This is a genomic window from Pseudooceanicola batsensis HTCC2597, assembly GCF_000152725.1.
Classification (GTDB): Bacteria; Pseudomonadota; Alphaproteobacteria; order Rhodobacterales; family Rhodobacteraceae; genus Pseudooceanicola; species Pseudooceanicola batsensis.
In genome coordinates this window covers 1,867,922-1,925,592 of sequence record NZ_CH724131.1, presented here as the reverse complement: position 1 = coordinate 1,925,592, position 57,671 = coordinate 1,867,922, and the positions used below count along the sequence as shown (strand labels likewise).

Below are 57,671 nucleotides of genomic sequence, written 5' to 3'. Positions count from 1 at the left end.
CTCAAGACCGACCCTACCGCCAAGGTCGTGGGTCTCGAAGCCGGAGGCCGTGGCAAGGCCTGCCCCTCATGCGGGCAATACACGATGCAGATGATCGAGGGCTGCATGACCTGCACGTCGTGCGGCCATTCGAAGTGTGGGTGACCATGGGGGGCGGTTGATAATATTGTCGCCCCTACCAATTCGTGGCCACCGGCGGGCTTGAAAGGCCCATTCCGCAAGCGAATAAGGTCAACGACCACATCGGGGCGCGGGCGCTTTGCGGCAGTCTGCCGGATGTCGACTGGCTGCTCGATGATCGCGGCTAGCGTGCCGATCGGTTCAGGTCGGTTCAGGGACGCGTTGCAGGGCTAGGCATGTTCGCCTGCATTTCCGGCCGGCGGCAGTACGGGCACTTCCCGAGTTTCTCAGTGCGCGCCTTCCTTCTTGCCGCCGAACAGGCCCGAGGCGACCGAGACGACGGGGATCAGCGCGCCGCCGACGATCAGGCCGATCACCCCGTCGAGAAACGCCGTCACGCCCCATTCCACCGCTCCGGCCGCCTCGCCCGCGCCTTCTGCGAGGTCCACGGCGATATGGTGGATCGTCTCGTAGGGCAGGTGCCAGCCCAGTTCGTGCAGCCCGTGCACCAGGATCGAGCCGCCGACCCAGATCATCGCGGCGGTGCCGACGATGATCAGCAGCTGCATGAAGGCGGGCATCGCGTTGACGATGAAGGTGCCCAGCCTGCGGGTCGCGGCCAGCCGGCCGGCCGCCGCCATGTGCAGGCCCAGGTCGTCCGCCTTCACGATCAGCGCGACGGCGCCGTAGACCGCGACGGTGATCAGAATGCCGGCCACGGCCAGCGCCGAGGCTTCCAGCCAGAACGGCTGCCCTTCGGGCAGGGCCGAGAGCACGATGGTCATGATCTCGGCCGAAAGGATGAAATCGGTCTTGATCGCGCCCTTCACCTTCTGCTCTTCCAGATGCGCGCCGTCGGGGGTCATCTTCTTTGCCACCGCCTCGGCCTGGTCGTGATGGGCGGGGCTGATCGCGTGCCAGACCTTTTCGGCCCCTTCGTAACAGAGATAGCCACCGCCCAGCATGAGCAGCGGATAGATCAGGATCGGGGCGAAGGCCGACAGCGCGAGGGCGATCGGCAGCAGAATGACGATCTTGTTGAAGAGCGATCCGCGCGCGATCTTCCAGACGATGGGGATCTCGCGGCTGGCGTCGAAACCGTGGACGTATTTCGGGGTCACGGCGGCGTCGTCGATCACGGCGCCCGCGGCCTTGGACGAGGCCTTGACCGCCTGTCCCACGATGTCGTCGACCGAGGCCGAGGCGACCTTGGCGATGGCTGCCACGTCGTCGAGAAGTGCGATCAGTCCGCTCATGTCATCTCCTGCTGCGTTTGGCACAACTTAGGGGATCTAGCGGGGTTGGGAAGGGTCGACGCGCATCCCGCGTGCCCCGCGGCCCGCCATCCTTGGGCTTGACCCGAGGATTTCCTGCACGGGGGGGCGGAGCGGTGAACGCCGTCTGCCGAAGGGCCTGTCCCGACAGGGGGCAGCGGATGCGCCGGTGTGGCGATCTCGTCCGCGGTCTCGGCCGGCCGGAGGCAGCCGCAGGGCGCGGCGCGGCGGAAATGTCATTCTCGCCGGGTTTTCCCCGCGTCGGTCTTGGCGGCTCTGCCGGCGGCGCCTATGCAGGCGCAGTCACTGTCCGGGTCCCGCCATGCGCCGCATCGTCGCCATCCTCGTCTTCCTCCTGACCGCCGCCTCCGCACAGGCACAGGAGGGCCGCTTCCGTTATCTCGGTCACGGGCGGCTGGTCGTGAACGACGTGTTCGCCGACCGTCTCGACCGATGGCGCACCGGCTCGGTCGCGGCAAGCCATGTCTTCGGCCGCGGCTGGAGCGGCACCCTGCCGGACCGGCCGGGGGCGCTGCTCGAGTTCCGCGTTCTCGGCGAGGTGATCGCCCCCGCGCGTCTCGACCTCGCCTGGAACGGGGACAGGCCCTATTCTCAGGCGCTCTCCTTCGGTCTGCACAGCCACTTCCGGCGCGGCGGATGGGAAATGGCGGCGGGGGCCGACGTGGTGGTCACGGGGCCGCAGACGGGGCTGATGGATTTCCAGCATTTCCTGCACCGGGTCTCCAGGTTCGATCACACTGTCTCGGCCCAGGTGCGGGCGGCGCAGATCCCGAACGGCGTGCATGGCGCCGCGGTCTTCGAGGCCGGGCGCAGCTATACCCTGACCGACGGGGCGCGGCTCCGCCCGTTCTTGGAGTTGCGGGCCGGTGTCGAGGACATGGTCCGGATCGGTTTCGACTTCGCGCTCGGGCCGGCGGGGCGGGGGGACCTGATGGTGCGCGATCCCGTGACGGGGCATCGCTACCGGGCGCTCAACGGGTCCGCCAACGGATCGACCTTCGTCTTCGGCGCCGATGTGGCGAAAGTGGCCGAGAGCCTCTATCTCCCTGCCAGCCGCAATACACTGACTGATGCGCGGGTCCGGGTCCGCACGGGCGTTCATTGGCAGACCGACCGGTGGCGCGGCTTCTACGGAATGGCCTGGCTCGGGCCCGAGTTCGAACGCCAGTTCGAAAGCCAGGTGATCGGTGCGGTGCGGTTGCAGTACCGCTTCTGACACCGGCGCCGCCACGCCGCCCGGGAGGTACGTTCCCGACATCCATGGCGGACTTCCCCCCGACCCCGGAACTTGCTAGATTGAAAGGTATATGACCGGACGAACAAGTCCGGCGGAGCAGAACCCACGGGCGGGAAGGCAAGACAGGCATGGGAACGGGCTACAAGGGCACGTTCGTCATCTCATGGTCACAGACTGAGCTGGACGGCCTCCGGGCGGCCGGCCCCCATGCGCTGCGGATCGGCGCGGGTTGGTCGTGGACCGGAGAGGCGACAAGGGTCGACGGGCCGGGAGACATCCTCCGGCTCGACCAGCCGGAGGGCGGGCGCGAGATGCGCCGGCGGGCGGCGCGGGTCGTGCGGCGGCTGGTGGGCGAGGCGTTGGAGCGCCCCGCCGGAGATGGCGACCCGTACGACGACGACCCCTGGATGGACGGTGGTTTCGTCGTGACCGACGGACATGCTTCCTATGGCGCGACGATGATCGAAATCGGCAGCGGCCTGCCGCCTCTCGTGATGTTCGTCGATGCCATGCCGCCGCGCGGGCGCGATCTCTGGGTGGTCTCCCGCCGCATCGGTTCGCGCCGCGGGCCGGCGCCCGGCGTCGCCCGGGGCGTCATTTGCTTCACGCCGGGCACACGGATCGCCACGCCCTACGGCGTCGTGCCGGTCGAGGACCTGCGCGAGGGCGACACGGTTCTGACCAAGGACAACGGCCCGCAGGAGATCTGCTGGACCGGTGCCCGCCGCATGTCGGGCGCCCGTCTCTATGCGATGCCGCACCTGCGCCCCATCCGCATCCGCGCCGGGGCCTTCGGGATCGACCGACCGGACGACGAATTCCTCGTATCCCCCGAGCATCGTCTGCTGGTGAAGGGCCGGGCGGCGCGGGCGCTTTTCAACACGCCCGAGGTGCTGGTCACCGCGCGCGATCTGATCAACGGCACCACCGTCGTGCAGGATCTGCGGCTGCCCGAGGTGACGTACATCCACCTCCTGCTGCCGGCGCACCAGGTGATCTGGGCCAACGGGGTCGAGACCGAGAGTTTCCATCCCGCCAGCGCCGCCCTTTCCGCGCTCGGCCGGGTTGACCGTGACCGGCTGCTGGCCGGGATGCCGGACGTCGCGGCCGATCCGCTGACCTACGGCGGCTATGCGCGGCGCAACCTGACGCGCGCCGAGGCCGCGATCATGATGCACGAGGCCGCGTGACGACCCGGCCCGGTTGACACCCCCGATTCCGGCTGTATAAGCGCGGCTTCATTGGTGTTGGTGGCCCCCGCGAGGGGATGCCTGTCGCTCCGGCAGAAACCGGAGAAAGGACAACGCCCTTCGAAACCCGAACGAAGGAGATCAGCCGTGACCAAACGCACGTCTGCCAAGTACAAGATCGACCGCCGGATGGGCGAAAACATCTGGGGCCGCCCGAAATCCCCCGTCAACCGCCGCGAATACGGCCCCGGCCAGCACGGCCAGCGCCGCAAGGGCAAGATGTCCGACTTCGGCCTGCAGCTTCGCGCCAAGCAGAAGCTCAAGGGTTACTACGGCGACCTGACGGAAAAGCAGTTCAAGCGCATCTATTCCGAAGCCGCCCGGGTCAAGGGCGACACCGGCGAGAACCTGATCGGCCTGCTGGAACGCCGTCTCGACGCCGTGGTCTACCGCGCCAAGTTCGTGCCGACCGTCTTCGCCGCCCGCCAGTTCGTCAACCACGGCCACGTGCTGGTGAACGGCAAGCGCGTGAACATCCCCTCCTACCGCGTGAAAGAGGGTGACGTGATCGAGGTCCGCGAAAAGTCCAGGCAGATGGCGCTGGTGCTCGAAGCTGCCCAGCTGCCCGAGCGTGACGTGCCGGATTACCTGGATGCCGACCATTCGAAGATGACCGCGACCTTCGTCCGTACCCCGGGTCTGAGCGATGTGCCCTACCCGGTGATGATGGAACCGAACCTCGTGATCGAATACTACGCACAGAACTGATCGTCACGGATCAGCCGAGGGACAGGGGCCGCGCCGCAGGGTGCGGCCTTTTTCGTTCTGGGGAGGCCCGGGGGACCCGGGTCCATGGCTTCGCAGGAGTTCAGCGTTCGCGGGGGGCCGATTTCGCCAAAGGCCGCCACCTCTACGGCCGCGTCACGCGAGGGTCCTGGCGACCTCCGCCAGATCCTCTCGGAACCGCTCCGTCTCGTCCTTCTTCCGGGCCGGGTCGGGCAGGCGGAGGATGTAGGAGGGGTGGACGGTCAGGAAGACCGGCCCGCGATCGGTTTCCTCGATCCGGCCCCGGCGTTTCAGCAGGCCGGTGCGCGATCCGGTGAGGCTCTCGGCCGCGGTGCCGCCCATGGCGAGGATTAGGCGCGGGCGGACCAGCGCGATCTCGTGGTCCAGCCACCAACGCCCGTGCTCGATTTCGGTCCGGTCGGGGGGCTGGTGCAGCCGCCGCTTTCCGCGCTGCACGAACTTGAACCTTTTGACGGCATTGGTGACATAGGCGGCAGACCGGTCCAACCCGGCCGCGGCCGCCTCGCGGTCGAGCAGCTGGCCCGACGGCCCGACGAAGGGCCGGCCGGCACGGTCCTCCGCGTCGCCGGGCTGTTCGCCCACGATCATCAAGGGTGCATCGCCGGGACCCTCGCCGAGGACGATGCGGCCGTAGCCGTCGGGCACCTCGCGGTTCTCTTCCGCGGCGCGTCTGTGCAGGGCTTCGAAATCCATCACGCGATCAACGCCCGTGCCGGCCAGCCGTTCCGCGATCCGGGCCGCGCGAACCGGCGGCAGGGTGGGCGCGCGCGCCGCCATCTCGCGGACCCGGGCCTCGGCCCCCGCGATCAGGCCGGGGATGTGCCGCGCCTCGGGCAGGTTGTGCCAGTACTTTCGCGGCATTTCCGAGGTCATGGCCGAGACCTTGACCCGGGCGGGGTTGAAGATGTTGCAGAAGTAGGTGCCCCAGAGTTCTTCGGCCGCGTCTTGGGGCAGGTCGGGTTTCTGTGCGCCGGGGCCGAAGGTGAGCGTGCCGTTCTCGTGCCGGGCCGTGATGTCGGGCGTGGCGATGATCCAGTCCATGTCGGCGAAGCGGCGGGCGAAGAAAGGAGCGGTCGGCTCGAGCGTGTGGTGGGTGGGCTCGAACCAGGCGGCGAAGCGGCGGCGGCCGGTGGAGCCCGGTGCGATGTCGCGAAAGCGGACGAAGGCCTTCATCTTGTGGGCGCAGCGGCGGACGTTCTTCTCCATCTGCCGGAGGCGGACGAGACCGGGGTCGGCCGTGTCGCGGATCAGGGCGGGTCTTTCCGCGAGGCGCCAGAGAAAGGCGTAGAGCCGGGCGAACCGTTCGGGATCGGCGTGCCAGACGACCGTGCGGGCGAGGTCGAGGAAGGCCCGGGGCACCGTCAGCGCATGTGCCGTGCCCGGCGCGGGCATGTCGGGGGCGCCGAAGAGATCGGTCTGGGCGGGCGCGCCCGCCTGCCAGAGCAGTGCCTCGGGGCGGGTGCCGCGCCCAAGATGGGTGCGGGCGGCATCGCGCCATGCCCTGTCGGTGCCGATGCGGGGGAGGGAGACGGTGATCATGCGGACTGCCATTCGGGCAGACGCCTTCCATGGGTCCGCCCTGGCGGGCGGACCGGTGCCTCCGGCGGGGATACTTTGCGCAAGAAGAAGATCACAGGAGCGAAAGCTGTTCGGCTGGCGGGGCGAAGCGGGCGCGCAGATCGGCGCTGTCGGTCAGCGTGCCGGGCGACCAGTGGCGCAGGGTGATGAAGGGGGCCGCGTTCTTCAGATTGGCACCGATGCGTTTCAAATCCTCCCAGGCGAGGGTGCGGTGGCGGCGGGCGGCCAGGATGCGGCCTACCGTCTTCGTGCCGAAACCGGGCACCCGCAGCAGCATCTCGCGTTCGGCGGTCTGGACACGGACCGGGAAGAGATGGCGGTTGGCCAGCGCCCAGGCAAGCTTGGGATCGAGCGCGAGGTCGAGGTTGCCGTCGGGCCGTGCGGCGGTGATCTCGTCGACGCCGAAACCGTAGAAGCGCATCAGCCAGTCGGCCTGGTAGAGTCGGTGTTCGCGGACGAGCGGCGGTCTGATCAGCGGCAGAAGCGCCGAACTGTCGGGAATGGGCGAGAAGGCCGAATAGTAGACGCGTTTCAGCCCGAAACTGCCGTAGAGCCGGGTGGATTGCGACAGCACCGTCCGATCGGTCGAGCCGTCGGCGCCGACGATCATCTGGGTCGACTGGCCGGCGGGGGCGAATTTCGGCGGGCGCTTGCCGCCGTGGCTGCGGTCCTTCGCGGCGGCGCGGCGGGTCTGCACCCGGTCCATGGCGGTGCGGATCGTGGCGGGCGATTTCTCGGGTGCAAAGGCGCGCACCGCCTGCTCGGTCGGAAGTTCCACGTTGATCGACAGCCGGTCGGCATGCAGCCCCGCCTCGTCGATCAGCTCCTGCGCGGCATCGGGGATGGTCTTGAGGTGGATGTAACCCTTGAAGCCGTGACCCACGCGCAGCATCCGCGCGATGCGCACCATGTCCTCCATCGTGGCGTCGGGGGACCGGATGATCCCCGAGGACAGGAACAGCCCCTCGATGTAGTTGCGGCGGTAGAATTCCAGCGTCAGATGCACGACCTCTTCCGGGGTGAACCGGGCGCGCGGCGTGTTGGACGAGACCCGGTTCACGCAATAGGCGCAGTCGTAGATGCAGAAATTCGTCATCAGGATCTTCAGCAGCGAGATGCAGCGGCCGTCCGGCGCGTAGGCATGGCAGATCCCCGACCCTTCGGTCGAGCCGAGCCCGCCCTTGCGGCTGTCGCGCCGGGTCGTGCCGGAGGAGGCGCAGGAGGCGTCGTAGCGGGCGGCGTCCGACAGGATGGCCAGTTTTTCATTCAGGGACATGGGCATGTGTTCATGATATGTTCCGATTGTGGTGCGAACAAGGGCGCAGGGTTGCTCCTGTTTATCGGCGTCACAGATTCCCGCGGGGCGCGGCTGCGGTCCCTGCACCCTTGTGCCCCGGGTCCTGACGATGCATGGACGCGGCGCAGGACGGTCCTACCGTTCCGATGACGGATCAGCCGCAGGAGAGACGCCCATGACCCACCCCGTTTACGCCCGTATCGACGGCCCCATCATCCTGATCGGCTACGGGTCGATCGGGCGGGGCACGCTGCCGCTGATCGAACGGCATTTCGATTTCGACCGCGAGAGGCTGGTGATCGTCGAGCCGAACACCGCGCTTGCCGGCGACATCGCGAAGACCGGTTACCGTCATGTGGCCGAGGCGGTGACCGAGGCGAATTACCGCGAGCTTCTGGGCGGGCTGATCGCGCCGGGCGGATTCGTGGTGAACCTTTCGGTCGATACCTCCTCGCTCGATCTGATCCGGTTCTGCCGCGAGCAGGGCGTGCTTTACATCGACACGGTGGTGGAACCCTGGGCGGGCTACTACTTCGGTACCGACGACAATGCGGAGCGGACGAACTACGCGCTCCGGCAGGCCATGCGGGACGAGAAGGCGGCCAATCCGGGCGGCACGACGGCGGTGTCGTGCTGCGGCGCCAACCCCGGCATGGTGTCGTGGTTCGTGAAGGAGGCGCTGCTGATGCTGGCGCGGGATACCGGGGTGGCGGCCGATCCCGAGACGCGCGGGGACTGGGCGCAGCTGATGCAGACCCTCGGGGTCAAGGGCGTGCATATCGCCGAACGAGACACGCAGGTGCGGCTGACCCCGCGCGAACCGGGGCATTTCGTCAACACATGGTCGGTCGAGGGCTTCATCGCCGAGGGCTTCCAGCCTGCGGAGCTGGGCTGGGGCACGGCCGAAAGCTGGATGCCGGACAATGCCCACACCCACGACGCCGGCTGCCTGGCGGGGATCTGGCTGCAACAGCCGGGCGCGGCGACGCGGGTGCGGACATGGTGCCCGACGCCGGGACCGCAGTTCGGCTTTCTCGTCACGCATAACGAGGCGATCTCGATCGCCGACTACTACACGGTCGGCCCGGCGGAGGCGCCGGAGTTCCGGCCGACCTGCCACTACGCCTATCATCCATGCGACGATGCGGTGCTGTCGCTACACGAGATGTTCGGCTCGAACCAGATCCAGGACGTGCATCACATCCTCGACGTGGACGAGATCGAGCCGGGCGGCATCGATGAACTGGGCGTGCTGCTCTATGGGCATGAGAAGAACGCGCTGTGGTACGGCTCGCGCCTCTCGAACGAGGAGACCAAGGCCCTCGCCCCCGACCAGAACGCGACGGGACTGCAGGTGACCTCGGCCGTGCTGGCGGGGATGGTCTGGGCGCTGGAAAATCCGGAGGCGGGGATCGTCGAGACGGACGAAATGGACCACCGCCGCTGTCTCGAGGTGCAGCGCCCCTATCTCGGCCCGGTCGAGGGGCACTATACCGGCTGGACGCCGCTCACCGACCGGCAAACCCAGTTTCCCGAGGATCTGGACGAGGGGAATCCCTGGGCCTTCCGGAACGTACTGGAGCGGCTGGCCTGAAAGAATGTGCGGCCCTAGCCGGCCGCGTCACGGCCAGAGGGCGGCCCATCCCACCATCAGGATCCCCAGAAGGGAGATCGCCCATACCAGCGACCGGACCTTCGGCGTCCCCCTGGCGTAGAGCGGCAAGTAGATCGCGCGGGCCAGCAGATAGATCCAGCCCCCCGCCGTCACGCGCCAGTCGCTCGTGCCGGCGATCATGCAGGCCAGCAGCAGCGCGGCGAAGAAGGGAAAGGTCTCCAGAAAGTTGTCCTGCGCGCGGTGCAGCCGCCCGACGATCGGCGGCAGGTCCGGTGCGGGCGCATCGCGCGGGCCGGCGTTCCAGTCGGTGCCGCGAATGCGCGTCTCGACCGTGATGGCGGCGAAAATGTGCACGAGGCCGAGCAGGCAGGAGAGGACGAGGATGGTGACGGTCATGGGGGCTCCGGTGGCGATGACTCCGGCTTACATTAGCCCCTCGGGTCGGATGGTCGAGGGCCCCTTGCCGCCGGGCATCGCCTTTGGCGGACCTCCGGCGGTGCATTTGCCCTGCCAGCGCAAGCCCGGTCTGGTCTTGCTCCGGTGCACGGGCTATGACGGCCCGGACAGTCAGGTGGGATCGACATGACCGAACAGATCAAGCCGCAGCCGGGCATCATGGAGATCAAACTCTACCAGGGCGGGGCGTCCCAGGTGGAGGGCGTGAGCGAGGCCGTCAAGCTTTCGTCGAACGAAAACCCCTACGGCGCCGGCGAGGGCGCGCGCGAGGCGTATCAGCGCGCGGTCCACGACCTGCACCGCTATCCCCCGACGGACCACCTGTCGCTGCGCGGCGCGCTCGGGGCGCAGTACCGGCTCGATCCCGATCAGATCATCTGCGGCGTCGGGTCGGACGAGATCCTGACACTCCTCGCCCAGGCCTATGCGGGCCCGGGGGACGAGATCATCTATACCGAGCACGGCTTCTCGATGTACCCGATCATCGCCAACATGGTCGGCGCGACGCCCGTGAAGGTGCCCGAACGCGAAAGGGTCATCGACGTGGACGCGATCCTCGGGGCCTGTACCGATGCCACGCGGCTGGTCTACATCGCCAATCCGGCCAACCCGACCGGCACGATGATCGGCGGGAACGAGGTGGCGCGCCTTGCCTCGGGGCTGCCGTCGCGCTGCCTGCTGGTGCTCGACGGGGCCTATGCGGAATACGTCGAGGGGCACGACGGCGGGGCGCGTCTGGTGGCCAGCCGCGACAATGTCGTGATGACGCGGACGTTCTCCAAGATCTACGGGCTGGGCGGGCTGCGCATCGGCTGGGGCTATGGTCCGAAGGACATCATCGACGTGCTCAACCGGGTTCGCCAACCGTTCAACCTGTCGAACACGCAGCTCGCCGTGGCCGAGGCGGCCGTCAAGGACCAGGCGCATGTCGAGAAGTCGCGGGTCTCCAACACCCGACTGCGCGCCTGGCTGGCCGAGGCACTGGCCGAGCATGGCGTGCCCTCGGACACGTCCTGCGCGAATTTCATCCTCGCGCGCTTCGCCTCGCGGGACGAGGCCGAGGCGGCGGATGCCTATCTCAAGAGCCGGGGTCTGATCGTGCGGCAGACCGGCGGCTATGGACTGCCGCATTGCCTGCGGATCACGGTCGGCGACGAAAGCGCCTGCCGCCGCGTCGCCCATGCGATCGGACAATTCAAGGGAGGCGTGGCATGAGCGTCGTCTACGACCGCGTCGCGCTGATCGGTCTTGGCCTGATCGCCTCGTCCATGTTCTGGGCCATCAGGAAGGCCGGTCTCGCGGGCGAGGTGACGGGCTACGCGCGATCCGAACAGACGCGCGAGACGGCGCGCCGCATCGGGTTGTGCGACCGGGTCTGCGACAGCGCGGCCGAGGCCGTGGACGGCGCCGATCTCGTGGTTCTCTGCGTGCCGGTCGGCGCCATGGATTCCGTGGCCCGCGAGATCGCGCCGGTGCTCAAGCCCGGGTCCACGGTCTCGGACGTCGGGTCGGTAAAGCGCGCGGTGATCGAGGCGGTCGGGCCGCATATCCCGGAGGGCGTGCACTTCATCCCGGCGCACCCCCTGGCAGGGACCGAGCATTCGGGGCCGGAATCCGGCTTTGCCGAGCTGTTCCGGAACCGCTGGTTGCTGATCGTCCCGGAAGGCGGGGCGGACGAGGCCGCACTGGCCCGGCTGCGGGCGCTCTGGGAGGGGATGGGCTCCCACGTCGACGTGATGGAGCCGGATCACCACGATCTGGTGCTGGCGGTGACGTCGCATACGCCGCACCTGATCGCCTACACGATGGTCGGCGTGGCGGACGACCTGCGGCGCGTGACCGATAGCGAGGTGATCAAGTACTCTGCCGCGGGGTTCCGCGACTTCACCCGGATCGCGGCTTCGGACCCGACGATGTGGCGCGATGTCTTCCTGACGAACAAGGATGCGACGTTGGAGATCCTCGGGCGGTTCACGGAAGAACTCTTTGCGCTTCAGCGCGCGATCCGGACCGGAGACGGCGACCTGCTGCACGATTACTTCACCCGGACCCGCGGCATCCGGCGCGGGATCATCGAGGCGGGTCAGGACACCGACGCGCCGGATTTCGGGCGGGCCAAGGTGGGCGAGTGAGGGGCGTCGCGCTGGCCTGCCTTCTGGCCCTGACGGGGCAGGCGGCGCTGGCGCAGCCGCCCGAACGGTCGCTGCGGCCGGTGGCGCGGACCGCCGCGACGGTGGCGGGCGAGATCGCGCTTACGCCCCGCGCGGCCGATCGGCCGGACACCGTCGGCGTCACACGCGGGGTCGAACCGCGCGCCCCGTCTCAAAAAAAGGCCGTCCTGCGTCCCCGCCAGCGCAGCCCGCAGATCGAAGAGCAGGCGCGGCGAAAGCAGGCGGCGCGCCGTCGCGGATCGGTCTGCGGCGACGTGGCGATTCAGGGGGTGTCCGTCGGTCCGGTCGGCGGGCCGGGGGCCTGCGGCATCGATCAGGCGGTTCGGATCAGCTCGGTCTCGGGCGTCGGGCTGTCCACCCATGCGGTGATGGACTGCACCACGGCCAAGACCCTGAACACCTGGGTCGAGCGGGGCATGAAGCCGGCGGTCCGGCAAAGGGGCGGAGGGGTGACGCAGATCCGCGTGGTGGCGCACTACGCCTGCCGCACGCGCAACAACCAGGCGGGCGCCCGGCTGTCGGAACATGCCAAGGGCCGGGCTGTGGACATCGCCGGGTTCACCCTGCGCGACGGCAGCCGCATCTCGGTTCTCGACGGGTGGAACACGCGCCGCGACGGGGCGATCCTGCGCCGGATGCACAAGGCCGCCTGCGGCCCATTCGGCACCGTGCTGGGGCCAGACGCCAACCGGTTCCATCGCGACCACTTCCATTTCGACACGGCGCGCTACCGCTCGGGCAGCTACTGCCGTTAACGCAGGCGCAGCAACGGCGCCGGGCCGAGCGGGATGAATCCCAGGAAGACCTGGCCGTCGCGCAGCGTCAGCCCGATGTCGATCCGGTCCGGGTTGCCCGAAGACTCCGCCGCCATGGACAACGCGCCGGCGAGCATCCTGACGGCGTTCTCGGACAGGGCCTCCGACTCGCGCACGATGTCCAGCATCCGTTGCCAGTTCGTCGCCTGCAGGTCGATCTCTCCGCTGGCCCGGCCCCGGTCGTCGATGTCGAGAACGCCCATCGCGCGCAATGACATCACGCCCCATTCCGCGCTCACCTCGTCAAGGCGCAGCTGCGTCGGCTGCGGGCGCGCGCTGTCCAAAGCGCTGCGGTCCCAGGGCCGGTCGAAGGTGGCCTGCGCATCGAGGCGGGCGAACTGCATCTCGGCCGGCAGGGCGGTATCCCCCAGAAGGTTGCGCAGCGTGTCCAGCGGAGGCGTCACGTCCCGCGCCTCGAGCCCGAAGCGATAGCTCGTCTCGCCCGTGCGCTGCATGGCGAGGTGCAGATCGGCCATGGCCGCGGTCTCTGCCCCGGACAGCTGGAGCGCCTCGCCTTCCAGCACCGCGCGCTCCACCTCGAGCGCGGTTCCCGGGCGCAGCCTGAGCGAGGCGCGGAGCCTGTCGCTCTCGAGGTCGTACTTGTTGCGGGGAGTGGCGAAATGCACGTCCTGCGGCGCGACGGCAATCACGTGGGTGGGGCGGTAGGACAGGGCGAGGAGCTGGAAGACCGGCATGTCGACGGCGATTCCGCTCTCGGGGTCGGCCACCGCCAGGCCGCGCCACGTGGCGTCGAACCGGTTGGGAAAGCCGGCCAGGCTGAAATCGTTGTATTCGGCCACCCAGCCCTCGGCCCGCCGGGCATCGAACCACGCTTCGAACGCGTTCCGGCTGCTCGTGGCCCCGACGAACCAGTAGACGGACCACGCGAGGGCGGCGATCACGATCACGATGAACAGGCGTTTCACGCGCGGCCTCACTTGCTGCCATTGTCCTGACGTTATAGGTCGTGCAACCAAAAGGGCCAGAGCGACGACGATGTGGGTTTTCGGTTACGGATCACTTATTTGGAACCCGGAGTTTACCCCGGCCGAACGTGTGATCGCGACGCTCTACGGCTATCAGAGATCCTTCTGCATGTCATCGATCCATCATCGCGGCTCCGAGGCCGAGCCGGGTCTGGTCCTCGCGCTCGACGCGGCGCCCGAGGCCTCCTGCCTCGGCGTCGCGTTCCGCCTGCCCGAGGTCGGTCGCGAGGCGACGCTTGCCGCGCTGCGGGAGCGCGAGCTTGTCTCGTCGGCCTATCGCGAAGAGGTTCTGCCCCTGAAGCTGGCCGACGGGCGCATGGTCGAGGCGCTGGCTTATGTGGTGGACCGCGAACACCGGCAATATTGCGGGGCGCTCACGCTCGAGGAACAGGCCGTGATCATCGCCCGGGCCCGGGGTGGAAAGGGTCCGAACCGGGACTATCTGTGGCAGACGGCCGAGCATCTCGGGCTGTTGGGCATCGCCGACGCGGATTTGGATCAATTGTCGGCGCGAGTACGAGATATAGTGGATAATCGCTTGGCTTGACGCTGCATAACCCGTAGTTTGACACCGAATTTCCAGTGTCAGGAGCTGTCCGCATGGACCAGCCGGACCGAGAGGCCGCGCCGCAATTCTCACAGCCCGTCCGTCAGGTCATCCTGATGCTGATCGCCCTGGGGCTGTCCGTCACGGCGGGGTTCTTCGCCGCGCCGAGCGTCCTGCCGATCTTCGAGGCCAACCCCTATCTGAACGGTCTGATCGCCTTCGTCTTCCTCGTCGGGGTGATCGCCTGTTTCTGGCAGGTGGCGCAGCTGGTCGCCTCGGTCCGCTGGATCGAGTCCTTCGCCCGTGGCACGATCGAGGCCGAGGGGCGGCGCGCGCCGCAGCTGCTGGCCCCGCTGGCGACGCTGCTGCGGTCGCGGAACAAGCGGATGCAGCTCTCCTCGACCTCGACCTCGTCGATCCTCGACTCGGTCGCGACCCGGATCGACGAGGCGCGCGAGATCACGCGCTATCTGGTCAACCTGCTGATCTTCCTCGGCCTTCTCGGCACGTTCTACGGCCTTGCGACGACGGTGCCGGCGGTGGTCGACACGATCCGCAGCCTCGCCCCGCAGGAGGGCGAGCAGAGTCTCGACGTCTTCAACCGGCTGATGCAGGGGCTGGAAAGCCAGCTGGGGGGAATGGGCGTGGCCTTCGGGTCGTCGCTGCTCGGGTTGACGGGGTCGCTGGTCGTGGGCCTGCTGGAACTCTTTGCCGGGCATGGTCAGAACCGCTTCTATCGCGAGCTCGAGGAATGGCTGTCGACGATCACCCGGATCGGCCTCTCCAGCGCCGAGGGCGAGGGGGGGACCGACACGCAGGTGCTCTCGGCGGTGATCGATTCCATGAACGAACAGATGGATGCGCTGCAGCAGATGTTCGCCAGTTCCGACCTGTCGCGGACCATGGTCGATGAGAAGATGGGCCACCTGGCGGACAGCGTCGAACGGCTGATCCACCGGATGGGGGATCACGGGCCGCTCAATGATACGTTGCTGCGGGTCGCGCAGGGGCAGGAAGAGCTGGTCCGGCACATGTCCAAGGAGAGCAGCGGCGAGGGGCTCGACGCCGAAAGCCGGATGCGGCTGCGGTCGATCGACGTGCAGATGCTGCGCATCCTCGAAGAGATTTCCGCCGGTCGGGAAGAGACCATGGCCGAACTGCGCACGGATATCGCGGCGCTCAATCGCACGCTTTCCACCGCCGCGCAGCGGCAGGCCCAGGGTCAGCCACGGCCCCTGGCCGCCTTCACCGGCGGCACCAGGACCCCGGAGAAAGGGAGCTGACGGATGGCCCTGTCACGCCGCGCCGGCAACCGGTTCCAGGGCTCGATCTGGCCGGGCTATGTCGATGCCGTCACCGGCCTTCTGATGGTGCTGACCTTCGTGCTGACCATCTTCATGGTGGTGCAGTTCGTGCTGCGCGAGACGATCACCGGACAGGAAAGCGAACTCGACGAGCTGACCTCCGAGGTCGCGGTGCTGAGCCGGGCGCTGGGGCTGGAGCGCGAACGCTCGGCCGAACTGGAACAGTCTCTGGGGTCTGCCACGGCATCGCTCGATCAGGCGCGGGCCGATCTGGCGGAGCAGTCGGCGCTGATCGCCTCGCTGACGCAGCAGCGGGCCGAGCAGGACCGGGCGCTGGAACAGGCGCGGGCGCAGATCACCAGCTTCGAGGCTCAGGTCGCCTCGCTTCTGGCCGAGCGGGACGCGGCGCGTGGAACCGTGGCGGAACTGACCGAGGAACGCGACACGCTGCTGTCGGATCAGGAGGCGCTGCAACTGGCCCTGGCCGAGGCGCGGGACGAGATCGACGCGGGCGCCGAGGCGGCGCGGCTCGCTGCAGCCCGGCGCGAGGCGCTGGAGGCGATGATCGCCGATCTCGAACGGCAGGCGGCCGAGAGCGAGGAGACGCGCGGCGCGCTGGCGGCCCGTGTCGAGGATCTGGAAGCCTCGCTCAGCGAAGAGGAACAGGCCCGGCTGGCCGAGGCGGCGGCAGCCGAGGCGTTGCGCGAACGTCTGAAGGATGCGGACGCAGAGCTGACGGCGATGACCCTGGCGCTGGAGGAAGAGCGGAAGCGGGCGGAAGAGACGTTGACCATGCTGGCGGCGGCCGAGGAGGTGCAGGAGGATCTCGACCTGCAACTGGCGGCCGCTTTGCTGGAGCTGGACGAGACCGAAGCCGCGCTCAGCCGGTCCGAAAGCGATCTGGACCAGACGCGGGACCGGCTGGAAGAGGCCGAGGAGGGGCGCCAGGTCACCTTCGGTCAGCTCTCGAGGCTCGAGGCCCAGTTGGCTGCCGCGCTGGAACAGGTCGAGAACCGGGATGCGCGGCTATCGGAGCTTACCGCGCGGATCGGCGTGCTGGAGCGCGCCATCGGTCTTGCGGAAGACGAGATGGCGCAGTTGCGGTCGGACAGTGCGGCCGAGGTGGCGGCGCTCAATGCGGCGCTGTCGGAGGAAGAGCGCGCGCGCCGGTCCGCCGAAGCCTCGATCGCGACGGCGCGCGAGGAACGGGACGCGGCCCGGGCGACGCTGGAGGAGACGCGGGCGGCGGCGGCCGAAACCGAAGCCGGCCTGAGAAGCGAGCTTGAGCAGGCCCGGGCGGATCTGGGGGGGCGGCTGGACGAGATCGACGAGGCGCAGCTGCGGCTTGCCGCGCTCGAGGCGGCACTGGCCCGGGCACAGTCCGAGAACGAGGGGCTGCAGGACCGGCTGGCCGGTGCGCTGGACGCCGAGGATTCCGCCGAGGCCCTGCGTCAGGACAAGGCGGCCCTGGAGTCGGCCCTTGCCGAGGCGCAGTCGGAGGTTGAGGCGGGTGCTGCGCGGATGTCGACGCTGGAGAACCGGATCGTACGGCTCGAGTCGCTGGTCGACCGGATGACCGGAGAGCGGGACGCCGCGCAGGCGGAGGCGGAGACACGGGTCGCCGACCTGCAGGAGAGGCTGGCCGCCGCGTTGGCGGCGCAGAAGGCGGCGGAGGCTGCCGAGGTCGATCGCGAGGACCTGCGGCGGCAGCTTGCCGCGGCGCTCGCCGCCAAGCTCGAGGCCGAACGCGCCGCTGAAGAGAGCATGTCCGAGGCGGAACAGCGCGCGGCCCTGCTGCGGCAGGCGACCCAGGAACTGGAGAGCGAGCAGGCCAGCTCGGCCGATGCGGCGCGGCGGACGACGGTGCTGAACCAGCAGGTGGCACAGCTGCGGGCGCAGCTGAGCAGCCTGCAGGCCTTGCTCGACGACTACAAGGATCGGGACGCGGCGAACCAGGTTCAGATCCAGAGCCTCGGCTCGGACCTGAACGCGGCGCTGGCGCAGAAGGCGGCCGAGGAACGTCGCCGGCGCCAGCTGGAAGAGGCCGAGCGCAGGCGGCTGGAGGCCGAGGCCGAGCGGCTCCAGAAGTACAGGTCGGAATTCTTCGGCCAACTGCGCGACGTCTTTGCCGGGCAGGAGGGGGTCAAGATCGTCGGCGACCGGTTCGTCTTTTCGTCCGAGGTGCTCTTCGATCCCGGACAGGCCGATCTGTCGGAAGGCGGGCAGAGGCAGATCGCCGGTATCGCCGCGACGCTGCGGTCGCTCGCCGACGAAATTCCCGAGGGCATCGACTGGGTTCTGCGGGTCGACGGGCACACCGACGACGTGCCGCTCTCGGGCCAGGGCGAGTTCCAGGACAACTGGGAACTCAGCCAGGCCCGCGCGCTGTCGGTGGTGCGCTACATGGAAGATTTCCTGGGCTTCCCGCCCGATCGGCTGGCGGCCAACGGCTTTGGCGAGCACCAGCCGATCGCTTCGGGCGATTCCGAGGCGGCCCGCGCGGCGAACCGGCGCATCGAACTGAAGTTCACCGAGCGGTAGGCGTCGACGCGGTGCCTTCGAGCAAGGCGCCGCCCTCTGCCGGCCGTCGTGCTCGGGCTTGACCCGGGCCTTTCGCCATTGGTTATTTGTGTCTCGCCCGACGCGTTTTCTGGTGGCGGATCACCGTTGGCAGCGACGCGAGCGGAAGCGGCCGATCCCCGGGTCTAGTCCGAGAATGACGGCGATGCGGACAGGACCGGCGGTGACCGGCGCGCGGCAGGTTCACTCCACGATCAGCGTGGCGACCTCCTCCGACACGGGCGTTCCGTCGCGGATCAGCGCGATGTGACCGGAGTATCTCCCGGGAGAAAGGGGTGAGCGCAGACGCTTGCCGCCGGCGCGGTAGAACTGCGCCTGATCCTTTTCCAGCGTCTGTTCCGTCTCGAAGAAGGTGCCTTCGGGTCCCTCGATCCGCAGGGTCATCACGTCGCCGGTCCGGCCGCCGAAGGCGTAGCCCCACAGGACGAGTGCATCGGCGTCACGGGCGAGCCTCTCGACGGCCGCGGCGCCGGCCTTGACCGTCTCGTAATCCGGCACCCCCGTGGCGAAGCCGGCCGCCATGATGGCGCCGGGCTGATAGGTGATGTCGTCGATCCACATCGTCCGCGCCTCGCCGGTCCGGCAGGCCGCCGGGTCGCCGTCGGGGGTAAAGGGGTCGACCGGTTCGCCGTCGTGCCGGACCGAGATGTGCAGATGCGGGAACTGGGTTCGTCCGGAGAGGCCGATCCGGCCCAGGACGTCGCCCGTCTCGACCAGCTGGCCGGACCGGACGCGGACCGTGCCGTTCATCAGGTGGCAGTATTGCGTTTCCCACCCGTCGCCATGCTGGATGACGACCCCGTTGCCGCAGTCGCGCCCGTCGATGCGCGCCTCGTCCTGCGGGGTGTAGACCCTGTCGATCATCCCGTCGCGCACACCGCGCACGACGCCGGGGGCGGCGGCGTGGACATCGACACCGGCGGTCATCGCCCGCAGCGACGGCAGCCCGAAATCGGTGCCCTTGTGGGTGTCATAGCTCAGCCCGGCGCAGGTGAAATCCCGCGCGCCGGGGCCGGGGTCGCGGTCCATGTAGTTCTGGATGAAGCAGGTCTCGCCCAGCGTGCAGTCGACCGGCATCGCCAGGCGGGGTTCGGCCCCGGCCGGCAGACACAGAAAAAGGGCGGGGATGATCCCCGCCCCTTTGAATAGCTCCGGCATCACTCGGCGGTCAGCAGCGGTGGCTTGTTGCCCGAGAGCCGCGGCTTGTCCGGCCCGTCGATCTTCAGGTCGATCTTGCCGTTCTTGACGCCGACCCGGACCACGCCGCCCTTGGAGAGCTTGCCGAAGAGCAGTTCCTCGGCCAGCGGCTTCTTGATGTTCTCCTGGATCACGCGGCCAAGCGGGCGGGCGCCCATCTTGTCGTCATAGCCCTTCTCGGCCAGCCATTCCGCGGCGGGGGTGGTGAGCTCGATCGTGACGTTGCGGTCCATGAGCTGCGCCTCGAGTTGCAGCACGAACTTCTCGACCACCTGCAGGATGGTGTCCTTGGGCAGCGGCTGGAAGCTGATGACCGCGTCCAGGCGGTTGCGGAATTCCGGCGTGAAGGTCCGTTCGATCGCGGCGGTATCCTCGCCCTCGCGGCGGTCGCGGCCGAAACCGATGGCCGACTTGGCCAGTTCCGAGGCGCCCGCGTTCGAGGTCATGATCAGGATCACGTTGCGGAAGTTCACCGTCCGGCCGTTGTGGTCGGTCAGCTGGCCGTTGTCCATCACCTGCAGCAGGATGTTGTAGACGTCCGGGTGCGCCTTCTCGATCTCGTCGAGCAGGAGAACGCAGTGCGGATGCTGGTCGACGCCGTCGGTCAGCAGGCCGCCCTGGTCGAAGCCCACATAGCCCGGAGGCGCGCCGATCAGGCGCGAGACGGCGTGCTTCTCCATGTATTCGGACATGTCGAAACGCAGCAGTTCCACGCCGAGACTGTCGGCGAGCTGCTTGGCCACCTCGGTCTTGCCGACACCCGTGGGCCCGGCGAAGAGGTAGTTGCCGATCGGCTTTTCCGGTTCGCGCAGACCCGCGCGCGCCAGCTTGATCGCCGAGGACAGGCTCTCGATGGCGAGGTCCTGACCGAAGACGACGCGCTTGAGCGTCTGTTCCAGATCCTTGAGCACCTCGGCATCGTCCTTGGTGACGTTCTTCGGCGGGATGCGGGCGATCTTGGCCACCACGGACTCGATCTCCTTGGTGCCGATGGTCTTGCGGCGCTTGGATTCCGCGATCAGGTGCTGGGCCGCCCCGGCCTCGTCGATTACGTCGATGGCCTTGTCAGGCAGCTTGCGGTCGTTGATGTAGCGCGCGGAGAGTTCCACGGCGGTCTTGATCGCATCCTGGGTATAGCGGATCTGGTGGTGATCCTCGAAATAGGGCTTGAGGCCCTGAAGGATCTTGATCGTGTCGTCCACCGAGGGTTCGTTCACGTCGATCTTCTGGAACCGGCGGGACAGCGCGCGGTCCTTTTCGAAGTGCTGGCGGAATTCCTTGTAGGTGGTCGACCCCATGCAGCGCAGCTTGCCGCCCTGAAGCGCGGGCTTCAGGAGGTTCGAGGCGTCCATGGCCCCGCCGGAGGTCGCGCCGGCACCGATCACGGTGTGGATCTCGTCGATGAAGAGCACGGCGTCCTCGTGATCCTCGAGTTCCGTGACCACGGCCTTGAGCCGTTCCTCGAAGTCGCCGCGATAGCGGGTGCCGGCGAGCAGGGCGCCCATGTCGAGCGAATAGATCGTGGTGTTGGCCAGGACCGAGGGGGTCTCGCCCGAGACGATCTTGCGCGCCAGGCCCTCGGCGATGGCGGTCTTGCCCACGCCGGGATCGCCGACGAGCAGCGGGTTGTTCTTGCGGCGGCGGCAGAGCACCTGGATGCAGCGTTCCACCTCGTGCGCGCGGCCGATCAGGGGATCGACGTCGCCGTGGCGGGACTTGGCATTCAGATCCACGCAGTACTTGGCCAGGGCGCTTTCCTTGCCGTCGCCCTCGGGCGCGGCGGCGCTGGCCTGCTGGGCGGCTTCCTCTTCCTCGGCGCCGGTGACGGGACGGTTTTCGCCGTAGGCCGGGTCCTTGGCGACGCCGTGGGCGATGAAGTTCACCGCGTCATAGCGCGTCATGTCCTGTTCCTGCAGGAAATAGGCCGCGTTGGATTCACGTTCGGCGAAGATCGCCACCAGCACGTTGGCGCCGGTCACCTCGGTCCGGCCCGAGGACTGGACATGGATCGCCGCGCGCTGGATCACGCGCTGGAAGGCCGCGGTCGGCACAGCTTCGGAGCCGTCGACATCGGTGACGAGATTGGACAGGTCGTCCTCGACAAATTCCAGCAGGGTCTTGCGGAGGTCCTCGACTTCCACCGAGCAGGCCTTCATCACGCGGGCCGCGTCGGGTTCGTCGATCAACGCCAGGAGGAGGTGTTCCAGCGTCGCGAATTCATGGCGCCGCGCATTGGCCAGGGCCAGGGCAGCGTGGATTGCCTGTTCGAGCGTATTCGAGAATGAGGGCACTCGCATGCTCCTTTTGTATGGGGTTGGAGCGCGGGGGGCGGGCCCCGGCATCAACCATGGCCTCATAGCTTTAAAGTTTGGTCGATTGTCCCCGGTCTTCAAGGGTTTTCTTGGGCGAACTGATCACATTTATCTGCTTGACGGTGTTTGGGCCGCAGATTGCGCCGATTCAAAAGTTGTCTTTCCGCTTGCGAACCTCGGCGAAGATATCCACAGGCGCGGCGCCCTCCATCCCCACGGCCTTGGCGACCTGGGGTGTGTCGCAGCGCAGGAAGGGGTTGGTCTTCAACTCCTCGGCCAGGGTCACCGGCACGGTCGCCTCGCCGGCGTCGCGCTGCGCCTGGACCTTGTCGGCCCGGGCCAGCAGGTCGGGGTTGTCCGGCTCGATCGAGAGGGCGAATTTCATGTTCGCCAGCGTGTATTCGTGCCCCGAGTATATCAGGGTCTCGGGCAGAAGGGCGGCGAGTTTCTGTAGCGTGGCATGCATCATCTCCGGCGTGCCCTCGAAGACCCGGCCGCAACCCCAGGACATAAGGCTGTCGGCGGTGAAGATCACGCCGGCCTCGGGAAAGTGGAACGCCATGTGGCCCAGCGTATGGCCGGGCACGTCGAGAGGCACGGTATAGGCCTCGCCCTCGCCGCCGTTCATCCCCTCGCTCAGCGCCATGTCGAGCGGGGGAAGCTTGTCCTCTTCCGCCTTCGGACCCATCACCCTGAGCCCGGGAAAGGCGGCCTTGAGGTCGTCCGTTCCGGCCGTGTGGTCGCCATGGTGATGGGTGATCATCAGCACGTCCGGGGTCCAGCCGCGGTCCTTCGCGGCGGCGATCAGCGGCGCGGCCTCGGGCGCGTCGATGATGCAGACGCCGTCAGGCCCCTTGACGAGATAGGCATAGTTGTCGGAACGGCAGGGAACGGTGACGATATCGAGGGGCATGGCCAAGAAAACCTTTCGGTTGCTATTCTCGGATCATCGAAACCCAGACGGGGACGAGTTGCAATGCACCTGGACGTGCAGGACCTGCGCAATTTCTATTACCGCTCGACCGTGGGTCGCGCGGCGCAGACCCAGGTGCGGGCAGAGTTGCTGCGCCTGTGGCCCGAGGCGCATGGCCAGACCGTAGCGGGCTTCGGCTTTGCCGTGCCGCTGCTGCGGCCCTACCTGGCGGACAGCAAGCGGGTGATCGCGCTGATGCCAGGACCGCAGGGCGTGATGAACTGGCCGCAGGGGATGCCGAACATCTCGGTGCTCAGCGAAGAGACGCGGTGGCCGGTCGAGACGGGGCATGTCGACCGGCTGGTCGTGCTGCACGGGCTCGAGACGTCCGAGAACCCGTCGGACCTTCTGGAGGAATGTTTCCGCGTGCTGGGGCCGGGGGGCAAGGCCGTGTTCATCGTGCCGCACCGCGCGGGGCTCTGGTCGCGGTCCGACCGGACGCCCTTCGGCTACGGGCGCCCCTACAGCCAAGGCCAGCTCGAGGCGCAGCTCAAGCGGCATTCCTTCCTGCCCGAGCGGCACGTCCATACGCTCTACCAGCCGCCTTCGCACAAGCGGTTCTGGCGCAAGACCGCCCCGTTCTGGGAAAAAATGGGCAAGAGTTTCTCGATGATCCTGTCGGGCGGCGTGCTGATGGTCGAGGCTTCCAAGCGCGTGCACATGCCGAGCGGGCCGGGCGAGCGCGTCAACAGGCCCTCGAGGCTGAAAGTGCTGGAGGGGCTGACCCGCCCCGCGGCCGAACCGGCCCGCAAGGTCTGACCGGCCCCGGGTGCGGGGTCGCGGCCGTCACGGGCCCGACGATCAAGATGCTTTCCTGATCGAACTTCGGTCAGTCCGAGCAGACGGACCGTGCGTATCATGTCAGCCTGCGTCGCGTCCGCGACCTTTGCCAGCCCGATGGTCCTCGCCGGGCGACGCACAAGGTGGCGCGAATTGCCGCAGGTCCCGCGGTCCGGGACGGTTTGTTCGCGTCAACCCTGCGCTGTGCCATGCCGGCGGCAACGTGAACATCGCCAGGCCGGGACGGCGCCCAAGCCGGGGAATCGCAAACCCGGTTGAGTTTGCGCATGACCGCCGATCGGTCCGCCGCCTTCGTGTGGGCAGGGCAATCGGTGCAAATCGCCCCTGTTTTCAGCCCGTTCCAATATGGCTTCCAAGCGGGTTGATAGGTTCACGGGCCTCTGCTAAACCCACGCCGATTTTGCCGCTTTGGCCTTGGCCGAGGCCTAACGCCCCCTGCCTGTGCTTCACTCGCGCCGAACGGGGCCAAGACTATCGGAAGGGTGGACGTGTCCGAACCAGCTTCGATCTCCTCCGGCATCGCGCAACGCTATGCCACAGCGATTTTCGAAATCTCCCGCGACAACAACGATGTTTCCGCTCTTGAAAGCGGCGTGGATGATCTGTCCGCGGCGCTGGACGACAGCGCGGACCTGCGCGACCTGATCCATTCTCCGGTCTATTCGCGCGAAGCTCAGGGCAAGGCGATCTCCGCCCTGGCCGACAAGATGGGCCTGCCGCAGGTCCTGAAGAACAGCCTGGGCCTGATGGCCGAGAAGCGGCGCCTCTTCGTGCTGCCGCAGCTCGTCGCGCAGCTGCGCGAACTGATCGCGACCGAGAAGGGCGAGGTCACGGCCGAGGTCGTCAGCGCCAAGGCCCTGACCAAGACCCAGGAAACCAGACTGTCCAAGGTTCTGTCGGCGCAAGCCGGCAAAGAGGTCAAACTGAACACTTCCGTCGATGAAAGCCTCATCGGCGGTCTTATCGTAAAGGTGGGCTCGAAGATGATCGACACGTCGGTCAAGTCGAAACTCGCTTCCCTCCAGAATGCCATGAAAGAGGTCGGATAATGGGAATCCAAGCAGCCGAAATTTCTGCGATCCTGAAGGAGCAGATTTCCAACTTCGGACAGGAAGCCGAAGTTGCAGAAGTGGGCCGCGTGCTCAGCGTCGGTGACGGGATTGCCCGCGTCCACGGCCTGGACAGCGTGCAGGCCGGTGAGATGGTTGAGTTCCCCGGCGGCATCCGCGGCATGGCGCTGAACCTTGAGACCGACAACGTCGGTATCGTGATCTTCGGCTCGGACCGGGACATCAAGGAAGGCGACACCGTCAAGCGGACGAACTCGATCGTGGACGTTCCCGCGGGCGAGGGCCTGCTGGGCCGCGTCGTCGACGGCCTTGGCAACCCGCTGGACGGCAAGGGCCCGATCGAGGCGTCGGAGCGGCGCATCGCCGACGTCAAGGCGCCGGGCATCATCCCGCGTAAATCCGTGCACGAGCCGATGGCCACCGGCCTCAAGGCCATCGACGCCATGATCCCGATCGGCCGTGGCCAGCGCGAGCTGATCATCGGCGACCGCCAGACCGGCAAGACCGCCGTGGCGCTCGACTCTATCCTGAACCAGAAATCGTATAACGACGCCGCGGGCGACGACGAGAGCAAGAAGCTCTACTGCGTCTACGTCGCTGTCGGCCAGAAGCGCTCGACCGTGGCGCAGCTGGTGAAGAAGCTCGAGGAAACCGGCGCGATCGAATATTCGATCGTCGTGGCCGCGACCGCCTCGGACCCGGCGCCGATGCAGTTCCTCGCGCCCTATGCGGCCACCGCGATGGCCGAGTACTTCCGCGACAACGGCAAGCACGCGCTGATCATCTATGACGACCTCTCCAAGCAGGCCGTGGCCTATCGCCAGATGTCCCTGCTGCTGCGCCGCCCGCCGGGCCGCGAAGCCTATCCGGGCGACGTCTTCTACCTCCACTCGCGGCTGCTCGAGCGGTCGGCGAAGCTGAACGAGGAGAACGGCGGTGGCTCGCTGACCGCGCTGCCTCTCATCGAGACCCAGGGCGGCGACGTGTCGGCCTTCATCCCGACCAACGTGATCTCGATCACCGACGGCCAGATCTTCCTGGAAACGGAACTGTTCTACCAGGGCGTCCGCCCCGCTGTGAACACCGGCCTTTCGGTGTCGCGCGTCGGCTCTTCGGCGCAGACCAAGGCCATGTCCTCGGTCGCCGGCCCGGTGAAACTGTCGCTCGCCCAGTACCGCGAGATGGCGGCCTTCGCGCAGTTCGGCTCGGACCTCGACGCGGCGACGCAGCGCCTGCTGAACCGCGGCGCCCGCCTGACCGAACTGATGAAACAGCCGCAGTATTCGCCGCTGACAAACGCCGAGATCGTCGTGGTCATCTTCGCCGGCACGAACGGCTATCTGGATGACCTCAAGGTGTCCGACGTGGCGCGGTTCGAGACCGACCTTCTCAAGTTCATGCGGAACGAGAAGAAGGACGTGCTGGACTGGATCACCAACGAGGATCCGAAGATCAAGGGCGAAGCCGCCGACAAGCTGAAGGCCGCGATCGACGAATTCGCAAAAGACTTCGCCTAAGGGAGAGCTCTCATGCCTTCTCTGAAGGACCTAAAACTGCGGATCGAGTCGATCAAGTCGACCCGCAAGATCACCAAGGCCATGCAGATGGTGGCCGCCGCGAAACTGCGGCGGGCACAGGAAGCGGCCGAGAACGCGCGGCCCTATGCGGAACGGTTCAACGCCGTTCTGGGCCAGCTCGCCGCCTCGGTCGGTGGCTCGGATTCGGCGCCCCTGCTGCTGCGCGGCACGGGGAAGGACGACGTGCATCTGCTGGTCGTCATGACGGCGGAACGTGGTCTCTGCGGCGGCTTCAACTCGAACATCGTGAAACTGGCGCGCCAGAAGATCTCGGATCTCAAGGCGGCCGGAAAGACGGTCAAGATTCTGACGGTCGGCAAGAAGGGCCGCGAACAGCTCAAGCGTGACCACGCGGACAGCTTTGTCGGTCATGTCGACCTGACCGAGGTCAAGCGCATCGGCTATGCCAACGCGCAGGACATCGCCAAGGATCTACTGGGCCGTTTCGAAGAGGGCGAGTTCGACGTCTGCACGATCTTCTACTCGGAATTCGAGAACGTCGTGACCCAGAAGCCGACCGCGCAGCAGATCATCCCCGCCTCGTTCGAGGCCTCCGAGGATGAGGATGCCGGCGCGACCACGCTCTACGACTACGAGCCCGACGAGGAAACGATCCTGGCCGACCTGCTGCCCCGCGGCGTGGCGACCCAGATCTTCGCGGCGCTGCTGGAAAACGGCGCATCCGAACAGGGTGCACGGATGTCGGCGATGGACAACGCCACGCGCAACGCGGGCGAGATGATCGACAAGCTCACGATCGAGTACAACCGCTCGCGTCAGGCCGTCATCACCAACGAACTGATCGAAATCATTTCGGGCGCGGAAGCGCTCTAACGGAACCGGAGACGAAACATGGCAAACGCAAAAGGCAGAGTGACCCAGGTCATCGGCGCCGTTGTGGACGTGCAGTTCGACGATCACCTGCCGGAGATCCTCAACGCACTGACCACCGACAACAACGGCACCAAGCTGGTTCTGGAAGTGGCGCAGCACCTTGGTGAGAACACCGTGCGCACCATCGCGATGGACGCGACCGAAGGTCTGGTCCGCGGCCAGGAAGTGACCGACACCGACGGCCCGATCTCGGTGCCGGTCGGCACGGCGACGCTGGGCCGCATCCTGAACGTGATCGGCGAGCCGGTCGACGAGAAGGGCCCGGTCGAGGCGGACGAATTCCGGCCGATCCACGCGCCGGCCCCCGACTTCGCCGACCAGGCGACCGAAGCCGAGGTCCTCGTGACCGGCATCAAGGTGATCGACCTGCTGGCCCCCTACGCCAAGGGCGGCAAGATCGGTCTCTTCGGCGGTGCCGGTGTGGGCAAGACGGTTCTCATCCAGGAACTGATCAACAACATCGCCAAGGTGCACTCGGGTCTGTCCGTGTTCGCCGGTGTGGGCGAACGGACCCGCGAGGGCAACGACCTCTACCACGAGATGATCGAGTCGGGCGTTCTGACCCCGGACAACCTGCCGGATTCCAAGATCGCCCTGGTCTACGGCCAGATGAACGAACCGCCGGGTGCGCGCGCGCGGATCGCCCTTACCGGCCTGACGCTGGCGGAACAGTTCCGCGACGCGACCGGGACGGACGTTCTGTTCTTCGTCGACAACATCTTCCGCTTCACTCAGGCGGGCTCGGAGATGTCGGCGCTTCTGGGTCGTATTCCCTCGGCCGTGGGCTACCAGCCGACGCTGGCCACCGACATGGGCGCGATGCAGGAACGGATCACCTCGACCAAGAACGGGTCGATCACCTCGATCCAGGCCGTCTACGTTCCCGCGGACGACCTGACCGACCCGGCGCCGGCCACGACCTTCGCCCACCTCGACGCGACGACGGTTCTCAACCGTGCGATCTCGGAGCTTGGCATCTACCCGGCCGTGGACCCGCTCGACTCGACCTCGCGTCTCATGGACCCGCAGATCGTCGGCGAGGAACACTACCAGGTGGCCCGTGACGTGCAGGGTATCCTTCAGCGCTACAAGTCGCTGCAGGACATCATCGCGATCCTCGGGATGGACGAACTGTCGGAAGAGGACAAGCTGACCGTGGCCCGCGCCCGGAAGATCCAGCGCTTCCTGTCGCAGCCGTTCGACGTGGCGAAGGTCTTCACCGGCTCGGATGGTGTGCAGGTTCCCCTGGAAGACACGATCGCGTCGTTCAAGGCCGTGGTCGCCGGCGAGTACGACCACCTGCCCGAAGCGGCCTTCTACATGGTCGGCGGCATCGACGAAGTGAAAGCCAAGGCCGAGAAGCTGGCCGCGGAAGCGGCGTAAGGATCTGACAGATGGCAGATTCCCTAGACTTCAGCCTTGTCTCGCCGGAACGGAGCCTCGCCTCCGGCACGGCGAGCGCGGTGCAGATCCCGGGGGCGGACGGCGACCTGACGGCGATGGCGGGGCACGCGCCCCTCATCACCACGCTGCGGCCGGGCGTGCTGCACGTGGACGGGCCGGACGGTGCGGACGACTATGTCGTCTCGGGCGGCTTCGCCGAGATATCGGCCGAGGGCGTGACCGTCCTGGCGGAACGTGCTCTGCACCAGAAGGAGATGACCCAGGACATCTTCAACGACTGGGTGCGGGAGGCGAAAGAGGCACATGAGACGGCCTCGGGCGATGCGGCGGATCACGCCGCCAAGCTCCTCGCCGACATGGTTGCCGTGGGTGGCCATATCGGGCTGGACCCCAACCAGTCGAACCTCTGAGTCCTTCCAAAACGGATATGCGGGGCCCCGGATCACAGTCCGGGGCCTCTTGCTTTGCGCCGGGCCTGCTGCGCATCCGGGGCCGCGCCCCATTGCCCATCGTCGCGCTCGTCCGGATATTTCCCCAATTCGCTCCGCATTGTTGTCAAATTTCACCGCCAGACTGTCTGTGAACGGTCGGGAAGAAAGACCATGCAAAAGCTGAACAACGCGGTGATCGGAGTGGACCAGGGCGAGTCGGTCCTGTTCTCGGACTTCCAGAACGGCGGCCAGATGTGGACCGGCGAAGGTCACCGCGAGCGACGCCAGCGCGTCAATTTCTCAGAGCGCTTTCAGGGCCGTCCGGCCGTGCATTGTTCGCTGTCCTTGTGGGACGTCGACAGCAGCGCCAATGTCCGCGCCGACGTGGCCGCCGAAAAGGTGGACGACGAGGGGTTCGACATCGTCTTTCGTACCTGGGGCGACACGCGGATTGCCCGTGCCCGCATCGGCTGGATGGCCATCGGCGCGGTCGGGCACGCCGACGACTGGGACGTCTGAACCGCGGGGCATGCCGTCGCTTGCACCCCTTGTTTTCCCGGCGTATTGAGCGCGGGACACGCAGGACAAGGGGGGCCTCATGGGCTTCAAGATGGGGATCGTGGGGCTGCCGAACGTCGGCAAGTCGACCCTTTTCAACGCACTGACACGGACGGCGGCGGCGCAGGCGGCCAACTTCCCGTTCTGCACAATCGAGCCGAACGTGGGCGAGGTCGCGGTGCCGGACGCGCGGCTCGAGACGCTGGCGGGGATCGCCAAGTCGAAAGAGATCATTCCGACCCGGATGACCTTCGTCGATATCGCCGGTCTGGTGAAGGGCGCCTCGAAGGGCGAGGGGCTGGGCAACCAGTTCCTGGCCAATATCCGCGAGGTCGACGCCATCGCCCATGTGCTGCGCTGCTTCGAGGATGGCGACGTCACCCATGTCGAGGGGCGTGTCGATCCGGTCGCCGATGCCGAGACGATCGAGATGGAGCTGATGCTGGCCGATCTGGAAAGCATCGAGAAGCGGCGCGCGAACCTGGTCCGCAAGCTCAAGGGCAACGACAAGGAGGCGGCGCAGCAGGACCGCCTTCTGGCCGCTGCGCAGGCCGTGCTGGAAGAGGGGCGCCCGGCCCGGGTGGTCGAGGTCGATGCCGAGGATGCCAAGGCATGGAACATGCTGCAGCTTCTGTCCACCAAGCCGGTGCTTTATGTCTGCAACGTGGCCGAGGACGAGGCGGCCGAAGGCAACGCGCATTCCGCCGCCGTGGCCGAAATGGCGGCGGCGCAGGGCAACTCTCACGTCATCATCAGCGCCCGGATCGAGGAAGAGATCAGCCAGCTCGACCCCGAAGAGGCCGAGATGTTCCTGGGCGAGATGGGGCTGGAGGAGCCGGGGTTGGATCGCCTGATCCGCGCGGGCTATGACCTGCTGCATCTCGAGACCTATTTTACGGTCGGGCCCAAGGAGGCGCGGGCCTGGACGATCCGGACCGGCACCGCCGCGCCACAGGCGGCGGGCGTGATCCACGGGGACTTCGAAAAGGGGTTCATCCGCGCCGAGACGGTGGCCTACGACGATTTTGTCGCCTGCAATGGCGAGGCCGGCGCGCGCGAGGCGGGCAAGCTGCGGGCGGAAGGCAAGGGCTATGTGGTGAAGGACGGGGACGTCCTGCATTTCCTGTTCAACGCGTAGGATGCTCTTCCGCGTTGCCAGACTCTGGCGTGCGGTGGTAACCTGAAGGCGAAGTCTGAACATTATTGCTCAAGTTTTGCCTTCAGGAGTTATCATGAAATACTTTTACGCCTCTCTTTTCTTCGGCCTGGGTTTGGCAACGTCCGCTCAGGGGGGAACGTTCACGCCATACACGAATGAAGCCACCTACGTAGTCGCCACCTCTGGCGATACGCTTTTTTTCGACTTCGACGGCCTGCCGTCGGGATCGGCTGACGGTGTATTCTCTGGTGTGGATTTCAACACGATCAACGCCGTTGATCCAAGCCGGGTCATCTATGGAAGCGGTGCCCTGACCGATACGGGGAATCCTTCCTCGCGCAACAACGTCGGAACCCTGGAGGGTGTCCTTGACGTCGAGGCCTTTGCCATCGGCTTTGAACTCTTGAGCGTCGAAGCTGAAGGGCGGGTCGACTTCTTCGACAGTAGCGACGTCCTGGTCGGGTCGGTGAACTACGCGAGTTCCGGAGGTTTCGTCGGCATGGTGACGGATATGCCTGTCGCGTCGTTCCTGGTCCAGGCGGGCATTTTCAGCTCCGGCGGCGCGGATCGCGTTTTCATCGACGATTTCCGTGTCAGTTCGCCGGCCGCCGTTCCGCTTCCCGCGTCCGGGCTTCTTCTGCTGGCCGGCATCTTGGCCCTAGCTCCACGTCGGCGGGCACGGACCTAGTTCCGACGCGCGCCAGGTGCTGCTCGGGGCTTCGCGTTCCGACTTCGTCTGCCTCAATACCCGAGCAGCATCTTCATGTCGCCAAGCGTGTAGGGCCGCCCGCCGAGGTCGAGGGCGTAGCGGTCGAGGATGGCCTCCTTCTCCGGCGCGCCCAGCCCCTCGAGCTCGGCCTTGGCCCGGTGCGAGGCGCTGTGCACCCGGTCCCCTGCGAAATGGGGCAGGGGGATGTCGTCGGGCAGGCCGAACGCCTCGCGGAAGGCGGTTTCCTCCGACATCAGCGTTTCCATCTTGCGGGCAGATGCGCCCAGCCCGATGGCGAGAAAGTTGAAGCTGAGGACGTGGTTCACCGCGAAGGCGTAGAGGCAGTTGGGCAAGGTCGTCGCGATCTTCATCCGGGCAAGGTCGTTGACGGATTGGTTGATCACCTGCGCGAAGTGGCCGGGATGACCGCCGAGCACGCTCTTGGCGATCCAGGCATGGCAGCTTTCGATCTGGGCGAGGGGGTCGCGCACCAGAAGCCAGTACTCGACACCGTTCGCGTCGCAGGCCGGTTTCAACGCCTGGGGCGGCAAGAGCGTGTGGATCGCCACGGGAGTCGCGCCGCCGTCGCGTGCGGCGATCATGCTGGCCACGAAGTCCTCGGGCGTTTGCGAGCCCTGGCCGATGGGGCATTTCAACTCGAAGTGCTGCGACCCGTGGCTGACCTCGTATCCGGGTAACTCCGCAAGGATCTCGGATATGCTGTGCGTGGCCGCAAAGCCGATGGATTCCGCCACGATCATGCTCATACCCCCACTGTCGTGTCTTCGCCCGATACTGGCAAGTCCGGACCCTCGCGGACAGGGTTTTCTGGTATATTTCCGATGCGACAAGTTCCGCAATCCCGCCAAAGACTTTTGACAAGCCGGCACGAGTGTTTAACGTCGTGTTCAGTCTTAAGGCGACGCCGAGCATGCCGAATACCAGAACCTTGCGCACACGGCTGCGACAGGACCTCAGGGCGGATCATGACCGCCTGGACGGACTGATGTCGCAGGCGGATCTTCTCAGCCCTGCCGGTCTGGGCCGGTTCCTGGCCGCCCAGCAATTCGGGTTCCGGTCGATCCGGACGCATCTGGACGAAGGAGACAGGCCGCTGACCGGTCAGCTCGTGGACGAGTTGATCGAGCGCCTTTCCTCGGACCTGCGTCGGCTCGACGCCTCGGACCCCGGCGGGGCGACGGACGGGCCGGGGCGACGGCTCTCCGGGCTTGCGGTGGATTACATCGTCCTCGGGTCGGGGCTGGGAACGGCCGTGCTGAAAAAGCGATGGGGTCGCGCGGCGGATGCGGATGTCCGGGCCGCGGGGGCCTATTTCTCGCATCCCCGGCCCAAGGAGGGTTGGGCCACGCTGACCGCCGATCTTCAGGCGCGCTCCGCCGAGGGCCGCGAGGCGGATCGTGTCACGGCGGATGCGGGGCGGATTTTCGAATTTTTCGAACAGGGCTGGATACGTTCGGCCGACATACGGAGCGGGGCAATGCCGATGAGCGGAGAAAACAGCACGTGAGCGCGCAGAACCCGGCGCCCGAGCCGACGGGCCTGCCCCCCAGCCATCCGACCGTCGATCTGACCAATTGCGACCGCGAACCGATCCACAAGCTGGGGGCCGTGCAGTCCTACGGGTGCCTGGTCGTCCTGTCCGCGGACTGGATCGTCCTGCATGCCTCGGCCAACGTGAAGAGCTTTCTCGGGTGGGAGGCCGCCGACATGCCCGGCCGGCCGCTGTCCGAGATGCTGCCGCACGCCAGCCTGTCGAAGCTGCGGGCCAAGCTGTCGGGGCTTCTGCATGCGGACGCGACCGCGCGGCTCATCGATGTCGATCTGTTCGGGGACGGGCGGTCCTTCGATGCCTCGATCCATCGCTCGGGCCGGTCGATCATTGCCGAGTTCGAGTTCAAGACCGATGCGGCCCCGGACCGCGACGACCTGGGGAGCGTTCAGGCCCTGGTGCACCGGATCGCGGCCCACGGGACCTTCGGCGAAAAACTCGATCAGGCGGTGCGCGGCCTCAAACTGCTGAGCGGTTTCGACCGGGTGATGGTCTACCGGTTCGCCGAGGACGGGGCGGGCGAAGTCGTGGCCGAAGCGCGCGAACGGTCGATGGAGCCCTTCCTCGGCCTGCGTTATCCGGCAAGCGACATTCCGCAGCAGGCACGCCAGCTGTATACCCGGAACCTGCTGCGGCTGATCGCCGATGTGGATGCGGTGCCGTCGCCCCTCCTGCCCGAGACCGATCCGACGGGCGAGAAACCGGATCTGTCCCTTGCGGTGACCCGTGCGGTGTCGCCGATCCATCTGGAATATCTGAGGAACATGGGCGTGGGGGCATCCATGTCGGTGTCGCTGCTGCGGCGGGGCAAGTTGTGGGGGCTGATGGCCTGTCACCACATGTCGCCGCACTATATCGATTTCGAGAAGCGCACGGCGATCGAGCTGTTCGCGCAGCTCTTTTCATACGAGCTGGCCCAGCACGAGGCCGAGGTCGAGCGCGCGGACATGCTGCGGGCACAGGCGTTGCACGACAAGGTCATCGGCCGGGTCTCGGACGGAGAGGCGCTGCTGGATGTCTTTCCGGAATTCGCCGAAGAGGTCGAGACGCACATCCCGCATGACGGCATCGCCATTTACTGCGGCGGGGAATACCGCGCCCTCGGACGCGCGCCGACCGAGGACGAGTTCGCGGGGCTGGCGCGTTTCCTCAACACCGCACCCCTGTCGCAGGTCTATTCGGTTCAGGACATCGCCGCGGTGCACCCGCCGGCGGCCCATTTCGCCGATCGCGCCGTCGGCATGCTCGCCCTGCCGATCTCGCGCACGCCGCGCGACTACATCGTCCTCTTCCGGGGCGAGGTGGCGCAGCAGGTGACCTGGGCGGGCAATCCCGAGAAACCGGTCGAGGCGACCGGCCCCAACGGGTTGCGGCTGACACCGCGCAAGAGCTTCGAGGCGTGGCGGCAGAAGGTCATGGGCCAGTCCGCCCCCTGGACCGAGAGCGAGGTCCGGCTGGCCGAGGCGCTGCGGACCACCCTGCTGGAGGTCGTGCTGAAGATCACCGACCAGGCCAATATCGAAAGCCGCCGATCGCGCGAGCAGCAGGAGCTGCTGATCGCCGAGCTGAACCACCGGGTGCGCAACATCCTCAACCTGATCCGCGGGCTGATCAGCCAGACCCGCACCGATCAGGACACGGTGGACAGCTATATCTCGAGTCTGAACGGCCGCATCCAGTCCCTCGCCAGGGCACATGACCAGCTCACCCGGCAGGACTGGTCGGCGATCAGCCTGCGCGAACTGGTCGAGGTCGAGGTCCGCGCCTTCCTGACAGGCGCCGAGAACCGCGTCACCATCGCGGGCAGCACGCCGTTCCTCTCGCCCGCGGCCTATTCCTCGATGGCGCTCGTCTTTCACGAGCTGGTCACGAATTCGGTCAAGTACGGTGCCCTGTCGGACGAGGGCGGGCATGTGGCCATCGACCTGGCCCGGACGCCCGACGGCGCGCTGCAGATCCACTGGGAGGAGACCGGCGGCCCCACGGTGCGGGCGCCGACGCGGCGCGGGTTCGGCTCGGCGATCGTCGAACGCACCATCCCGCACGAGCTCCAGGGCACGGCGCAGGTCGCGTTCCGCGTGACGGGCCTGGTGGCGGATTTCACCATTCCGGCCAAACACGTCGGCGGAGATGCCGAGCCGGGCGATGCGGCGGCGGACCCCGGCGGAGGCGAGGGACTGCCGGATCGCCCGCTGCACGGGCACGGGCTGGTGGTCGAGGACTCGATGATCATCGCGCTCGACGCGACGGACATGATGCGCGATCTCGGCTGTGACGAGGTCGAGGTGGCCTCGAGCTGCTCCGAGGCGCTGGACCTGCTGGAAAGCAGGCAGGATCACGCGGCCGCCATCGTCGACGTCAACCTGGGCGAGGAAACCTCGGCTCCCGTGGCGGCGCGGCTGAGCGAACTGGGGATCCCTTTCCTGCTGGCCACCGGCTATGGCGAGACCGACTCGATCCGCGAGACGTTCCCGGGTGTTCCCATCGTGCAGAAGCCCTATTCCACCGACGCGCTGCGCGCCGCCTTTGCCGCCATCCTGTCCTCAAAGCACTGACGACGACCGGGTCGCGCCGCATCCACGCCATATTTTCAACTTTTCCGTGTGGAACGCCTGAGGTGCGGAGCCGCGCAAGACCGGCGGCCCGGGAATGAGAGGCACGGCGTGAAGATCTATCTGGCGGGGCACGAGGGAATGGCGGGGGCGGCGATCCTGCGCCAACTGCGGGCGCGCGACGCCCGGGTCGTCACGCGGACGCACGCCCAGCTCGACCTGACCAACCAACTCGCGGTGCGCCAGTTCATGCGGAGCGAGCGGCCCGACGTCGTGATCCTCGCCGCCGGGCGCAGCGGAGGGATACAGGAGAACGACAGGGCTCCGGCCGAGTTCCTCTACGAGAACATGATGATCGAAGCGAATGTCATCCACCAGGCGTGGGCGGCGGGCGTACGCTCCCTCCTGCTGATCGCCGCCGCCTCGGTCTACCCCAAGGCCGCCGTGCAGCCGATGCGCGAGACGGCCCTGCTGAGCGGACAACTGGACCAGACGCTCGAACCCCAGGCCATCGCCCGCATTGCCGGGATGAAGATGTGCGAGGCCTACACCCGGCAGCACGGCACGGATTTCCGCTGCGTCGTGCCGGCAAGCCTTTACGGGCCGGGCGACGATTTTGACGCCGCGACGGCGTCGGTGTTGCCCGGTCTCATCCGCCGTTTCGACGAGGCGGTCCGGATGCGGCGCGACAGCGTGGCGATCTGGGGAACCGGCAAGGTGCTGCGGGAATTCCTGCATGTCGATGACATGGCTTCCGGCGCGCTCTTCGTTCTCGACCTCGACCGGGCGGATTTCGACGCCGCGACCGCCCCCCGCGCGCGGCATCTGAACATCGGGTCGGGAACGGACCTGTCGATCCGCGACCTGGCGCGCGTCGTGGCGCGGGTGACGGGGTTCTCCGGCCGGCTGACATCGGACACGACGCAGCCCGATGGCGCCCCGCGCCGGCTCCTCGAGTGCACAGGCCTGACCCGCCTGGGATGGCGCGCCGCAATTCCGCTTGAAGAGGGCATCCGCGCAACCTACGACTGGTTCCTTTCCAGCTCCGATGCAACGGCCCGCGCGTCGTGATCATCGCCCGTCACGGCCCGCCCTCGCGGGCCCTGGTCGCGGAAATTGGAACGGCTTCGACCATTTCACCCTTGTTCTGCCCTCTCCTCATCTCTAAACGGGTCGATGGAGACGTGGCCGAGTGGTCGAAGGCGCTCCCCTGCTAAGGGAGTAGGCCCGGAAGGGTCTCGAGGGTTCGAATCCCTTCGTCTCCGCCACCCATATTCCCCGATCTACGTCCGTTCGAAGACGCGCGCCCTCACAACCGGGCTCGATCGGTCTCGGCAACCGGGTTTCGGAAGTGCGGCACCGCGTGGCCGCCGGTCACGTGCCTTCGGGGGCGGGTTCGGGCTGTCTGTCGGCGGCCCAGCTGGCGAGGGCCTGGTCGCGTGCGGTCCGGATCAGGTCGGCCGGGATCTCCTGACCATACCGGCTCCGGAGGGGTTCGTCATGGAAGAGGTAGACGCGCGACAGGAAGGCCTCGAATTCCAGGGATCCTTCGCCGTAGCGCTCGCCGTGGCCCGAGGTCGAGACCACGACGTCGTTGCCCCAGTCCTGCCCGCTGTCATTGTTCGGGTTGTAGAAATAGACCCGCATCCGTCCGGCCTGGTCTTCGGACACCCGGAGGATCGCGATCGCGTGCCAGCCGACGAAGGTCTGTTGCGCATCGGTGACCGCGATGCCGGCCGGCTGCGGGTGCCCGAGCGGCCGGCCGCCGTTGTAGTCGGGATGGTAGGCCGCGAAGAAGCGGCGCAGGAAATCCTCGTAGCCTGCCAGCTTGCCGGTCGCCACGTCGACCGCCACGGCGCAGTCGCGCGACACCCACCAGCCGTGAAACTGCGGATTGATCCAGGTGTGCGGGTCGCCCGTGCGTCCGGCGCAGAGGCGTCCCATCTCGGCATAGATGCGGTCGAGATGCGCGACCAGAAGGACCGAGACCGGGTCGGCGTCGATGGGACCCGGCCCCGCCAGCCCGAGGGGGAGATCGGCCGAATTGATCGGCGTGCCTTCGAACTGCATCTGCAGCGTGTCGTATTCCGCCATCTGGGTGATCAGGTGCAGCAGATAGTCCGGGTCGTTCAGCGCCCACATGGCGATGGCGCGGGCGGACTGGCACGTGGGGTTCGCCCCCTGGCCCACGCCCAGCGGTTGCCCGAGAACCTGCAGGACGCCGGCCAGAAGCTGCGTTTCCGGCGGCACGGCCGGCACGAAGCCGAGCGCGATGCGGTCCCGCGCGGCACCCTGCAGGGAGAGGGAGAGCTGCCGCTCGAGCGCGGGGACCATCGGTGCGTGATGCAGAATGCCGCGCTCCAGCAGCATGGCGAGACCGTAGGCCGCCTGCGGCGTCGCGGGCGAGACCGCGCTGCGCACCAGTTTCTCGATCAGTCCGCGATAATGCCGCCAGCAGTCGAGCCCGGTACTGCCCAGGCCCAGGGCCTCGGGGATCAGCGGGCGTTCGCCGTAGTCCAGCGCCCAGGTCAGGAAAACCGCATGGTAGTCGGAGACGAGCCCGGTGTCGTGCATCGCCCGGGCAAAGCCCATGGCCTCGCGCGAGAGGCCGCTTTCGTCGGCGACCGAGAGGCGGTCGAGATAGACCTCGAGGCCCGGATCGTCGCGCGAGGCGGTGGTCGGGCCGAAGAGGGCGCTGACCAGCCGTTCGGCGCCGAGGCGCGTGCTGCCCGGGGCGGTGCCCTTCTCGTTCAGGGCGATGGCGATTTGGGCGATCATGTCCTTGACGACGCCGACCTGGATCGATCGCTGCTCGAGCAGGCGCCAGATTTCCGAGACCAGCACGCTCAGCACGTCGTTCAGTCCGACATGATCGGCGATATGGCCCAGGACGCGCCGTTTGAGCTCGTAGCGGGACCCGAGCGCCCGGGCGGCTTCGTCCGGCACGCCGAAGAGGTCCTTGAGGTTCAGCGCCAGCACCTGGGTCAGGAAATGCCGCGCCCCCTCCTGGTGGAGGTTGTCGTGCCGGGCCTCGCCGTCCGCCACGGCGAGAAACCGGGCGAGGCTGGCCGTCTCGAGCGCCTGGAACGCCGGGTCCTCGGACATCAGCGTGGCGCCGACGAGTTGCGGCAGCAGCACCTCGGGGCGGTCCCAGTCCGAGCCCGCGAAGAGGCCGGCGGCATCCATGCGCGGGGCCCGCTGACGCACCACGCCCAACCCGCCGGGCTGGGCGATGATGCGGCCCAGAACGTCCAGGACCGGGCCCTGGTAACGGGCCTTGGCGAAGGGCCGGGCCCTTTCCAGCCGCTCTATGGCCATGTCGAGCGTTCCGGAAAGCCGCGCCAGCGCGGCGTCGCTGTCCCCGGTCTGCCCTTCCCTGGCGAAGGCGTTCCTCGTGCTCATCAGATGTAATAGTCCAGTTCTTCCTGCCTCTTCAGAAGATCCCGCAAGTCATGGGCATTGTCACCGAAGAAATAGGCCAAGCCCCAATGCGTGCCGAAGGCTGACCGTTTGGCCACTTTCTGCTCGCGCGGGTCCGAGAGTTCGTGGAACTCGAAATAGGGGTGGTTGGCGGTCTCTTCCGGAACCTCCAGCCGGCTCACCACGCGGCGGCGGGGATAGACGCCGAAACAGCCGGCATGGCCCCTGGCATCCACTACCTCTTCGGGAAAGAAGGCGTCCAGTTCCTCCTGAGTGGTCTTTGGGTCGAAGGCCAGCACGAGGCCCTGGTAGCCGTTGAAGCCGTAGGCCCGCTCGATCAGTTCGAGCGCGTTGAAGCCCGGCGGACGATAGGCGACCTCGCCGAAGTAGAGCTTGTTGTCGCTGGTCAGGAAATATTCGGGATGGATGAAGCCGAAGTCGATGTCGAAGACCTCGATCAGCTTCTCGATCTCTTCCGTGATCCGCTCGCGGTGCGCCTCGAGTTCCGGGGTCGCGGGGACAAAGACGGAATAGCCCAGCGTCACGTATTCCGAGATGTTGAGGAACTGGATCTTGCCGTTCTTGATCCAGGCCTCTACCGCGAATTCCCAGCCGTCGAGGTGGCTTTCCAGCAGGGCGGGGAACTCCTCGTCGGGGATGTTGTCCACGTCCTCGGGCGTCCGGATCACCCGGTGCCCGGCGGTGCCGGACTTGTCGAAGGCCTTGAAGTGGATCGGATCGTTCGGATCGCCGTCGAGCTTGAGCAGGGTCTGGTTCACCCGCTTGAGGAAACGGATCACGTCGCCGCGGTCGTGTGCCTCTTCGAAGACGCCCACCCGGATGCCGCCGAGCTGCGCGCGGCGCTTCATCAGCGACTTGTCGCGGAACAGCATCGCCTGACCCAGCAGACGCGGGTTCTTGAGCAGGACGGCATTGACGGCGCCGGCCCATTCGACCGTCTCTTCGAAGATCGGGATGGCGACGTCGACGCCCATGTCGTCCAGCTGGTGCGCCAGCTCGTGCGAACGTTCGTTGAGCCGGTCGAAATCCCACGGCACGAAGGGGATGTCATTCTGCTTGCAGTAGTCCTCGGCCCAGGGCGGGGCGACGACCACGTAACGGCGGTCGAAGCGATCGACCGCATCGATGGCGTTGAGGCTCCAGCCGAGCAGGGCGACATACCCCTTTTCCGGGTTCTTTTCCGTCATTGCATTTCCTTTCTTCAGGCAGAGTCCCAGAGACGAACGGGCGTCCTGTCCGCTCGCGGACTGCGGGAAGGTCCTGTTACGGGAGATGCGACCCCGGCGAGCTGGATCTGCGTCGGTTTCAGATGAAGAGGGTAGACCGAAGGCCGATCGTTTCAACCTCGGCGGCCCGCACGGGCACCGAACCGGGGGGCGGACGGGGCCGTTGCGCTTCGTCAGAGCAGGATTTTCAGGGGGCCGTCGGCGCTGATCGTCTTGCCGCCGTCCGCGTCTTCGCAGATGTCGAGCCAGGCCTTCTCCTCGTCGATTTCGACGAAAAAGCGCCACTCGTCCTGCTCGATCAGGGCGATCGCGTCTTCCATCGACAGACGCCATTGCGATTTGCCGAAGAACGATTTCCGGATCCCGCCGATCGCGACGATCTCTGCGCCGTCAGGGGCCGTCTTGACCCATGTCACTCGCGCTGGTGCAGCCATTAAATTCACCACCTTTCAGTCGTTAACATAATGCAAAACTTCGCCAGGGGGCAAATTTTCCTGCAAGCTGCTGTCCTTACATGAAAAAATTCGCCCGTCATGCCGCGACGATCTGCTCCCGTCATCTGCAACACGAGAAAAGGTGCCCCGGAGCGCTATTCGGCCGACTAGCAAAGCACCCCTTGACCCTCCAGCTACTGGAGGCCCTACATGATCTTTCCGTACTGCCGACGAAAGAAGGGAAACCGTCATGGGCGAGGCGCGCGAGCACAAGCAGGAGACAAGCGGGATCACCCGGGATCCGGTCTGCGGCATGACGGTCGATCCCGCTGCCGGGAAACCCGTCGTCGCGTATCGTGGCCACACATACCACTTCTGCGCCGAGGGCTGTCGCCGCAGGTTCGAGGCCGACCCCGAGACCTACAGGACCGCCGAGGATCCGGTCTGCGGCATGACCGTCGAACGGGCGACGGCCGAACACATGGCCAAGCACGCCGGCGAGAGGGTCTACTTCTGCTCGGCCGGCTGTCAGGCGAAGTTCGAGCGCGATCCCCAGCACTATCTTGGGGACCGCCCCGCGCCCGAGCCGATGCCCGAGGGCACGCTCTATACCTGTCCGATGGACCCCGAGATCGTGCAGGACCACCCCGGCGACTGTCCGATCTGCGGCATGGCGCTCGAGCCGATGACTCCCTCTCCCGACAGTGGACCGCACCCGGAATACGTCGATTTCAAGCGGCGGCTCCGCATCACCGCGCCGCTGGCGGGGGCGGTGTTCCTTCTCGAGATGGGCAGCCATGTCGGCATTCCCTTCGTCGACTGGATGGGGCACACGGCCTTTGTCTGGCTGCAGTTCCTGTTGGCGACCGCCGTGGTCTGGTTCACCCGCATGTTCTTTCGGCGCGCGTGGTCTTCGGTGCGGAACCGCAGTCCCAACATGTGGACCCTGATCGGTCTCGGCACCGGGGCGGCCTATCTCTTTTCGGTCGTCGCGATGCTGGCGCCGGGGCTGCTGCCCGCGCAGATGCGGGGCGACATGGGGATGGCGCCGGTCTATTTCGAGGCGACGGCGGTGATCCTCGTGCTCGTCCTGCTGGGGCAGGTGATGGAGCTGGCCGCGCGCGAACGCACCGGCGACGCGATCCGCGCGCTGATGGGCCTCGCCCCCAAGACCGCGCGGCGCGTCACCGGCCAGACCGAGGAGGACGTCCCGCTGGACGTGCTCAGGACAGGCGACATCCTGCGGGTGCGTCCGGGCGAGAGCGTGCCGGTGGACGGCGTGGTGACCGAGGGACGGTCCTCGGTCGATGAAAGCATGATCACCGGCGAACCCGTCCCGGTCGAGAAGGTCCAGGGCGAGGCGGTCACCGGCGGCACGCTGAACAAGTCCGGATCGTTCCTGATGAAGGCCGAGAGCGTGGGCGAGGACACGACGCTCAGCCGCATCGTGCAGATGGTGGCCAGCGCCCAGAGATCGCGGGCGCCGATCCAGGCGGTGGCGGACAAGGTGGCGGGCTATTTCGTGCCCGCCGTCGTCGGGATCGCCCTGCTGGCCTTCGCGGCCTGGTGGGCGTTCGGACCGGCTCCGGCCCTGTCCTACGCCTTCGTCGCCGCTGTTTCCGTGATGATCATCGCCTGTCCCTGCGCGCTTGGCCTGGCCACGCCGATGTCGATCATGGTGGCCTCGGGGCGCGGGGCGAATGCCGGCGTCCTGATCCGCGATGCCGAGGCGCTGGAGCGGTTCGCCCGGGTGGATGCGCTGATCCTCGACAAGACCGGCACACTGACCGAGGGCAAGCCGACACTCACGGATGTCGAACCCCGCGGCATGGACGCGGCCGAGTTGCTGACGCTGGTCGCCGCGCTCGAACGCGGATCGGAACATCCCCTGGCCGAGGCGCTGGTCGCGGGCGCCGAGGATCGCGGCGCCGCGCGCGAGGACAGTTCGGATTTCGAGGCCGTGACCGGCAAGGGCGTCACGGGACGCGTCCGAGGGCGGCGCGTCGCGCTCGGCAATGCGGCGCTGATGGAGGATCTGCAGGTCGATACCGCAGGGCTCGCCGAGCGCGCGGCGGCGCTTCAGGCCGAGGGCAAGACGGCGATGTTCGTCGCGGTCGACGGAGAGGCGGCGGGCCTCGTCGCGGTGGCGGACCGGATCAAGGCGACCACGCCCGACGCGATCCGCGCGCTGCACGACCTGGGCCTGCGCATCGTCATGGCAACCGGCGACGCCGAGGCCACGGCACGGGCGGTCGCGACGGAACTCGGCATTGACGAGGTCCATGCCGGGATCAGCCCCGAAGACAAGAACGCGCTGGTGAAGTCCTTGAAAGGCGAGGGGCTCTCGGTCGCCATGGCCGGCGACGGGGTGAACGACGCGCCCGCGCTGGCCGAGGCCGATGTGGGCATCGCCATGGGCACCGGCGCCGATGTGGCGGTGGAAAGCGCGGGCATCACTCTGGTCAAGGGCGACCTGACGGGCATCGTCCGGGCCCGGAGACTGGCCGAGGCCACGATGCGCAACATCCGTCAGAACCTGTTTTTCGCCTTCGTCTACAATTCGGCCGGCGTGCCGGTGGCGGCGGGGGTTCTCTATCCGTTTCTCGGCCTGCTCCTGTCGCCGATGGTGGCGGCGGCGGCGATGAGCCTCTCTTCGGTGTCGGTCATCGGCAATGCGCTGCGGCTGCGGGCTCAGAAACTGTAATCCGCTCGCGTCGCTTGACCCCGCCGCGAGGCGCGCCTTTATCTGTCTGGTGAAAGGAGCCGCCCATGAACATCGGACGCGCCGCGAAAGAGACCGGGCTGACGGTCAAGACGATCCGCTATTACGAAGAGATCGGGCTGATCGATGCCGACCGCGCCCGCAACGGCTACCGCGATTTCGGCGACCGGCAGATCACCCGGTTGCGGATGCTCGCGCAGGCCCGGCACCTGGGCTTCGGGCTCGAGGAATGCCGGCAGCTTCTCGATCTCGACGCGGACCCCGCCCGGGCCAGTCGCGACGTGAAGGCCCTGGCGCTGCGCAACCTCGCCGCGGTGCGGGACAAGATCCGCCAGCTGCAGGTGCTGGAAAGCCAGCTGGAGACGCTCATTCACGAGTGCCACGGCGACGACGATCCCGACTGCGCGATCCTCGACAGTCTGAGCGGGCCGGTCGATCTGTCCGCCGGACGCGAAGGCTAGGCGGCGGGCCCGGGCCCCGGCCCCGGCAGGCCGCGCGTCACGAACGGGCCGGGGTGTCCCGCCCTCCGAGATCCCAGAACAGACCCGCCATCACGCCGAGGGCGTCGCGGCAGACCGGTTTCAGCACATGCTCGTTCGGAGCGTGCTGGGAACAGCCTCGGTAGGAGTGCGGGATCCAGATCGTCGGCAGGCCCAGGATGTCGGTGAAACAGTCGTTCGGCAGCGATCCGGCGAGGTTCGGCAGGACATGCAGATCGCCGGCCGTCGCGCGGATGGAGTCCCCGACGAACCGTGCCCAGGGGTGGTCGGGGTCGACTCGCGTGGCGGCGAAACGCCCCTGGTCGTGCGGCCGGATCTCGACGCGCCCGAACCCGTGAACGTCGAGGTGCCGGCGCAGGGCCGGCACGATCCCGTCCGGATCGGTGCCGACCACGAAACGCAACTGGCAGGTGGCCCGCGCCCAGCCCGAGATCGCGTTCACCGGCGCGTCGGGCACGCCCGAGACCATGGCGAGCACGGCGAAACTGTTCCAGCCGAAGACACGTTCCGCCGGGGTCAGGCTCTCTTCTCCCCAGTCGGGATCGACCTGCGGCCCGTCGCCACCCGCGACCGGCAGGCGGCGCAAGGCCTCGCGTACGCTGTCCGTCAGGCTGTCGGGGCGCCAGTCCGGCACGCGGATCTGGCCGCGCGCATCGGTTATGCTGGCCAGCGCATGGGCGAGGATCATCGCCGGATCGGCCAGCAGGCCGCCCCAGTTGCCCGAGTGATGCGCGCCCTCATGGGTCTCGACCACCAGATCGAAGGTCGCGCCGCCGCGCGATCCCATGAAGATCGTCGGAACCTCGGGCTGCAGGCGCGGCCCGTCCGAGGCGATCAGCACATCCGCCGTCAGCCGGTCCCTGTACTGCCGGAAGACCTCGGCCAGCCCGACCGATCCGACCTCTTCGCTCGTCTCGATCACCACGCGGACGTTGAACCCGAGATGCCCGCGCGTGGCCAGAACGGCTTCGAGCGCGGCGATGTTGATCAGGTGCTGCGACTTGTTGTCGGCAGTGCCGCGCCCGTAGAGCCTTTCGCCCTCCTCGACGATCTCCCAGGGCTCCAGACCGTCGCGCCACATGCCCTCTTGGCCCAGCACGGTGTCGCCGTGGCCATAGGTCAAAAGGGTGGGCAGGTCCTCGCCCTCGTGCCGTTCGCCGAGCAGAAGGGGGCCGCCGGCGGAACCGGGGTTGTCGATGATCTCGCAGTCGAAGCCCATGGCCGAGAGCCTTGGCAGCATGGCCTCCTGCAGGTAGCGCAGGGATTCCGCCCGAGCCTCGGGGGCGGTGTTCTGGCTTTCGCTGCGATAGGTGACGAGTGCGGCAAGCTCCTTGCGGAACGTGCCCGCGTCGAAATAGCCGGTCGCGCGGGAGATGGCGGCGTCGCGGGTCATGATCCGTTCCCTTTCCGGGCGTTACGCGGCATCCGGGTCCAGCAGGTCCATCCGGGGCATCAGGTCCAGCAGGTGCCTGGAATATTCATGCTCGGGCGCCGCGAACAGCCGGTCGGTCGGGGCGACTTCGCAGATCGCTCCGTTGCGCATCACCGCGATCCGGTCGGCCATCTGGCGGATCACCGGCAGGTCGTGGGTGATGAAGAGCATCGTCAGGCCCAGTTCCTCCTGCAGGTCCTTGAGCAGGTTGAGGATCGTGGCCTGTACCGAAACGTCCAGCGCCGAGGTCGGTTCGTCGCAGATCAGGATCTCGGGGCGCGAGGCCAGCGCGCGGGCGATGGAAATCCGCTGCCGCTGACCGCCCGAGAACTCGTGCGGATAGCGGGTCGCGGCAGCTGCCCCCAGCCCGACATGCTCGAGAAGGTCGCCGACGATGCGCCGGGTCTCGGCCTCGCTCTCGGTCGTGCGGTAAAAGCGGATCGGCTCGGCCACGATGTCGCGCACCCGCATCCGCGCGTTGAGCGAGGAATAGGGGTCCTGAAAGATCATCTGAACCAGCCGCCGGGCCTTGCGGGCCCCGGCGCTGCGGGGCTGGCTGACCACGTCCGTCCCCTCGATCCGGATCAGGCCGGAATCGGGGTTGTAGAGCCCCGCGATCAGCCGGGCGACGGTGGACTTGCCCGAGCCGGACTCCCCCACAAGCCCCAGCACCTCGCCGCGCTGCACGGTCAGCGAGACGTTGTCCACCGCCCGCACGACCTTGCGGTTCTTCTTGCGGATGGCGCGTTGCAGGACGAACTCGAGGTTCAGGTCCTTCAACTCGATCACGTCCCGGATGTTCGGATCGCCCCGCCGTCCCTTGCCCAGCCAGTGGCTGCGGACGTCGATCTTGGCGCCCGAGGCGCCGCTGCCTTCGATGTAGTCGACCGAGGTGAAACGCTCGAGCCGACGGTCCGCGCGGGGCACGGCGGCGATGAGCGACTTGGTGTAGGTGTGTCGCGGTGCGCCCAGCACCTGCGCGACCTTTCCGGTCTCGACCACCTCGCCCCGGAACATGACGGCGACACGATCGGCGATGTTGGCGATCACGCCGATATCGTGGGTCACGATGATGACGCCGAGCGCGCGTTCCCGGCAGAGCCGTTTCAGAAGATCGAGAATCTGCGCCTGGATCGACACGTCGAGCGCAGTGGTCGGTTCGTCGGCGATCACCAGATCCGGGTCTCCGGCCAGGGCCAGGGCGATCACCACCCGCTGCCGCATCCCGCCCGAGAACTGGTGCGGGTAGGCGTTCAGCCGAGCGCGCGCCTCGGTGATGCCGACGGCCTCGAGCAGTTCGACGGCATGGGCCGTCGCAGCTTGGCCGCGATGCGTCGTGGCCTTCTGGATCGTCTCGACCAGCTGCTGTCCGATGGTCAGCAGCGGATTGAGCGAGGTCTGCGGGTCCTGGAAGATCATGCCGATCCGGGCGCCGCGCACCTTGCGCATCCGGTCCTCGTCGTAGGTCCGCAGGTCCTCGCCCTGGAACACGATCTCTCCGCTTGCGACGCGGCCGGGACGCTCCAGCAGGTTGATGATGGCGTTGCCGATGGTCGACTTGCCCGCGCCGCTTTCGCCCACGAGGCCCAGCACCTCGCCGGGGGCCACGGTCAGGGACACGCCGCGCGCGGCCTTGACCACGCCGTGACGGGTGGGGAACTCGACATCGAGGTCGTTGATCCTGAGAAGCTCTGTCATCGCAGTTTCGGGTTCAGGGCGTCGCGCATCCAGTCGCCCAGCAGGTTGACGGAGAAGACGAGCACGACCAGCGCGATGGCCGGGAAGAAGGTGATCCACCAGAGGCCGGAGAACAGGAAATCGTTGCCGACCCGGATGAGGGTGCCGAGCGATGGCGTCGTCGGCGGGATGCCCTGTCCGAGGAACGACAGCGTCGCCTCGGCGATGATGGCCAGCGCAAGGCCGATGGTGGCGATGACCAGCACGGGGCGCAGCGTGTTGGGAAAGATGTGTCGCAGCATGATCAGCCAGCCGGGCAGGCCGATCACCCGGGCCGCCTGGACATATTCCTTGTTCGCCTCGACCAGCGTGGCGCCGCGCGCGACGCGGGCGAATTGCGGCCAGTCGGTCAGGCCGATGGCGACGATCACCACGTAGATGGCAAAGTCGTCGCGTAGCTCCAGCGGGATGAGCGCCCGGCCGATGCCGTTGATCAGGATGGCCAGCAGGATGCCGGGAATCGTCAGCTGGACATCCGCGATGCGCATCACGATGGCGTCCGTGGCGCCGCCGACATAGCCGGAGATCACGCCGAGGCTGACCCCCAGCACCATCCCGAGGCAGACGGCGGCGAGGCCCACCATGATCGACAGCCGCCCCCCGTAGAGGATCGTCGAAAGCATGTCGCGGCCCTGGTTGTCGGTGCCCAGCAGGTACCTGTCCTGTCCGCCCTCGACCCAGGCCGGCGGCAGCTTGCCGTCCCAGAGCGAGATCTGGCCGGGATCGAACGGGTCGAAGGGCGCGATCAGCGGCGCGGCGAAGGTCGCGAGGATGCAGATCACCGTGATCGCGGCGGCGATGATGGCGCCGGGCGAGTGGATGAAGGACCAGTAGATGTCGTTGTCCTTCAGCCTTTCCCACCGTGTCGGCGGGCGGTCTGGCATATCGGTCATGTCATCCTCCCAGCCGGATGCGCGGATCGACGACGAAATAGAGGATGTCGACGATCAGGTTGATGAAGACGAAGAGCAGGGCGACGAAGACGAGATAGGCCGCCATGATCGGCACATCGACGAAATTCACCGCCTGGATGAACATCAGCCCCGTGCCGGGCCACTGGAACACCGTCTCGGTGATCACGGAAAAGGCGATGAGCGCGCCGATGTTCAGCCCGATGACGGTGATCACCGGAACGAGCGTGTTGCGCAGCGCGTGCACGAAATGGATCGAGCGGTCCGAGAGGCCCCTGGCGCGGGCGAACTTGATATAGTCGGTGCGCATCACCTCGAGCATCTCGGCCCGGACGAGGCGCAGGATCAGGGTCATCTGGAACAGCGACAGGGTGATCGCGGGCAGCAGGATCGACCGCCACCCGTCCACCGTCAGCAGCGAGGTGGTCCACCAGCCGAGGTCCACCGTGCCGCCGCGCCCGGACGAGGGCAGCCATCGCAGGATCACCGCGAAAAGGTAGATGAGAGAGATGCCGATGATGAAGGTCGGCAGGCTGACCCCGACGAGCGAGATGGACAGGACCGCCCGGGATATCCAGCTGTTGCGCTTGATGCCGGTATAGACGCCCAGGCCGATGCCGAAGACCAGCGCGATGATGGCCGACACGAAGACGAGCTCGATCGTCGCGGGCAGCCGCTCCATGATCAGGTCGTCCACGGGCCGGCGGATGCGGTAGGAGAGGCCGAAATCGCCCTGCAGCGCATTGCCGACAAAGCGCGCGTACTGGGTCAGGATCGGGTCGTTCAGCCCCAGCTTTTCGCGGATCTCGACACGCTGTTCGCGGGTCGCGTCCTGGCCGACCATGTTGTTGACCGGGTCGCCGACGAAGTTGAACAGCGAAAAGCTGATGGCCGAGACGACGGCCATGACGAGAAACGACTGGGCCAGTCGCTTGAGAATGAAGAGAAGCATGCAGTCGTCCGCGCCGCAGGAGGCCGGGCGCCGCAGGGGCGCCCGGCAGTGTCCTTACTTCTTGACGACGTAGCGGGGACGCAGGGCGTCGTCCGCGGCGATCGGGATATCGAAATCCTCGGACATCGCCCATGCGATCACCTGGTGGTGAAGCGGCAGGTAGGGCATTTCCTCGCGCACGATCTGCCATGCCTCGTCGATCAGCGCCGCGCGCTTTTCGAGATCGGTCTCGGTGGTGATCAGCTGCGTGATCTCGTTCACGCGCTCGTTGTCATAGCCGGTCGCGTTCCACGAGCCGTCCTTCGCCAGCAGGTAGGAGAAGACGTAGTGGCTGTCGAGCGTCGGCACGCCCCATCCGAGCATGTAGAAATCCGAGGTCCGGTTCTGGATCTTGGGGAAGTGCTGCGCCTTGGGGATCGCGTCCAGTTGCACGTCCACCCCGATCCGGGCCAGCATCGACACGGCCGCCTGGCAGATGGCCTCGTCGTTGATGTAGCGGTCGTTCGGACAGTCGAGCTGCACCGAGAAGCCGTCGGCATAGCCTGCTTCCTCCATCAGCGACTTGGCCCGTTCGACATCGTATCCGTAGGGCTCGTCCAGCTCGGGCGTGTTGCCCATGACACCCGGCGGGGTGATCATGGCCGTCGGGAAGGACAGGCCCTCCATCGCGACGCGCTTGATCGCCTCGCGGTCGATGGCGAGGTTGAAGGCTTCGCGCACCTTCTGATCCTTGAAGGGGTTTTCCTCGAGGTTCGAGGACCGGAGCGTGTCGATGCCCTGATCCATGCCGAAGAAGATCGACCGGATCTGCGCGACCGTTTCCACCTTCAGCCCGTCGGCGGCCCTGAGGCGCTCGAGGTCCTGAAGCGGCGGGTCGAGAACAAAGTCCACCTCACCCGACAGCAGCGCGGCGACGCGGGTCGCGGCGTTCGAGATCGGGCGATATTCGATGCGGTCCAGGTTGCCCGGGAACTCGTCCTTGCCCCACCAGTCCGGGTTGGCGACCAGAACGGTCAGCTCTTCCGGGGCGCGGCTTTCGACCATGAAGGGGCCGGTGCCGTTGGCGTTGCGCACGGCATAGGTTTCTTCGTCGGCGGCATAGTTCTGCGGCGTGACGATGTCGTTGGCTTCGGCCCAGCCCTTGTCCACCATCATGATCGAGGTCAGCTGGTTGGCGAGGATCGGGTTCGGCCCGTCGGTCACCAGCTTGACGGTGTGATCGTCGATCACCTCGACCGAGGCGACGTTCTTGGCCTGCTCCTTGAAGTCCGAGCTTTCGGCCATCGCGCGTTCGAAGGAAAAGACCACGTCCTCGGCGGTGAAATCCGCACCGTCGTGGAACTTGACGCCCTCGCGCAGCTTGAAGGTCCAGCCGTCCGGCCCCGGCTCCCAGCTTTCGGCCAGTTCGGGCACCAGTTCAAGCGACGGATTCCGGCTGACCAGCGACTCGTAGATCGTGCCGTTCATCGCGTTGGTCGGCCCTTCGTTCTGCGACATCGGGTCCAGCGTGAGCGCGTCACCCTGGCTGGTCCATCGCAGGACGTTCTGGGCGTCCGCCGCGATCGGGGCGGTCAGGCCCAGGATCGACACGGACAGAGCCGTTGCCATTCTTCCTTTGAAGTTCATTGAAGTCTCCCTGTCGTTGTTTGTGCGCGTCGAGGCGCGGTAACGATCGTTAGCATGTCCAAGTCTGGTGTCTTGCCCGGTTCATGTCACCGCAAAGCAGGCCCGAAGGCGTGCCAGGGTGCCACCGACTTGGGCACGTGACCAAAAAGACAGCAATTCCGGTATATCCCATTCGGGGCATTTGTCCAACGATGCCCTGTCGCAATGGCATGTTGACGTAGGGAAATCTTCCTGCCGATGCCGTCCCCGGGGCATGCGCCGCGGCCCTGCCGCGCGGTCGGGCCCGCTACTCGCCGGCGTAGCCCGGGGCGGCGGCCAGTTCGCGGGCCAGCCGCTTCTGTTCCTCGACCTTGGGCGTCGAGAAGCGGGCGAGCAGCAGATAGGCCACCGGCGTGAGATACAGCGTCGAGATGGTGGCGAGGCCGAGGCCGCCCACGATCACCCAGCCGAGCGCCTCGCGCGCCTCGGCGCCGGCTCCGGATGACAGGATCAGGGGCACGCCGCCCAGCACGGTCGAAGTCATCGTCATCATCACCGGGCGCAGGCGGATCGACGAGGCCTCGAAGATCGCGTCGCGTAGGGCATAGCCGCGATCCCTGAGCTGGTTGGCGAACTCGACGATGAGAATCCCGTTCTTGGCCATGATTCCGATGAGCATGACCAGCCCGATCTGCGAATAGACGTTGAGCGACATGCCGGTCAGCACCATCGCGATCACCGCGCAGGCGAGGCCGAGCGGCACGGTGCACATCACCACGATCGCCGAGATGAAGCTTTCGAACTGGGCCGAGAGCACGAGGAAGACCACGAGTATCGCGAAGCCGAAGGTCATCAGCATCCCCGAGGACGTCTGGTCGAGGGTCGCCGCCTCGGCCAGGGGCACGATGCGATTCTCCTCTGCCAGCAGCTCCTGACCCAGCCGTTCGACCTCGGCCATGGCCGCGCCGAGCGACATCTCGGGGGTCAGCCCGGCCGAGATCTCGACCGACCGGTTCTGCCCTTCGCGGTTCAGTTCGGGCGCGACCGCGCGTTCGGACAGGCTGACGAAGGTCGACATGGGGATCATCTGCCCGTCGCCGGCGCGGACGAAGACGTTCTCGAGGTCCGAGGGGTCGTTCACGGGGTGCGACGAGGACAGCATCTGGATGTCGAACGAGGTGTCGTCGATGAAAAGCTCTCCGACCGAGCGGCCGTCGAGCACGGCGCGCAGCGCCTCGCCCAGGCCGGTGATGTCGACCCCGAGATCCGAGGCGCGGCGGCGGTCGATCTCGATGAAGAGCTGCGGCATCGTCGTCTCGAACTCCAGCCTGACCTGGCCGAAGGCGGGGTTTTCGGACATCCGCGCGACAAGCCGCTCCGCCACTTCGGCCAGCTGGTCGAAATTGTTGCCCGTGATGGCGAAGGACAGGCCCCGGCCCGCCCCCCGGATACCGAGCGAGTTGGGCTGGATCACGAAGGCGCGCAGGCCGACGACATTGCGCTGCGCGGCGTTGATATCGGCCGCGATCTCGTCCTGGCTGCGGCTGCGCTCCTCCCAGGGGGAAAGGGTCATCACCATGAATCCGCGGTAGTTGCGGTTGCCGAAGCCGGCGATCGAGAAGACGCTGGTCACCTCGCCACTATCCCGCAGCGGCTGGATGGCCTCTTCGATCTCGGCCATCTTGCCGGTGGTGTAATTCAGCGCCACGCCCTGCGGCGCGGTGATCGACAGCAGAACCACCGCCCGGTCCTCGCGCGGGGTGAGCTCGTTCCGGATGCTGCCCGACATCATGTAGGCGGTCGCGGCGAAAAGCCCGGCGATCACCAGGATGACGAGCGGCCCGGACAGCGCCCAGTGCAGCGTCCGGCGGTAGAACCCGGCCAGCCGGTTGCCCAGCCAGATCATCGGGCCGCGCTGGTCCTCCTTCATGGGTCGGGTGAGAAGCCGGCTGGCCAGGACCGGGCAGAGGGTGAGCGCCACGACCGACGACAGCATGACCGCGATGGCGAGGGTGAAGCCGAATTCGCGGAAGAGGCCCCCGACCTGTCCCGGCAGGAAGGAGAGGGGGATGAACACCGCCGCCAGGGTGGCGGTGGTGGTGACCACGGCGAAGAACACCTCCTGCGTGCCGATCACGGCGGCGGCGCGCGGGCCGGTGCCCATGCCGCGGTGCCGGACGATGTTCTCGAGCACGACGATGGCGTCGTCGACGACCATGCCGGTGGCCAGGACCAGGGCCAGAAGCGTCAGGATGTTGACCGAAAATCCGACGAGGTAGAGGGCGGCGATGGTGCCGATCAGCGCGACGGGCATGGTCAGCGCCGGGATCAGCGTGGCGCGGATGTCCCGCAGGAAGAGAAAGATGATCGCGATGACGATGGCCACGGCGAGGCCGAGGGTTTTCAGCACCTCGGTGATCGAGCCGTTGATGAAGGTCGCGTCGTCGGAGGTGACGAAGATCGACACGTCCTCGGGCAGGCTCTGCGAGAGATCCTCGACCACCCGCCGCACATTGGCCGAGATCTCGAGCGTGTTCGAGGTGGCCTGCCGGATGACCCCGATGCCGATTCCGGTCTGGCCGTTGGCGCGCAGCACGGTCTCGTTCGGCGCGGGCCCGAGCGAAACGCGGGCCACGTCGCCCAGCAGCACGTTCTCGGCGACCTCCAGATCCTCGAAGGCCTCGGCGGTCGAGATCAGGGCGGTGGTGCGGACGTTGATCGTCTGCCGTTCGCCCGACAGGTCGCCCGCCGGCACGTCGAAGGCCACGGTGCCGAGCGCGCTGCGCAGGTTGGCCAGGGTCAGCCCCCGCGCCGCCAGCTTGCGCTGGTCGATGTCCACGCGGAAGATCGGCTCGCGGTCGCCATAGACCTGGAGGTCGGCGACGCCGGCCACGGATATGAGTCGGTCCTCGACCCGGTTCGCGACCAGTTCGGTCAGTTCCTGCGGCGAACGCGTGCGCGAGGTGACGGCGACGCGGACCACGGGCTGGGCGTTGGCGTCGGCCTTGACGATGCGCGGGTCCTCGGCCCCTTCGGGCAGCTGATTGCCGATCCGGGCCATCGCGTCGCGGGTGTCGGTGGCGGCCACGTCGAGATCGACATCGTCGCCGAACTCCAGCGTCACACGGCTGCGGCCATAGCGCGAGTTGGACGAGATCGTGCGGATGCCCGAGACACGGCCTACGGCGCCCTCGACCCGGGCCGTGATCTCCTGGTCGACGGTCTCGGGGGAGGCGCCGGGAAAATCGGTGGTGACGGTGACAACGGGGCGGTCGACGTCCGGCAGTTCACGGATCTCGACCCCGGCCAGCCCGGCCAGTCCGGCGATCACGATCAGGGCCGACAGGACGAAGGCGAGGATCGGCCGCCGCACGAAGAGGCCCGTGCCGCCCCCGGACTCGATGGCCGGAGGGGTGCCGTCTGCCTCGGGTCGCGTGCTCTCGTCGGTCATCGCCCGTGCTCCGGTCAGGACTTGCGGGTGGTCGCGGCGTCGGGCGCAGCGTCGGGCGCGTTCGCGGCGGCGTCGCGGTCGATCGAGACCTCGGCCCCGGGGCGAAGGGTCTGGACGCCCTCGATCACCACCGGTTCCCCGGGCTCGAGCGCGCCTTCGACCAGAACGGTGCGCTGGTTGCGCTGCCGGATCTCGATCGGGACGCGGGTGGCCTTGCCGTCGCGGACGGTCCAGACGAAGGCCCCGTCGCTCGACCATTGCACGGCGAGCGGGTCGACGGTCGGAAAGGGGTCGCCTTCGAAACTCATCGTGACCGACAGCGACATGCCGTCCCGCAGGCGGTCGCCCTCGTTGGCGAGCTGGCCGAGAACCCGGACGGTCCGGCTGTTGCGGTCCACCATGTTGTCGATGGCCACGACCTCGCCGGCGATCTCGACGCCGTTCAGGGCGAGGGGCTGGGCGGTGATCTTCATGCCGGGTTCCAGCTTGGTCAGCACGCGTTCGGGAACGCGGAAATCGATCTGGATCTCGCTCCGGTCCGAGATCACGGCCAGTTCCTCGCTTGCCGTGACGCGGTCTCCGACCTCGTATTCCAGCAATCCCATCCAGCCGCTGATCGGCGCGATCACCTGCCGCTGGGCCAGGTCGAATTCGGCCTGGCGCACGCCCAGTTCGGCGGTGCGCAGCGCCAGTTCGGCCTCGCGCAGGGCGACGGCGGTGGCCGAGCCCGCCTGCCTGAGCCGGTCCAGACGGTCGGCATCCTCGCGCGCGTCGTCCAGAACCAGACGTGCGCGGTCCAGCGCGATCCGCTCGGCCTCGTCGTCGAGGTGGAAGAGGATGGTGCCTTCTTCGACCATCTCGCCGGCGCCGAAGCCGATTTCGGTGATCCGGCCGCTGGTCTCGGCCCGCACGCTGACCGAGCGCAGGGCCCGCCCGTCGCCGATCGCGGTGATCCGGTCGTTGAGCGCGCCGGTGCCCACGGGGGCGGTGACGACCCTGGAGGCGCCTCCGCCGCCGAACCGGCGTGCGCCCGCGCCGCTTTCCGCGGCTTCGGCCGGAGGCAGGCCCAGCAGGTCGGCGAGGCCCGTCCGTTCAAGCATCGGCCTGGCCGAGGGCACCTGGGTGGCCCAGACGAGGATGAAGACGCCGAGCACGATCGCCGCCAGCATGATCTGGCTCAGGGCCGATTTGATCCAGTCGAGCCACATGGGCCGTCACCTTTCTCGCGCGGGGCGCTGCATTCCGGTGCGGCGCAGGGGCGGCCGCTGCAGCAGACATACCAGCCAAACGCCCGCTGCCGCCAGAGGATCGCGACTTGCCCCGGTCCTCCGGCCGCGACCGGCGCGTTTCCGGGCATCCTACGCGCAGAACGCGGGCATGTCGCGTCATATTCAGGTGAACGGGCCGGGCCTTCGCGCGGTCACACGGCGCCGCTCGCGGCCCGCAGGAGGGGCTGGGCATTGTCCGCGGGCAGGGGTGTCCGGCCGAGGATGTGATCGGCGGCCTTTTCGCCGACCATGATCGACGGCGCGTTGAGATTGCCGTTGGTGATCCGCGGAAAGACCGAACTGTCGGCAAGGCGCAGGCGGTCGACCCCGATCACGCGCGTCTCGGGGTCCACGACCGCGCCGGGGTCGTCCGCGCGGCCCATGCGCGCCGTGCCGCAGGGATGATAGGCGCTTTCGACATGGTCGCGGATGAAGTCGTTCAGCGCCTCGTCGGACTGTGCGGCCGCACCCGGCTGGATCTCGTGCTTGTAGTACGGTGCAAAGGCGGGCTGCGCGAAGATCCTGCGGGTCAGGCGGATGCAGGTCCGGAAGTCGGCCCAGTCCTTTTCGTGGCTCATGTAGTTGAAGCGGATCACCGGCGCGTCGTCGGGGTCGCGCGACCGCAGCGTGACCGTCCCGCGCGAGGGGCTGCGCATCGGGCCGACATGAGCCTGGAAACCGTGCCCCTCGGCCGCGGCCTGCCCGTCGTAGCGGACGGCGATCGGCAGGAAATGGTACTGGATGTCGGGATAGGCGGCCTCGGGGCCGGACCGCAGGAAGGCGGCGCTCTCGAACTGGTTCGAGGCCCCCGGTCCGCTGCGGGTCAGCAGCCAGCGCGCGCCGACATAGGCCTTGCCGAGCAGGGTCCAGTACCTGAAGAGGCTCACGGGCCGGGACGCCGCCGCCTGAATGTACAGCTCCAGGTGATCCTGAAGGTTCCGGCCCACGCCGGGGCGATCCGCCACCACCGGGATCCCGTGCTCGGCCAGGTGCGCGGCCGGGCCGATCCCCGACAGCATCAGAAGCTTGGGCGAATTGAGCGAGGAGGCGGCGAGGATCACCTCGGCCCCGGCCCCGATCACCTCGGTCCGGCCGTTGCGCGAGACCTCGACACCGGTGGCCCGGCCGTCCTCGATCACCACACGGCGGGCGAGGGCCCGGACCAGGGTGCAGTTCTCGCGCTTCAGCGCCGGTTTCAGATAGGCGCTGGCGGCCGACCATCTCTGGCCTTTCCAGACGGTCATGTCGAAGGGGCCGAACCCTTCCTGCTGGCGGCCGTTGTAGTCGTCGGTCACCGGATACCCGGCCTGCCGCCCGGCCTCGACGAAGGCGCGGGTCAGGGGGTTGTCGCGGCGCCCGCGCGTCACGTGCAGCGGGCCGTCGGTCCCGCGCCACGCGGGGTCGCCGCCATGGCCGCCGTCGTGCCAGTGCTCGAGCCGCTTGAAATAGGGCAGCACATCGGCAAAGCCCCAGCCGGTGGCGCCCTGGTCGCGCCAGTGGTCGAAGTCGCAGGGATGACCGCGGACATAGATCATCCCGTTGATCGACGAGGAGCCGCCGATCACCTTGCCCCGCGGGGTGGCCAGCCGCCGCCCGCCGAGATGCGGCTCGGGTTCGGACCGGTAGCCCCAGTCGTAGCGCTTCATGCCCATCGGATAGGAGAGGGCGCCCGGCATCTGGATGAACGGCCCCGCATCCGTCCCGCCGTGCTCGATGACGACGACGCTCCTGCCCGCCTCGGCCAGTCGGTAGGCTATCGCGCATCCCGCGCTTCCGGCGCCCACGATGACATAGTCGGCCTGCATCAGAAGGGCGCCTCCACGTCGCCCATGCGCACGTAGACGGATTTGAGCTGGCTGTAGTGTTCGACCGCCGCCTGCGCGTTCTCGCGCCCCACGCCCGACGCCTTGACCCCGCCGAAGGGCGCCTCGACCGGCGCGTCGTTGTAGGAGTTGATGAAACAGGTCCCGGCCCGCAGCTTCCCGGTCACCCGGTGTGCGCGTGCGAGGTCGCGGGTGAAGACCCCGGCCGAGAGGCCGTATTCCGTGGCATTGGCGCGGGCGATCACCTCGTCCTCGTCGTCGAAGTCCAGCACCGACATGACGGGGCCGAAGATCTCCTCGCGCGCGATGGTCATCGCGTCGGTCACGTCGGCGAAGACCGTGGGTTCGAGGTAGAACCCCTCGCGGTCCACGCGCCTGCCGCCGGTGACCAGCCGCGCGCCTTCGGTCCGGCCCTTGTCGATATAGCCCAGCACGATGTTCATCTGCGCCTCGCTCACCATCGGGCCGAAGGAGGTCGCCTCGTCCAGGGGGTCGCCGATCACCGCCGTCGTCAGCCGGGCAGTCAGCCGGTCGAGGAACCGCTCCATGATGGCGCCGTGCACGAAGACCCGCGTGCCGTTCGAACAGATCTGGCCCGAGGAGTAGAAGTTCCCCAGGATCGCCCCGCCGACCGCGTTCTCGATATCGGCGTCGTCGAAGACGATCATCGGGGACTTGCCGCCCAGTTCCATCGTCACGTGCTTCATGTCCGCGGCCGCGGCGGCATAGACCTTGCGCCCCGTGGGGGCCGAGCCGGTCAGCGACACCTTGGCGACGCGCGGATCGGTGACCAGCCGCGCCCCGGTCTCGCCCAGGCCCTGCACCACGTTGAACACACCCGGAGGCGCGCCGGCCTCGGTCAGGATCTCGGCCACCTTCAGCGCGCAGAGCGGCGTGGTCTCGGACGGTTTGAAGACCATGGTGTTGCCGCAGGCCAGCGCGGGCGCGGCCTTCCAGCAGGCGA

Annotated in this window: 46 protein-coding genes and 1 tRNA gene (2 of these 47 running past the window's edge); 26 read left to right on the top strand and 21 right to left on the bottom strand. The window is 67.4% G+C overall.

Annotated features, from left to right (window positions below; translation table 11 throughout):
* Window positions 1–144, top strand: the 3' portion of a protein-coding gene (locus tag OB2597_RS13200) for an adenosylcobalamin-dependent ribonucleoside-diphosphate reductase (protein WP_009806079.1). 2,349 nt of this gene lie to the left of the window's left edge; only the last 144 of its 2,493 coding nucleotides appear in the window; the start codon falls outside the window, past its left edge; it ends in the stop codon at window positions 142–144.
* A 263-nt stretch (window positions 145–407) separates the two neighbouring features.
* Here the strand turns inward: OB2597_RS13200 and OB2597_RS13195 are convergent, their stop codons facing one another.
* Window positions 408–1,376, bottom strand: coding sequence for a DUF808 domain-containing protein (locus OB2597_RS13195; RefSeq protein ID WP_009806078.1), 969 nt, complete (start codon window positions 1,374–1,376; stop codon window positions 408–410).
* A 340-nt stretch (window positions 1,377–1,716) separates the two neighbouring features.
* Between OB2597_RS13195 and OB2597_RS13190 the strand changes: the two genes are divergently transcribed.
* The 3 genes from OB2597_RS13190 to rpsD all read left to right on the top strand — a co-directional run bounded on the left by OB2597_RS13190 (window position 1,717) and on the right by rpsD (window position 4,610).
* Window positions 1,717–2,631, top strand: a complete 915-nt coding sequence (locus tag OB2597_RS13190) for a lipid A-modifier LpxR family protein (protein WP_009806077.1) — start codon at window positions 1,717–1,719, stop codon at window positions 2,629–2,631.
* A 149-nt stretch (window positions 2,632–2,780) separates the two neighbouring features.
* Window positions 2,781–3,842 carry a Hint domain-containing protein gene (locus tag OB2597_RS13185; protein WP_009806076.1) on the top strand — a complete coding sequence of 354 codons (1,062 nt, stop codon included), beginning with the start codon at window positions 2,781–2,783 and terminating at the stop codon, window positions 3,840–3,842.
* A 147-nt stretch (window positions 3,843–3,989) separates the two neighbouring features.
* Window positions 3,990–4,610, top strand: a complete 621-nt coding sequence (gene rpsD, locus OB2597_RS13180; protein ID WP_009806075.1) for a 30S ribosomal protein S4 — start codon at window positions 3,990–3,992, stop codon at window positions 4,608–4,610.
* A gap of 153 nt (window positions 4,611–4,763) precedes the next feature.
* Here the strand turns inward: rpsD and OB2597_RS13175 are convergent, their stop codons facing one another.
* Window positions 4,764–6,200, bottom strand: coding sequence for a UdgX family uracil-DNA binding protein (locus OB2597_RS13175; protein ID WP_009806074.1), 1,437 nt, complete (start codon window positions 6,198–6,200; stop codon window positions 4,764–4,766).
* Between the two features lie 79 nt (window positions 6,201–6,279).
* Entirely contained in the window at window positions 6,280–7,503 is a 1,224-nt protein-coding gene (locus OB2597_RS13170; protein ID WP_009806073.1) for a putative DNA modification/repair radical SAM protein, read from the bottom strand.
* Between the two features lie 196 nt (window positions 7,504–7,699).
* On the opposite strand from OB2597_RS13170, the gene OB2597_RS13165 reads away from it, so the two are divergent.
* Window positions 7,700–9,118 (top strand): homospermidine synthase, encoded by a 1,419-nt coding sequence (locus OB2597_RS13165; protein WP_009806072.1) that lies wholly within the window; start codon window positions 7,700–7,702, stop codon window positions 9,116–9,118.
* 27 nt (window positions 9,119–9,145) lie between these two features.
* On the opposite strand, the gene OB2597_RS13160 is transcribed toward OB2597_RS13165, so the two are convergent.
* Window positions 9,146–9,535, bottom strand: coding sequence for an MAPEG family protein (locus OB2597_RS13160; RefSeq protein ID WP_009806071.1), 390 nt, complete (start codon window positions 9,533–9,535; stop codon window positions 9,146–9,148).
* A 186-nt stretch (window positions 9,536–9,721) separates the two neighbouring features.
* Between OB2597_RS13160 and hisC the strand changes: the two genes are divergently transcribed.
* Genes hisC through OB2597_RS13145 form a run of 3 tightly spaced genes read left to right on the top strand, consistent with a single transcriptional unit; the run spans window position 9,722 to window position 12,521 of the window.
* Window positions 9,722–10,810: a histidinol-phosphate transaminase gene (hisC, locus tag OB2597_RS13155; protein WP_009806070.1), complete on the top strand. Its 1,089-nt coding sequence runs from the start codon at window positions 9,722–9,724 to the stop codon at window positions 10,808–10,810.
* Window positions 10,807–11,727: a prephenate/arogenate dehydrogenase family protein gene (locus OB2597_RS13150; protein WP_009806069.1), complete on the top strand. Its 921-nt coding sequence runs from the start codon at window positions 10,807–10,809 to the stop codon at window positions 11,725–11,727. The genes hisC and OB2597_RS13150 overlap by 4 nt, the downstream gene beginning before the upstream one ends.
* On the top strand, window positions 11,724–12,521 hold the full coding sequence (locus OB2597_RS13145) for an extensin-like domain-containing protein (RefSeq protein WP_009806068.1): 798 nt from the start codon (window positions 11,724–11,726) through the stop codon (window positions 12,519–12,521). Before OB2597_RS13150 ends, OB2597_RS13145 begins: the two co-directional genes overlap by 4 nt.
* Here OB2597_RS13145 and OB2597_RS13140 read toward each other — a convergent pair.
* Entirely contained in the window at window positions 12,518–13,507 is a 990-nt protein-coding gene (locus OB2597_RS13140; RefSeq protein WP_009806067.1) for a DUF2125 domain-containing protein, read from the bottom strand. The two genes, OB2597_RS13145 and OB2597_RS13140, sit on opposite strands and share 4 nt — an antisense overlap.
* 70 nt (window positions 13,508–13,577) lie before the next feature.
* On the opposite strand from OB2597_RS13140, the gene OB2597_RS13135 reads away from it, so the two are divergent.
* The 3 genes from OB2597_RS13135 to OB2597_RS13125 are packed head-to-tail and all read left to right on the top strand — an operon-like array spanning window position 13,578 to window position 17,959.
* Window positions 13,578–14,114 carry a gamma-glutamylcyclotransferase gene (locus OB2597_RS13135; protein WP_009806066.1) on the top strand — a complete coding sequence of 179 codons (537 nt, stop codon included), beginning with the start codon at window positions 13,578–13,580 and terminating at the stop codon, window positions 14,112–14,114.
* A gap of 53 nt (window positions 14,115–14,167) precedes the next feature.
* Window positions 14,168–15,397, top strand: coding sequence for a hypothetical protein (locus tag OB2597_RS13130; RefSeq protein WP_009806065.1), 1,230 nt, complete (start codon window positions 14,168–14,170; stop codon window positions 15,395–15,397).
* 3 nt (window positions 15,398–15,400) lie between these two features.
* On the top strand, window positions 15,401–17,959 hold the full coding sequence (locus tag OB2597_RS13125; RefSeq protein WP_009806064.1) for a peptidoglycan -binding protein: 2,559 nt from the start codon (window positions 15,401–15,403) through the stop codon (window positions 17,957–17,959).
* 222 nt (window positions 17,960–18,181) lie between these two features.
* Here the strand turns inward: OB2597_RS13125 and OB2597_RS13120 are convergent, their stop codons facing one another.
* From OB2597_RS13120 to gloB, 3 genes are all read right to left on the bottom strand, one after another.
* Entirely contained in the window at window positions 18,182–19,156 is a 975-nt protein-coding gene (locus tag OB2597_RS13120) for a M23 family metallopeptidase (protein WP_009806063.1), read from the bottom strand.
* Window positions 19,156–21,486, bottom strand: a complete 2,331-nt coding sequence (clpA, locus tag OB2597_RS13115; RefSeq protein WP_009806062.1) for an ATP-dependent Clp protease ATP-binding subunit ClpA — start codon at window positions 21,484–21,486, stop codon at window positions 19,156–19,158. The genes OB2597_RS13120 and clpA overlap by 1 nt, the downstream gene beginning before the upstream one ends.
* A gap of 169 nt (window positions 21,487–21,655) precedes the next feature.
* Window positions 21,656–22,420, bottom strand: coding sequence for a hydroxyacylglutathione hydrolase (gene gloB, locus OB2597_RS13110; RefSeq protein WP_009806061.1), 765 nt, complete (start codon window positions 22,418–22,420; stop codon window positions 21,656–21,658).
* A 63-nt stretch (window positions 22,421–22,483) separates the two neighbouring features.
* On the opposite strand from gloB, the gene OB2597_RS13105 reads away from it, so the two are divergent.
* From OB2597_RS13105 to OB2597_RS22300, 9 genes are all read left to right on the top strand, one after another.
* A complete protein-coding gene (locus OB2597_RS13105) occupies window positions 22,484–23,239 on the top strand; it encodes a class I SAM-dependent methyltransferase (protein WP_009806060.1) in 756 nt (251 codons plus the stop codon).
* Between the two features lie 524 nt (window positions 23,240–23,763).
* The gene (locus OB2597_RS13100; protein WP_009806059.1) at window positions 23,764–24,330 is read left to right on the top strand and encodes a F0F1 ATP synthase subunit delta; all 567 of its coding nucleotides are present in this window, start codon (window positions 23,764–23,766) and stop codon (window positions 24,328–24,330) included.
* Window positions 24,330–25,868, top strand: a complete 1,539-nt coding sequence (atpA, locus tag OB2597_RS13095) for a F0F1 ATP synthase subunit alpha (protein ID WP_009806058.1) — start codon at window positions 24,330–24,332, stop codon at window positions 25,866–25,868. Before OB2597_RS13100 ends, atpA begins: the two co-directional genes overlap by 1 nt.
* A gap of 12 nt (window positions 25,869–25,880) precedes the next feature.
* Window positions 25,881–26,762: a F0F1 ATP synthase subunit gamma gene (locus tag OB2597_RS13090; RefSeq protein ID WP_009806057.1), complete on the top strand. Its 882-nt coding sequence runs from the start codon at window positions 25,881–25,883 to the stop codon at window positions 26,760–26,762.
* 18 nt (window positions 26,763–26,780) lie between these two features.
* Complete coding sequence (gene atpD, locus OB2597_RS13085) at window positions 26,781–28,205, top strand: F0F1 ATP synthase subunit beta (RefSeq protein ID WP_040609333.1); 1,425 nt, start codon at window positions 26,781–26,783, stop codon at window positions 28,203–28,205.
* A gap of 11 nt (window positions 28,206–28,216) precedes the next feature.
* Window positions 28,217–28,636: a F0F1 ATP synthase subunit epsilon gene (locus OB2597_RS13080; protein WP_009806054.1), complete on the top strand. Its 420-nt coding sequence runs from the start codon at window positions 28,217–28,219 to the stop codon at window positions 28,634–28,636.
* A 192-nt stretch (window positions 28,637–28,828) separates the two neighbouring features.
* A complete protein-coding gene (locus OB2597_RS13075; protein ID WP_009806053.1) occupies window positions 28,829–29,176 on the top strand; it encodes an H-type lectin domain-containing protein in 348 nt (115 codons plus the stop codon).
* A gap of 79 nt (window positions 29,177–29,255) precedes the next feature.
* On the top strand, window positions 29,256–30,353 hold the full coding sequence (gene ychF, locus OB2597_RS13070; RefSeq protein WP_009806052.1) for a redox-regulated ATPase YchF: 1,098 nt from the start codon (window positions 29,256–29,258) through the stop codon (window positions 30,351–30,353).
* A gap of 94 nt (window positions 30,354–30,447) precedes the next feature.
* Complete coding sequence (locus OB2597_RS22300; protein ID WP_009806051.1) at window positions 30,448–31,062, top strand: hypothetical protein; 615 nt, start codon at window positions 30,448–30,450, stop codon at window positions 31,060–31,062.
* A gap of 53 nt (window positions 31,063–31,115) precedes the next feature.
* Here OB2597_RS22300 and OB2597_RS13060 read toward each other — a convergent pair whose 3' ends face one another.
* The gene (locus tag OB2597_RS13060) at window positions 31,116–31,850 is read right to left on the bottom strand and encodes a hypothetical protein (protein ID WP_009806050.1); all 735 of its coding nucleotides are present in this window, start codon (window positions 31,848–31,850) and stop codon (window positions 31,116–31,118) included.
* A 164-nt stretch (window positions 31,851–32,014) separates the two neighbouring features.
* Here OB2597_RS13060 and OB2597_RS22555 point away from each other — a divergent pair, with 164 nt between their 5' ends.
* The 4 genes from OB2597_RS22555 (at window position 32,015) to OB2597_RS13040 (ending at window position 36,473) form a co-directional block, all read left to right on the top strand.
* Window positions 32,015–32,611, top strand: coding sequence for a heme oxygenase-like domain-containing protein (locus tag OB2597_RS22555; protein ID WP_238529722.1), 597 nt, complete (start codon window positions 32,015–32,017; stop codon window positions 32,609–32,611).
* Complete coding sequence (locus OB2597_RS13050; RefSeq protein WP_009806048.1) at window positions 32,608–35,208, top strand: HWE histidine kinase domain-containing protein; 2,601 nt, start codon at window positions 32,608–32,610, stop codon at window positions 35,206–35,208. The genes OB2597_RS22555 and OB2597_RS13050 overlap by 4 nt, the downstream gene beginning before the upstream one ends.
* 108 nt (window positions 35,209–35,316) lie before the next feature.
* A complete protein-coding gene (locus tag OB2597_RS13045; protein ID WP_009806047.1) occupies window positions 35,317–36,276 on the top strand; it encodes a GDP-L-fucose synthase family protein in 960 nt (319 codons plus the stop codon).
* Window positions 36,277–36,383: 107 nt separating this feature from the next.
* Window positions 36,384–36,473 (top strand) — tRNA-Ser (locus tag OB2597_RS13040).
* Between the two features lie 106 nt (window positions 36,474–36,579).
* Here OB2597_RS13040 and OB2597_RS13035 read toward each other — a convergent pair.
* From OB2597_RS13035 to OB2597_RS13025, 3 genes are all read right to left on the bottom strand, one after another.
* The gene (locus tag OB2597_RS13035; protein WP_009806046.1) at window positions 36,580–38,607 is read right to left on the bottom strand and encodes a hypothetical protein; all 2,028 of its coding nucleotides are present in this window, start codon (window positions 38,605–38,607) and stop codon (window positions 36,580–36,582) included.
* A complete protein-coding gene (locus OB2597_RS13030; protein ID WP_009806045.1) occupies window positions 38,607–39,833 on the bottom strand; it encodes an ATP-grasp domain-containing protein in 1,227 nt (408 codons plus the stop codon). The genes OB2597_RS13035 and OB2597_RS13030 overlap by 1 nt, the downstream gene beginning before the upstream one ends.
* A 212-nt stretch (window positions 39,834–40,045) precedes the next feature.
* Window positions 40,046–40,306, bottom strand: coding sequence for a hypothetical protein (locus OB2597_RS13025; RefSeq protein ID WP_040609332.1), 261 nt, complete (start codon window positions 40,304–40,306; stop codon window positions 40,046–40,048).
* A 250-nt stretch (window positions 40,307–40,556) separates the two neighbouring features.
* Here OB2597_RS13025 and OB2597_RS13020 point away from each other — a divergent pair, with 250 nt between their 5' ends.
* On the top strand, window positions 40,557–43,010 hold the full coding sequence (locus tag OB2597_RS13020) for a heavy metal translocating P-type ATPase (protein ID WP_009806042.1): 2,454 nt from the start codon (window positions 40,557–40,559) through the stop codon (window positions 43,008–43,010).
* 65 nt (window positions 43,011–43,075) lie between these two features.
* Entirely contained in the window at window positions 43,076–43,489 is a 414-nt protein-coding gene (cueR, locus tag OB2597_RS13015) for a Cu(I)-responsive transcriptional regulator (RefSeq protein WP_009806041.1), read from the top strand.
* A gap of 37 nt (window positions 43,490–43,526) precedes the next feature.
* On the opposite strand, the gene OB2597_RS13010 is transcribed toward cueR, so the two are convergent.
* From OB2597_RS13010 to betB, 9 genes are all read right to left on the bottom strand, one after another.
* Window positions 43,527–44,921, bottom strand: coding sequence for a M20 family metallopeptidase (locus tag OB2597_RS13010; protein WP_009806040.1), 1,395 nt, complete (start codon window positions 44,919–44,921; stop codon window positions 43,527–43,529).
* A 21-nt stretch (window positions 44,922–44,942) separates the two neighbouring features.
* Window positions 44,943–46,658 (bottom strand): dipeptide ABC transporter ATP-binding protein, encoded by a 1,716-nt coding sequence (locus OB2597_RS13005; RefSeq protein WP_009806039.1) that lies wholly within the window; start codon window positions 46,656–46,658, stop codon window positions 44,943–44,945.
* On the bottom strand, window positions 46,655–47,590 hold the full coding sequence (locus OB2597_RS13000) for an ABC transporter permease (RefSeq protein WP_009806038.1): 936 nt from the start codon (window positions 47,588–47,590) through the stop codon (window positions 46,655–46,657). The genes OB2597_RS13005 and OB2597_RS13000 overlap by 4 nt, the downstream gene beginning before the upstream one ends.
* 1 nt (window position 47,591) lies before the next feature.
* Window positions 47,592–48,560, bottom strand: coding sequence for an ABC transporter permease (locus tag OB2597_RS12995; protein ID WP_009806037.1), 969 nt, complete (start codon window positions 48,558–48,560; stop codon window positions 47,592–47,594).
* A 54-nt stretch (window positions 48,561–48,614) separates the two neighbouring features.
* A complete protein-coding gene (locus OB2597_RS12990; protein ID WP_040609331.1) occupies window positions 48,615–50,186 on the bottom strand; it encodes an ABC transporter substrate-binding protein in 1,572 nt (523 codons plus the stop codon).
* A 286-nt stretch (window positions 50,187–50,472) separates the two neighbouring features.
* Window positions 50,473–53,616, bottom strand: a complete 3,144-nt coding sequence (locus OB2597_RS12985) for an efflux RND transporter permease subunit (RefSeq protein WP_009806035.1) — start codon at window positions 53,614–53,616, stop codon at window positions 50,473–50,475.
* 14 nt (window positions 53,617–53,630) lie between these two features.
* Window positions 53,631–54,824, bottom strand: a complete 1,194-nt coding sequence (locus OB2597_RS12980) for an efflux RND transporter periplasmic adaptor subunit (RefSeq protein ID WP_009806034.1) — start codon at window positions 54,822–54,824, stop codon at window positions 53,631–53,633.
* A gap of 212 nt (window positions 54,825–55,036) precedes the next feature.
* Complete coding sequence (betA, locus tag OB2597_RS12975) at window positions 55,037–56,689, bottom strand: choline dehydrogenase (protein ID WP_009806033.1); 1,653 nt, start codon at window positions 56,687–56,689, stop codon at window positions 55,037–55,039.
* Window positions 56,689–57,671: the 3' portion of a betaine-aldehyde dehydrogenase gene (gene betB, locus OB2597_RS12970; protein ID WP_009806032.1), read on the bottom strand. Its footprint extends 475 nt past the window's final position; only the last 983 of its 1,458 coding nucleotides appear in the window; the start codon falls outside the window, past its right edge — the gene reads right to left on this strand; its stop codon occupies window positions 56,689–56,691. The genes betA and betB overlap by 1 nt, the downstream gene beginning before the upstream one ends.

Excerpts from the sequence above, each read along its gene's own strand:
- OB2597_RS13195 (WP_009806078.1), bottom strand. The coding sequence starts at position 1,376 with ATGAGCGGACTGATCGCACTTCTCGACGACGTGGCAGCCATCGCCAAG.
- OB2597_RS13190 (WP_009806077.1), top strand. The coding sequence starts at position 1,717 with ATGCGCCGCATCGTCGCCATCCTCGTCTTCCTCCTGACCGCCGCCTCC.
- OB2597_RS13185 (WP_009806076.1), top strand. The coding sequence starts at position 2,781 with ATGGGAACGGGCTACAAGGGCACGTTCGTCATCTCATGGTCACAGACT.
- OB2597_RS13175 (WP_009806074.1), bottom strand. The coding sequence starts at position 6,200 with ATGGCAGTCCGCATGATCACCGTCTCCCTCCCCCGCATCGGCACCGAC.
- OB2597_RS13170 (WP_009806073.1), bottom strand. The coding sequence starts at position 7,503 with ATGTCCCTGAATGAAAAACTGGCCATCCTGTCGGACGCCGCCCGCTAC.
- OB2597_RS13165 (WP_009806072.1), top strand. The coding sequence starts at position 7,700 with ATGACCCACCCCGTTTACGCCCGTATCGACGGCCCCATCATCCTGATC.
- OB2597_RS13160 (WP_009806071.1), bottom strand. The coding sequence starts at position 9,535 with ATGACCGTCACCATCCTCGTCCTCTCCTGCCTGCTCGGCCTCGTGCAC.
- hisC (WP_009806070.1), top strand. The coding sequence starts at position 9,722 with ATGACCGAACAGATCAAGCCGCAGCCGGGCATCATGGAGATCAAACTC.
- OB2597_RS13150 (WP_009806069.1), top strand. The coding sequence starts at position 10,807 with ATGAGCGTCGTCTACGACCGCGTCGCGCTGATCGGTCTTGGCCTGATC.
- OB2597_RS13135 (WP_009806066.1), top strand. The coding sequence starts at position 13,578 with ATGTGGGTTTTCGGTTACGGATCACTTATTTGGAACCCGGAGTTTACC.
- OB2597_RS13130 (WP_009806065.1), top strand. The coding sequence starts at position 14,168 with ATGGACCAGCCGGACCGAGAGGCCGCGCCGCAATTCTCACAGCCCGTC.
- OB2597_RS13125 (WP_009806064.1), top strand. The coding sequence starts at position 15,401 with ATGGCCCTGTCACGCCGCGCCGGCAACCGGTTCCAGGGCTCGATCTGG.
- OB2597_RS13120 (WP_009806063.1), bottom strand. The coding sequence starts at position 19,156 with ATGCCGGAGCTATTCAAAGGGGCGGGGATCATCCCCGCCCTTTTTCTG.
- gloB (WP_009806061.1), bottom strand. The coding sequence starts at position 22,420 with ATGCCCCTCGATATCGTCACCGTTCCCTGCCGTTCCGACAACTATGCC.
- OB2597_RS13105 (WP_009806060.1), top strand. The coding sequence starts at position 22,484 with ATGCACCTGGACGTGCAGGACCTGCGCAATTTCTATTACCGCTCGACC.
- atpA (WP_009806058.1), top strand. The coding sequence starts at position 24,330 with ATGGGAATCCAAGCAGCCGAAATTTCTGCGATCCTGAAGGAGCAGATT.
- OB2597_RS13090 (WP_009806057.1), top strand. The coding sequence starts at position 25,881 with ATGCCTTCTCTGAAGGACCTAAAACTGCGGATCGAGTCGATCAAGTCG.
- atpD (WP_040609333.1), top strand. The coding sequence starts at position 26,781 with ATGGCAAACGCAAAAGGCAGAGTGACCCAGGTCATCGGCGCCGTTGTG.
- OB2597_RS13080 (WP_009806054.1), top strand. The coding sequence starts at position 28,217 with ATGGCAGATTCCCTAGACTTCAGCCTTGTCTCGCCGGAACGGAGCCTC.
- OB2597_RS13075 (WP_009806053.1), top strand. The coding sequence starts at position 28,829 with ATGCAAAAGCTGAACAACGCGGTGATCGGAGTGGACCAGGGCGAGTCG.
- ychF (WP_009806052.1), top strand. The coding sequence starts at position 29,256 with ATGGGCTTCAAGATGGGGATCGTGGGGCTGCCGAACGTCGGCAAGTCG.
- OB2597_RS22300 (WP_009806051.1), top strand. The coding sequence starts at position 30,448 with ATGAAATACTTTTACGCCTCTCTTTTCTTCGGCCTGGGTTTGGCAACG.
- OB2597_RS13060 (WP_009806050.1), bottom strand. The coding sequence starts at position 31,850 with ATGAGCATGATCGTGGCGGAATCCATCGGCTTTGCGGCCACGCACAGC.
- OB2597_RS22555 (WP_238529722.1), top strand. The coding sequence starts at position 32,015 with ATGCCGAATACCAGAACCTTGCGCACACGGCTGCGACAGGACCTCAGG.
- OB2597_RS13035 (WP_009806046.1), bottom strand. The coding sequence starts at position 38,607 with ATGAGCACGAGGAACGCCTTCGCCAGGGAAGGGCAGACCGGGGACAGC.
- OB2597_RS13030 (WP_009806045.1), bottom strand. The coding sequence starts at position 39,833 with ATGACGGAAAAGAACCCGGAAAAGGGGTATGTCGCCCTGCTCGGCTGG.
- OB2597_RS13025 (WP_040609332.1), bottom strand. The coding sequence starts at position 40,306 with ATGGCTGCACCAGCGCGAGTGACATGGGTCAAGACGGCCCCTGACGGC.
- OB2597_RS13020 (WP_009806042.1), top strand. The coding sequence starts at position 40,557 with ATGGGCGAGGCGCGCGAGCACAAGCAGGAGACAAGCGGGATCACCCGG.
- cueR (WP_009806041.1), top strand. The coding sequence starts at position 43,076 with ATGAACATCGGACGCGCCGCGAAAGAGACCGGGCTGACGGTCAAGACG.
- OB2597_RS13010 (WP_009806040.1), bottom strand. The coding sequence starts at position 44,921 with ATGACCCGCGACGCCGCCATCTCCCGCGCGACCGGCTATTTCGACGCG.
- OB2597_RS13005 (WP_009806039.1), bottom strand. The coding sequence starts at position 46,658 with ATGACAGAGCTTCTCAGGATCAACGACCTCGATGTCGAGTTCCCCACC.
- OB2597_RS13000 (WP_009806038.1), bottom strand. The coding sequence starts at position 47,590 with ATGACCGATATGCCAGACCGCCCGCCGACACGGTGGGAAAGGCTGAAG.
- OB2597_RS12995 (WP_009806037.1), bottom strand. The coding sequence starts at position 48,560 with ATGCTTCTCTTCATTCTCAAGCGACTGGCCCAGTCGTTTCTCGTCATG.
- OB2597_RS12990 (WP_040609331.1), bottom strand. The coding sequence starts at position 50,186 with ATGAACTTCAAAGGAAGAATGGCAACGGCTCTGTCCGTGTCGATCCTG.
- OB2597_RS12985 (WP_009806035.1), bottom strand. The coding sequence starts at position 53,616 with ATGACCGACGAGAGCACGCGACCCGAGGCAGACGGCACCCCTCCGGCC.
- OB2597_RS12980 (WP_009806034.1), bottom strand. The coding sequence starts at position 54,824 with ATGTGGCTCGACTGGATCAAATCGGCCCTGAGCCAGATCATGCTGGCG.
- betA (WP_009806033.1), bottom strand. The coding sequence starts at position 56,689 with ATGCAGGCCGACTATGTCATCGTGGGCGCCGGAAGCGCGGGATGCGCG.